This window comes from Aeromonas sp. V90_14, from assembly GCF_029967615.1.
GTDB classification, from domain to species: Bacteria; Pseudomonadota; Gammaproteobacteria; order Enterobacterales; family Aeromonadaceae; genus Aeromonas; species Aeromonas hydrophila.
This window is the reverse complement of record NZ_JASCAS010000037.1, coordinates 1-55,278: the sequence shown is the minus strand read 5'-3', so window position 1 is coordinate 55,278 and position 55,278 is coordinate 1. Positions and strand designations below refer to the sequence as shown.

At 64.5% G+C, this 55,278-nt stretch carries 53 protein-coding genes and 1 riboswitch (1 of these 54 only partly in view); of the genes, 26 read left to right on the top strand and 27 right to left on the bottom strand.

Annotated elements, in window-relative coordinates:
• The 4 genes in view from QLG02_RS15725 to hemC are tightly spaced (at most 10 nt apart) and all read right to left on the bottom strand, a layout consistent with a single transcriptional unit that may run on beyond the window.
• Positions 1–312: the start of a heme biosynthesis HemY N-terminal domain-containing protein gene (locus QLG02_RS15725; RefSeq protein WP_282465624.1), read on the bottom strand. 852 nt of this gene lie to the left of the window's left edge; the window shows 312 of its 1,164 coding nt (coding positions 1–312); it begins with the start codon at positions 310–312; its stop codon lies off the left edge, out of view.
• Positions 313–322: 10 nt separating this feature from the next.
• Positions 323–1,396, bottom strand: coding sequence for a uroporphyrinogen-III C-methyltransferase (locus tag QLG02_RS15720; RefSeq protein WP_041217696.1), 1,074 nt, complete (start codon positions 1,394–1,396; stop codon positions 323–325).
• Positions 1,393–2,127, bottom strand: a complete 735-nt coding sequence (locus QLG02_RS15715; RefSeq protein WP_282465623.1) for a uroporphyrinogen-III synthase — start codon at positions 2,125–2,127, stop codon at positions 1,393–1,395. The genes QLG02_RS15720 and QLG02_RS15715 overlap by 4 nt, the downstream gene beginning before the upstream one ends.
• Entirely contained in the window at positions 2,124–3,053 is a 930-nt protein-coding gene (gene hemC / locus QLG02_RS15710; protein WP_016349245.1) for a hydroxymethylbilane synthase, read from the bottom strand. Before hemC ends, QLG02_RS15715 begins: the two co-directional genes overlap by 4 nt.
• A gap of 323 nt (positions 3,054–3,376) precedes the next feature.
• Here hemC and QLG02_RS15705 point away from each other — a divergent pair, with 323 nt between their 5' ends.
• Positions 3,377–5,911, top strand: coding sequence for a class I adenylate cyclase (locus tag QLG02_RS15705; RefSeq protein WP_043125655.1), 2,535 nt, complete (start codon positions 3,377–3,379; stop codon positions 5,909–5,911).
• 123 nt (positions 5,912–6,034) lie between these two features.
• On the opposite strand, the gene QLG02_RS15700 is transcribed toward QLG02_RS15705, so the two are convergent.
• A complete protein-coding gene (locus tag QLG02_RS15700; RefSeq protein ID WP_045528929.1) occupies positions 6,035–6,688 on the bottom strand; it encodes an alpha/beta fold hydrolase in 654 nt (217 codons plus the stop codon).
• Positions 6,689–6,702: 14 nt separating this feature from the next.
• Positions 6,703–7,017 carry an iron donor protein CyaY gene (gene cyaY / locus QLG02_RS15695; protein ID WP_011704445.1) on the bottom strand — a complete coding sequence of 105 codons (315 nt, stop codon included), beginning with the start codon at positions 7,015–7,017 and terminating at the stop codon, positions 6,703–6,705.
• Between the two features lie 73 nt (positions 7,018–7,090).
• On the opposite strand from cyaY, the gene QLG02_RS15690 reads away from it, so the two are divergent.
• The 6 genes from QLG02_RS15690 to QLG02_RS15665 all read left to right on the top strand — a co-directional run bounded on the left by QLG02_RS15690 (position 7,091) and on the right by QLG02_RS15665 (position 11,916).
• Positions 7,091–7,267 (top strand): lipoprotein, encoded by a 177-nt coding sequence (locus QLG02_RS15690; protein ID WP_017408874.1) that lies wholly within the window; start codon positions 7,091–7,093, stop codon positions 7,265–7,267.
• 20 nt (positions 7,268–7,287) lie between these two features.
• Positions 7,288–8,538: a diaminopimelate decarboxylase gene (lysA, locus tag QLG02_RS15685; protein ID WP_042066089.1), complete on the top strand. Its 1,251-nt coding sequence runs from the start codon at positions 7,288–7,290 to the stop codon at positions 8,536–8,538.
• Between the two features lie 65 nt (positions 8,539–8,603).
• Positions 8,604–9,434, top strand: coding sequence for a diaminopimelate epimerase (gene dapF / locus QLG02_RS15680; RefSeq protein WP_348994636.1), 831 nt, complete (start codon positions 8,604–8,606; stop codon positions 9,432–9,434).
• 80 nt (positions 9,435–9,514) lie between these two features.
• The gene (locus QLG02_RS15675; protein ID WP_016349251.1) at positions 9,515–10,195 is read left to right on the top strand and encodes a DUF484 family protein; all 681 of its coding nucleotides are present in this window, start codon (positions 9,515–9,517) and stop codon (positions 10,193–10,195) included.
• Positions 10,188–11,165, top strand: coding sequence for a tyrosine recombinase XerC (xerC, locus tag QLG02_RS15670; RefSeq protein ID WP_282465622.1), 978 nt, complete (start codon positions 10,188–10,190; stop codon positions 11,163–11,165). The genes QLG02_RS15675 and xerC overlap by 8 nt, the downstream gene beginning before the upstream one ends.
• A 40-nt stretch (positions 11,166–11,205) precedes the next feature.
• Positions 11,206–11,916: an HAD-IA family hydrolase gene (locus tag QLG02_RS15665; protein ID WP_282465621.1), complete on the top strand. Its 711-nt coding sequence runs from the start codon at positions 11,206–11,208 to the stop codon at positions 11,914–11,916.
• A gap of 110 nt (positions 11,917–12,026) precedes the next feature.
• Here QLG02_RS15665 and QLG02_RS15660 read toward each other — a convergent pair whose 3' ends face one another.
• Together QLG02_RS15660 and QLG02_RS15655 are read right to left on the bottom strand one after the other, a co-directional pair.
• On the bottom strand, positions 12,027–12,428 hold the full coding sequence (locus QLG02_RS15660; RefSeq protein ID WP_179101500.1) for an STY0301 family protein: 402 nt from the start codon (positions 12,426–12,428) through the stop codon (positions 12,027–12,029).
• A 41-nt stretch (positions 12,429–12,469) separates the two neighbouring features.
• Positions 12,470–13,996 carry a mechanosensitive ion channel family protein gene (locus QLG02_RS15655; protein ID WP_039212899.1) on the bottom strand — a complete coding sequence of 509 codons (1,527 nt, stop codon included), beginning with the start codon at positions 13,994–13,996 and terminating at the stop codon, positions 12,470–12,472.
• 115 nt (positions 13,997–14,111) lie between these two features.
• On the opposite strand from QLG02_RS15655, the gene QLG02_RS15650 reads away from it, so the two are divergent.
• Positions 14,112–14,525, top strand: coding sequence for a hypothetical protein (locus QLG02_RS15650; protein ID WP_011704453.1), 414 nt, complete (start codon positions 14,112–14,114; stop codon positions 14,523–14,525).
• Between the two features lie 9 nt (positions 14,526–14,534).
• On the opposite strand, the gene QLG02_RS15645 is transcribed toward QLG02_RS15650, so the two are convergent.
• The 3 genes from QLG02_RS15645 to QLG02_RS15635 form a co-directional block, all read right to left on the bottom strand.
• A complete protein-coding gene (locus QLG02_RS15645) occupies positions 14,535–15,305 on the bottom strand; it encodes a gamma-glutamyl-gamma-aminobutyrate hydrolase family protein (protein ID WP_282465620.1) in 771 nt (256 codons plus the stop codon).
• A gap of 360 nt (positions 15,306–15,665) precedes the next feature.
• Positions 15,666–16,475 carry a sugar-phosphatase gene (yidA, locus tag QLG02_RS15640; RefSeq protein ID WP_011704455.1) on the bottom strand — a complete coding sequence of 270 codons (810 nt, stop codon included), beginning with the start codon at positions 16,473–16,475 and terminating at the stop codon, positions 15,666–15,668.
• A gap of 104 nt (positions 16,476–16,579) precedes the next feature.
• Positions 16,580–18,250, bottom strand: coding sequence for a FapA family protein (locus QLG02_RS15635; protein WP_024946066.1), 1,671 nt, complete (start codon positions 18,248–18,250; stop codon positions 16,580–16,582).
• Between the two features lie 285 nt (positions 18,251–18,535).
• Between QLG02_RS15635 and QLG02_RS15630 the strand changes: the two genes are divergently transcribed.
• The 3 genes from QLG02_RS15630 (at position 18,536) to QLG02_RS15620 (ending at position 21,749) form a co-directional block, all read left to right on the top strand.
• Positions 18,536–19,510, top strand: a complete 975-nt coding sequence (locus QLG02_RS15630) for an HlyD family efflux transporter periplasmic adaptor subunit (protein WP_139707229.1) — start codon at positions 18,536–18,538, stop codon at positions 19,508–19,510.
• On the top strand, positions 19,503–20,432 hold the full coding sequence (locus tag QLG02_RS15625) for an ABC transporter ATP-binding protein (RefSeq protein WP_085734304.1): 930 nt from the start codon (positions 19,503–19,505) through the stop codon (positions 20,430–20,432). Before QLG02_RS15630 ends, QLG02_RS15625 begins: the two co-directional genes overlap by 8 nt.
• Before the next feature lie 222 nt (positions 20,433–20,654).
• Positions 20,655–21,749, top strand: coding sequence for an ABC transporter permease (locus QLG02_RS15620; protein WP_282465619.1), 1,095 nt, complete (start codon positions 20,655–20,657; stop codon positions 21,747–21,749).
• A gap of 35 nt (positions 21,750–21,784) precedes the next feature.
• On the opposite strand, the gene QLG02_RS15615 is transcribed toward QLG02_RS15620, so the two are convergent.
• Positions 21,785–22,942: a CinA family nicotinamide mononucleotide deamidase-related protein gene (locus tag QLG02_RS15615; protein WP_282465618.1), complete on the bottom strand. Its 1,158-nt coding sequence runs from the start codon at positions 22,940–22,942 to the stop codon at positions 21,785–21,787.
• Between the two features lie 59 nt (positions 22,943–23,001).
• Complete coding sequence (locus QLG02_RS15610; RefSeq protein WP_016349264.1) at positions 23,002–24,240, bottom strand: DUF3391 domain-containing protein; 1,239 nt, start codon at positions 24,238–24,240, stop codon at positions 23,002–23,004.
• Between the two features lie 144 nt (positions 24,241–24,384).
• Between QLG02_RS15610 and metA the strand changes: the two genes are divergently transcribed.
• Entirely contained in the window at positions 24,385–25,338 is a 954-nt protein-coding gene (metA, locus tag QLG02_RS15605; RefSeq protein ID WP_017408885.1) for a homoserine O-succinyltransferase, read from the top strand.
• Between the two features lie 8 nt (positions 25,339–25,346).
• Here the strand turns inward: metA and QLG02_RS15600 are convergent, their stop codons facing one another.
• Positions 25,347–25,865: a cyclin-dependent kinase inhibitor 3 family protein gene (locus tag QLG02_RS15600; RefSeq protein ID WP_282465617.1), complete on the bottom strand. Its 519-nt coding sequence runs from the start codon at positions 25,863–25,865 to the stop codon at positions 25,347–25,349.
• A gap of 159 nt (positions 25,866–26,024) precedes the next feature.
• Here QLG02_RS15600 and QLG02_RS15595 point away from each other — a divergent pair, with 159 nt between their 5' ends.
• Positions 26,025–26,495 carry an Lrp/AsnC family transcriptional regulator gene (locus tag QLG02_RS15595; protein ID WP_011704464.1) on the top strand — a complete coding sequence of 157 codons (471 nt, stop codon included), beginning with the start codon at positions 26,025–26,027 and terminating at the stop codon, positions 26,493–26,495.
• Positions 26,496–26,552: 57 nt separating this feature from the next.
• On the opposite strand, the gene QLG02_RS15590 is transcribed toward QLG02_RS15595, so the two are convergent.
• Positions 26,553–28,517: an LTA synthase family protein gene (locus QLG02_RS15590; protein ID WP_282465616.1), complete on the bottom strand. Its 1,965-nt coding sequence runs from the start codon at positions 28,515–28,517 to the stop codon at positions 26,553–26,555.
• A gap of 259 nt (positions 28,518–28,776) precedes the next feature.
• Between QLG02_RS15590 and QLG02_RS15585 the strand changes: the two genes are divergently transcribed.
• The 3 genes from QLG02_RS15585 (at position 28,777) to QLG02_RS15575 (ending at position 32,989) form a co-directional block, all read left to right on the top strand.
• Positions 28,777–29,034 carry a DUF2442 domain-containing protein gene (locus QLG02_RS15585; RefSeq protein ID WP_017408888.1) on the top strand — a complete coding sequence of 86 codons (258 nt, stop codon included), beginning with the start codon at positions 28,777–28,779 and terminating at the stop codon, positions 29,032–29,034.
• Positions 29,035–29,278: 244 nt separating this feature from the next.
• On the top strand, positions 29,279–31,246 hold the full coding sequence (locus QLG02_RS15580; RefSeq protein WP_282465615.1) for a TonB-dependent copper receptor: 1,968 nt from the start codon (positions 29,279–29,281) through the stop codon (positions 31,244–31,246).
• A gap of 123 nt (positions 31,247–31,369) precedes the next feature.
• Positions 31,370–32,989, top strand: coding sequence for an alpha-amylase family protein (locus tag QLG02_RS15575; protein WP_282465614.1), 1,620 nt, complete (start codon positions 31,370–31,372; stop codon positions 32,987–32,989).
• A 54-nt stretch (positions 32,990–33,043) separates the two neighbouring features.
• Here the strand turns inward: QLG02_RS15575 and QLG02_RS15570 are convergent, their stop codons facing one another.
• Together QLG02_RS15570 and QLG02_RS15565 are read right to left on the bottom strand one after the other, a co-directional pair.
• Positions 33,044–33,577: an MgtC/SapB family protein gene (locus QLG02_RS15570; RefSeq protein WP_162516945.1), complete on the bottom strand. Its 534-nt coding sequence runs from the start codon at positions 33,575–33,577 to the stop codon at positions 33,044–33,046.
• A gap of 24 nt (positions 33,578–33,601) precedes the next feature.
• Positions 33,602–35,044, bottom strand: coding sequence for a RimK family protein (locus QLG02_RS15565; RefSeq protein WP_282465613.1), 1,443 nt, complete (start codon positions 35,042–35,044; stop codon positions 33,602–33,604).
• A 186-nt stretch (positions 35,045–35,230) separates the two neighbouring features.
• On the opposite strand from QLG02_RS15565, the gene QLG02_RS15560 reads away from it, so the two are divergent.
• The 3 genes from QLG02_RS15560 to QLG02_RS15550 are packed head-to-tail and all read left to right on the top strand — an operon-like array spanning position 35,231 to position 36,752.
• Positions 35,231–35,689: an N-acetyltransferase gene (locus QLG02_RS15560; protein ID WP_024946079.1), complete on the top strand. Its 459-nt coding sequence runs from the start codon at positions 35,231–35,233 to the stop codon at positions 35,687–35,689.
• A gap of 14 nt (positions 35,690–35,703) precedes the next feature.
• Complete coding sequence (locus QLG02_RS15555) at positions 35,704–35,949, top strand: DUF3624 domain-containing protein (RefSeq protein WP_219312983.1); 246 nt, start codon at positions 35,704–35,706, stop codon at positions 35,947–35,949.
• 56 nt (positions 35,950–36,005) lie between these two features.
• Complete coding sequence (locus QLG02_RS15550; protein ID WP_269384133.1) at positions 36,006–36,752, top strand: SDR family oxidoreductase; 747 nt, start codon at positions 36,006–36,008, stop codon at positions 36,750–36,752.
• Positions 36,753–36,813: 61 nt separating this feature from the next.
• Here QLG02_RS15550 and QLG02_RS15545 read toward each other — a convergent pair whose 3' ends face one another.
• Positions 36,814–38,286, bottom strand: coding sequence for a C69 family dipeptidase (locus QLG02_RS15545; protein ID WP_269384134.1), 1,473 nt, complete (start codon positions 38,284–38,286; stop codon positions 36,814–36,816).
• Between the two features lie 465 nt (positions 38,287–38,751).
• Here QLG02_RS15545 and QLG02_RS15540 point away from each other — a divergent pair, with 465 nt between their 5' ends.
• A complete protein-coding gene (locus tag QLG02_RS15540; RefSeq protein ID WP_135320712.1) occupies positions 38,752–39,204 on the top strand; it encodes a hypothetical protein in 453 nt (150 codons plus the stop codon).
• 195 nt (positions 39,205–39,399) lie between these two features.
• On the opposite strand, the gene QLG02_RS15535 is transcribed toward QLG02_RS15540, so the two are convergent.
• Positions 39,400–39,981: a hypothetical protein gene (locus tag QLG02_RS15535; protein ID WP_257685686.1), complete on the bottom strand. Its 582-nt coding sequence runs from the start codon at positions 39,979–39,981 to the stop codon at positions 39,400–39,402.
• Between the two features lie 211 nt (positions 39,982–40,192).
• On the opposite strand from QLG02_RS15535, the gene QLG02_RS15530 reads away from it, so the two are divergent.
• Complete coding sequence (locus QLG02_RS15530) at positions 40,193–41,368, top strand: iron-containing alcohol dehydrogenase (RefSeq protein WP_103827318.1); 1,176 nt, start codon at positions 40,193–40,195, stop codon at positions 41,366–41,368.
• Positions 41,369–41,514: 146 nt separating this feature from the next.
• On the opposite strand, the gene QLG02_RS15525 is transcribed toward QLG02_RS15530, so the two are convergent.
• The 3 genes from QLG02_RS15525 to QLG02_RS15515 all read right to left on the bottom strand — a co-directional run bounded on the left by QLG02_RS15525 (position 41,515) and on the right by QLG02_RS15515 (position 43,854).
• On the bottom strand, positions 41,515–42,144 hold the full coding sequence (locus tag QLG02_RS15525) for a glutathione S-transferase (RefSeq protein WP_181014749.1): 630 nt from the start codon (positions 42,142–42,144) through the stop codon (positions 41,515–41,517).
• A 108-nt stretch (positions 42,145–42,252) separates the two neighbouring features.
• On the bottom strand, positions 42,253–43,521 hold the full coding sequence (locus QLG02_RS15520; RefSeq protein WP_103827320.1) for an O-acetylhomoserine aminocarboxypropyltransferase/cysteine synthase: 1,269 nt from the start codon (positions 43,519–43,521) through the stop codon (positions 42,253–42,255).
• A 156-nt stretch (positions 43,522–43,677) separates the two neighbouring features.
• Entirely contained in the window at positions 43,678–43,854 is a 177-nt protein-coding gene (locus QLG02_RS15515; protein ID WP_016349280.1) for a hypothetical protein, read from the bottom strand.
• Positions 43,855–43,954: 100 nt separating this feature from the next.
• Here QLG02_RS15515 and sgrR point away from each other — a divergent pair, with 100 nt between their 5' ends.
• The 3 genes from sgrR to QLG02_RS15500 are packed head-to-tail and all read left to right on the top strand — an operon-like array spanning position 43,955 to position 46,864.
• Positions 43,955–45,688: an HTH-type transcriptional regulator SgrR gene (sgrR, locus tag QLG02_RS15510; RefSeq protein WP_282465612.1), complete on the top strand. Its 1,734-nt coding sequence runs from the start codon at positions 43,955–43,957 to the stop codon at positions 45,686–45,688.
• A 35-nt stretch (positions 45,689–45,723) separates the two neighbouring features.
• Positions 45,724–46,119, top strand: coding sequence for a thioesterase family protein (locus QLG02_RS15505; protein ID WP_011704482.1), 396 nt, complete (start codon positions 45,724–45,726; stop codon positions 46,117–46,119).
• Positions 46,120–46,150: 31 nt separating this feature from the next.
• Positions 46,151–46,864: a hypothetical protein gene (locus QLG02_RS15500; protein WP_282465611.1), complete on the top strand. Its 714-nt coding sequence runs from the start codon at positions 46,151–46,153 to the stop codon at positions 46,862–46,864.
• A 47-nt stretch (positions 46,865–46,911) separates the two neighbouring features.
• Here QLG02_RS15500 and QLG02_RS15495 read toward each other — a convergent pair whose 3' ends face one another.
• Positions 46,912–47,667 (bottom strand): lipase secretion chaperone, encoded by a 756-nt coding sequence (locus QLG02_RS15495; RefSeq protein WP_282465610.1) that lies wholly within the window; start codon positions 47,665–47,667, stop codon positions 46,912–46,914.
• Positions 47,664–48,575 (bottom strand): triacylglycerol lipase, encoded by a 912-nt coding sequence (locus QLG02_RS15490; protein WP_282465609.1) that lies wholly within the window; start codon positions 48,573–48,575, stop codon positions 47,664–47,666. Before QLG02_RS15490 ends, QLG02_RS15495 begins: the two co-directional genes overlap by 4 nt.
• A 290-nt stretch (positions 48,576–48,865) precedes the next feature.
• Here QLG02_RS15490 and QLG02_RS15485 point away from each other — a divergent pair, with 290 nt between their 5' ends.
• Together QLG02_RS15485 and QLG02_RS15480 are read left to right on the top strand one after the other, a co-directional pair.
• Entirely contained in the window at positions 48,866–49,291 is a 426-nt protein-coding gene (locus QLG02_RS15485) for a hypothetical protein (RefSeq protein WP_043125593.1), read from the top strand.
• A 21-nt stretch (positions 49,292–49,312) separates the two neighbouring features.
• Entirely contained in the window at positions 49,313–49,927 is a 615-nt protein-coding gene (locus QLG02_RS15480) for a superoxide dismutase (protein ID WP_282465608.1), read from the top strand.
• Positions 49,928–49,980: 53 nt separating this feature from the next.
• On the opposite strand, the gene QLG02_RS15475 is transcribed toward QLG02_RS15480, so the two are convergent.
• The 3 genes from QLG02_RS15475 to QLG02_RS15465 all read right to left on the bottom strand — a co-directional run bounded on the left by QLG02_RS15475 (position 49,981) and on the right by QLG02_RS15465 (position 54,748).
• Positions 49,981–50,961 carry an ElyC/SanA/YdcF family protein gene (locus QLG02_RS15475; protein WP_282465607.1) on the bottom strand — a complete coding sequence of 327 codons (981 nt, stop codon included), beginning with the start codon at positions 50,959–50,961 and terminating at the stop codon, positions 49,981–49,983.
• Positions 50,962–51,172: 211 nt separating this feature from the next.
• The gene (locus QLG02_RS15470) at positions 51,173–53,920 is read right to left on the bottom strand and encodes a collagenase (protein WP_282465606.1); all 2,748 of its coding nucleotides are present in this window, start codon (positions 53,918–53,920) and stop codon (positions 51,173–51,175) included.
• A gap of 504 nt (positions 53,921–54,424) precedes the next feature.
• Entirely contained in the window at positions 54,425–54,748 is a 324-nt protein-coding gene (locus QLG02_RS15465; RefSeq protein WP_282465605.1) for a fimbrial protein, read from the bottom strand.
• Between the two features lie 93 nt (positions 54,749–54,841).
• Positions 54,842–54,927: riboswitch (cyclic di-GMP riboswitch) on the bottom strand.
• Between the last annotated feature and the right edge of the window lie 351 nt (positions 54,928–55,278).

The following is a 55,278-nucleotide window of genomic DNA, read 5'->3' as shown; positions in this document are numbered from 1 at the left end:
CTCGGCCTGGCTGTAGTGCCCCTCGGCCATGGCCAGGGTGGCGGCCACGGTCTGCTGGTTGGCCTTGCGGCGCCGGCGCGAGCCGTACCAGCCCAGGGTCTTGCGGCGCAGGCCGAATACCCGGCCCAGCAGCCACTCGACAATGAGCAGGGCACCGTAGAACAGCACCGCCAGGATCACCGCGCTGGTGACCGAAGATTCAACCGTGTAGTTGCCCAGCGAGATCAGCACATAGCCCTTGTTGCCGGAAGCCTGCGGGCCGAAGATGAGGCCGGCCACCATGGCGGCCACCAGTACAATCAGACGAATCATGGTGCCCTCCTCAGTTGCTGGCCAGAATGCGCTGCAGGCGCTCGGTCAGCACCTCTTCCAGCATGGCCTGGGTCTTGAAGCGATCCGGATAGTTGAACTGGATCTGCTCCCCCTTGAGCTTGTCCAGCTCTGACTGCATGTAGTGGGTGGCGCTGTTGTCGGTGTCGAAATACTGGGTCAGCCAGCGCTGGGCCTTGTCCAGGCTGTCGTCATAGAGGGCCTGCTGCTCGCGGTAGACGGCGAGTTGGGCCTGCAGCAGCTTGGTCTTGAGGTTCTCGCGCAGGAAGATCTCCTGCTGCGGGGAGAGCAGGGCCTCCACCGCGCCGTCACGACGGCGGATGGTGATGAAGTTCTCGGTGAACTTGACCCAGTTCTTCTTCAGGTTGCTTTCCCACTCGTCCGGGTTGGTGCTGACGGCCTGATCGGGCTCGCTCTTGGCTTCCGGCATGCTGACGGTGGAGAGCGGCAGCAGCTCGATCTGATCGGAGAGGGCGGCCAGCTTCAGGGTCAGCCCTTCGCGGTCGATGCGCGGCATTCCCTTGAGCTGGGCGATGTCTTCGGCCAGCGCCTTGCGGATGGGCATCAGACTGGGATCGTTGAGCGCCTTGATGCGCTCGTCGGCATTGCCGAGCAGTGTGATGGCGGAGACGAGGTCGTGTTCCAGCCACAGCTTGCGACCGGCCATCCGCACCAGGTATTCGGATTCGGCCAGCATCCAGTCGTTGGGGCGCTTGTCGTTGAGATCCAGTACCCGGGTCTGCAACCCCTTGAGCTCGTCCTGCAGCAGTTGCTGCTGCTTGCCGAGGGCGGCCAGCTGTTCGCCATCCTTGCTGTTGCTCTGGTCAAGCTTGTTCATGGCCTCGGCCAGTTGCAGCTTGAGCTGGTTCAGCTCGCCCTGCTGGGCCACGGCACTCTTGTGGCCGTGCAGATAGAGGCCGCCGGTCAGGCCGAGGGCCAGCAGGATGGCGATGCCGCCGACCACAGCACCCGAGCTGCTCTTCTTGTTGTTGACCTTCTGGCCGGGTTGCTTGTTGTCGGCCACGGAGGCCGCGGCACTCGGCTGGACTTCTTGCTGTTCAGTCATTCCATCTTCCTCAGTTCCAGAGCGGCCGTCAGGGCCAGGTTGGATGCACCCTGGGCAATCGTGATATGGGTAAAACCCGCCGCCGCGGCCATTTCGGCCACCCGCGGGCTGGGCACCACCAGCAGGCGGTCGTGCAGCCAGGGCAGCTGCCGGTCCGGGACCAGCTCCAGCAGCCGTTGCAGCAGTTCACTGCTGGTGACGAGCAGGCTGTCGAGCCCGGCCGCCTGCCAGTGGCGGGTCAATGCGTCCCCGTCCAGTGCGGGGTAGTGGCGCTCATAGGCCGCACAATAGTGCACCAGTGCGCCGCGTGAGGCCAGCGTCCGGGCGATGAGATCCCGGCCGCCATTGCCGCGCAGGATCAGCACCCGCTTGCCGTTCACCTGTTGCAGGCCGGGCAGGGCCAGCAGCCCTTCGCTGCGCGGATCGTCCGGACTTTTGGCCTGGATGCCCACCTCGGCGAAGGCATCAGCGCTGGCCTGGCCGACCGCAAAGTAGTCAATATTTGGCCAGGTCTGACCAGTTTGCAACAGAAAATGATGAGTGAAATGAACTGCATGCATGCTGACGGCGATGACGATGTCGGCCTGGGGCAGCAGTTCGGGCAGGCGGTGCAGTTCGCTGCCCGCCACGGTTTCCAGCAGCGGGCAGCAGAGCGGTGCGTGGCCGTGCTGGCGCAGCAGTGCGGCCAGCTCGGCGGCCTGGGCGGCCGGGCGCACCACCAGCGGGATCATGCCCGGTAGACCTCGGCCAGGATGACATCGGCACCATCGGCCAGCAGACGCTGGGCCAGGGTGTGGCCGAGGGCCTCGCCGTCGGCCAGCGGGCCGCGGATCTCGTCGCGGATGACGCGGCTGCCATCCGGGCTGCCCACCAGGCCGCGCAGCCACACTTCTTCCCCCTGCACCAGGGCGTAGGCCCCGATGGGGACCTGGCAGCCCCCCTGCAGGGCACGGTTCATGGCGCGCTCGGTCAGCACCCGGATCCGGGTCTCGGGGTGTTCGAGCGGCGCCAGCAGGGCGTGCAGTTCGTGATCGTCGAGGCGGCATTCGATGCCGACCGCGCCCTGGCCGTTGGCGGGCAGGCTCTGTTCCGGCTCGATGAAGGCGGTGATGCGGTGCGCCATCTCCAGCCGTTTCAGGCCGGCGGCGGCGAGGATGATGGCGTCATATTCACCGGCGTCCAGCTTGGCGAGACGGGTGTTGACGTTGCCGCGCAGGTCGCGGATCACCAGATCCGGGCGTGCCGCGCGCAGCTGGCACTGGCGGCGCAGGCTGGAGGTACCGACCACGGCCCCCTGCGGCAGCTCATCAATCTGGCCGAAGCGGTTGGAAACAAAGGCATCGCGCGGATCTTCGCGCTCGCAGATGGTGTGCAGGCCGAGCCCCTCGGGGAACTCCACCGGCACGTCTTTCATGGAGTGCACGGCGATGTCGGCCCGTCCCTCCAGCATGGCGGTTTCCAGCTCCTTGACGAACAGCCCCTTGCCGCCCACCTTGGCGAGAGGGGTATCCAGGATCTTGTCACCCTGAGTGCTCATGGGCACCAGCTCGACCTGCAACTCGGGGTACAGGGCTTCCAGCCGGTCTTTGACGAAGTTGGCCTGCCACAGGGCCAAGGGGCTCTTGCGAGTGGCAATTTTCAGGGTTCGGGCTGCCATATCAATCAGTTGTTTCATCTTTAGAAGGAAAACGATCTTACCACCCTTTGCAGGGGCTTTCATGGCGCAGCCCGCAAAAGCGGGCTCAAGCTCAAAAACGGCCGCTGAAAATGATTTTTATTAAGTCTGGCTTGCCGGTTAATTTGTTGAAATTACAGATTTTTATTGCTTTCCAATGATACTGTTTAGTGACTTGTCATAAATAATCCGGCGATTGTGTGCGGGCTTGTTTACCACCGCTGTTTGCATTGTTAACATGATCACACTTTTTTGACGTCTCCCCGTTTTGGTGCGTCATTTCTTACCTCGGTATAGGCAGGGCATTGCTGGTAAAACTCGACACGCTGGTGGCGCGCTACGACGAACTCAATCGTCTCAAGACGCAACGGGCGCTAGGTCTCATGAGTCGCTACGGGCAGCAGGTTTTTCAGCTGCTACCCGTCATGCTGCACTTCAATCACCCCCTGTTGCCCGGTTATGTGGCGGGGGATGTGCCGCACGGCATCTGGAGTTTTACCGCCAATGAGGCCCAGCAGGCCTTCATCGAGGACCTGTGCCAGAACGCCAACTGCCTGAACGGCCTCACCACCCATGACAAGTCGATCCAGGGGCTCTACTCCATGGGCAGCACCTCGTCCATCGGCCAGTGCTGTCACTCGGATCTCGACATCTGGGTCTGCCACGTGGCCGGTTTGTCGCAGGAGCGGCTCGAGCTGCTGGATCTCAAGTGCCAGCAACTCTCCAAGTGGGCCGAACAGCGCGGGGTCGATCTCAACTTCTTCCTGATCCCCGAGGACAAGTTCCGCCAGCGCAACGATGCCCAGATGCAGGGGGAGAGCTGCGGCAGCGCCCAGCACCTGTTGCTGCTCGACGAGTTCTACCGCAGCGCCATGCTGATCGCCGGCAAGCGGTTGCTCTGGTATCTGGTGCCCAGCGAGTATGACGACCACTACGACGACTACGTCAACGGCCTGTTCGCCCACGGCAAGCTGAGCCAGGATGACTGGCTCGATCTCGGTGGCTTCAACCGCATTCCGGCCGAGGAGTACTTCGGCTCCGCCCTCTGGCAGCTCTACAAGGGCATCGACTCCCCCTACAAGGCGGTGCTCAAGTCGGTGTTGATGGAGGCCTACTCCCACGAGTATCCCAACACCCGTCTGCTGTCGGTGACCAGCCGCGACTGGTTCCAGCACAACGAGGGGATGCACTACCGGCTCGACAACTACTGCCTGATGCTGGACAAGGTGACCAACTACCTCAAGTCCATCGGCGACATGCAGCGGCTCGACTTGGTGCGCCGCTGTTTCTATCTGAAGGTGTGTGACGGCCTCAGCCATCCGAAGGAGGAGCACTCCCCGGCCTGGCGCCGCGAGCAGATGACCCAGCTGGTGGCCTACTGGGGCTGGAGTCAGGAGCGGTTGCACCATCTGGATCACCGCCAGGAGTGGAAGGTCGAGGACGTCAAGGTAGCTCACGCCGAGTTGCTGGAAGCCCTGATGCAGAGCTACCGCAACCTGATCCAGTTCGCCCGGCGCAACAACATCAGCGAGTCCATCAACCCGGAAGACATCGGCATCCTGTCGCGCAAGCTCTATGCCGCGTTCGAGAGCCTGCCGGGCAAGGTGCAGCGCATCAACCTCAAGATTGCGCCGGACTTGAGCGAGCCGGATCTCAGCTTCGTGCAGGTGCCGCACGGCCGTTTGAACCGCGCCGGCTGGTATCTCTACAAACATTCGCTGGAGCCGGCAGACATCATCGGTCGGGCGCCGCTCGAATATAACGGCTACATCAGCAAGCTGGTGTCGTGGGCCTACTTCAACGGCCTGCTGACGCCGCAGTCGCGAGTGCACCTGTTCAACCAGGGCTCGGATCTGCACATCGACAACCTGCACCAGTTCTGTCGCGATCTGTCCGGCACCTTCCCGGTCAAATACCCCCGCGCCACCAACCTGGCCCTCAGCCGGCCGTGCGAAATTCGCCAGCTCTCCATCTTCCTCAACCTGGAGACGGACCCGACCAGTCACTGGGTGGGCCAGGTGATCGAGTTCGACGCCAATGCCGCCGACGTCTTCTCGTTCGGCCGCAACCAGGAGTGTCTGGTGGGCTCGGTGGACCTGGTCTACCGCAACTCCTGGAGCGAGATCCGTACCCTGCACTTCCAGGGGGATGAGGCGGTGGTGGATGCCCTCACCACCATCCTCGGCAAGATGCATCAGGATGCCGCCGCCCCCGAGATGATCGAGGTGTTCTGTTACAGCCAGCACTTCCGCTCCCTGGTGCGTACCCGCTTCCAGCAGCTGGTGGCCGAGTGTATCGAGCTGCGTCTGGCCCGCGACAAGCAGCAGCTGGTCAAGACGCTCGCCCTCGGCAAGGAGAAGTACGGCATCTTCTTCGAGCGGCGCGGGGTGTCGGTCAAGAAGCTGGAGAACGCGGTCGATTTCTATCGCCATATCTCCCACAACAAGCTGGATCACCTGCCGCTGCGGCTCGACAAGACCCACAGCCAGCATCTGCCCGGCATCGTCGATGCCTACGCCAGCGAGGGGCTGGTGCAGTTCTTCTTCGATACCCGGGATGCGGGCACCAACATCTATATCCTGGACGAGGCGAACCGGGTGGAGATCTACCAGCATTTCGCCGGCAACAAGGATGAGCTGGTGCAGGGAGTGAACCGCTTCTACACCTCCAGCCACGAGCGCTTCAGCGACGCGGGCCAGTTCAGCAACTTCAACCTGCCCCAGTACTACGAGATAGTGCAGATCAACGGCGAGCTGGAGGTGATCCCCTACCGCAGCCAGGGTCAGCTGCGCGACGGTGGTCAGGGGCGCGAGCTCGGCTCCGCCGCAGGCGCGGGGTAGGGCAGGGGCTGGTCCGGCGTGCGCGCAAGCGCCCTGGTCTCGGCCCCCTGCTGCACAGGATCATCGCTCATATCGAATGAAAACGGCCTGCATCTGCAGGCCGTTTGGCTATCCGTGGTTGGCTCAGCCCGCGAGGCGGGCCAGCAGCCACTGACGGATGTCGTCGAGCTGCGGACGGCAGATCTCGTGGCGCATCGGGTACTCGTGCCACGCGGGGGAGAGACCCGCCGCCTCCAGCCGGTTCTTGGCGTCCCAGCCCATGGAGAGGTTCACCACATCGTCATAGATGCCGTGCATGTAGCAGATGGGCAGGCTGCGGGCAGCCTCGCTCATCTCGCCGAGCAGAGCGTCGGGCGCCGCCAGGTAGGTGGACATGCAGAGCAGGCCCGCCAGTTGTTGCGGCAGGCGCAGGGCGGTGAAGGAGGCAATCACGCCCCCCTGGGAGAAACCGGCCAGCACGATGCGCTCGGGGGCGAAGCCCTCGGCCACCAGCTGCTCGATCAGCGCGGCGATGCGGGCCGCGGACTCCCTGACGTGGGATTCCACAGCGCGGTCCGCCGGGTTGTCGAAGCTCTTGATGTCGTACCAGCCGCGCATCTTGTAGCCCATGTTGATGGTGATGGCGCGCTCCGGCGCATCGGGCAGCAAATGACGCACCGGCAGGTCGGCGGGCAGCGCCAGCGCATCCACCAGCGGGGCGAGGCCGGCGCCGGAATCCCCCAGCCCGTGCAGCCAGATCACCGCGTGACGGGCGCCTTCAGGATGCAGATCGATCATGGCGGGCTGCACCATCATGGGAACTGGACGGGCTCGCCCGCCTGGGTGGTGCAGGCCTTGCTTAGCAGCGTCTTGAGCTCGTGACCGAAGCGGTTGTCGATCCAGCTTTCCCCTTGCAGCTCGAAGTGGAAGCCGTTCTCGCGGGTGGCGACCCAGATCTGGTGCAGGGGTTCCTGCTTGTTGATGATGACCTTGGTCTTGTTCTCGAACGACAGGGTCAAGACCCCGCCGGCACGCTCACAGTCAATATCCGGATATCCTGCGTCGACTGTGTCTTCCACATATTGGAAAAAGGCGTCGGTCAGGGCGTGATACTCGTGATCCTTCATCGGTTTATCCTGTTGCTTTTAACAATGTGAGTGCGATTATAGAGGGCCAAAAATTTTTTCGCAGCGAACCATTATGATTACCCAGCTTACCAAGTGTCTGCTTGCCACTCTTCTGTCTCTTGGTTTGGCCGCGTGTGGCCTGACGGGACCGCTCTACATGCCGCCCCCCGAGCAGCCCCAGACCCAGAGTACACCGCAAGCACAGACGCCTGCGACCGCCGAGGCTGCCCCAGAGGCCGCGCCGCAATAATTTAGGAAGGAACCGCCCCCTTGGATCACTTTAACTACGACGCCGACGGCCAGCTTCAGGCCGAACACACCTCGCTGCAACAACTTGCCGAGCAGTACGGCACCCCGCTGTACGTCTACTCCCGCGCCACCCTTGAACGCCACTGGCACGCCTTCGACAAGGCGGCGGGCGACATCCCCCATCTTATCTGCTATGCGGTCAAGGCCAACTCCAACCTGGCGCTGCTCAACCTGCTGGCGCGCCTTGGCTCAGGCTTTGACATCGTCTCCGGCGGCGAGTTGTCGCGGGTGCTGGCGGCGGGCGGCGATCCGGCCAAGGTGGTCTTCTCCGGGGTGGCCAAGAGCGAAGCCGAGATGCGCCTCGCGCTGGATAAAGAGATCCTCTGTTTCAACCTGGAGTCGGAAGCCGAGCTGGAGCGTCTGAACCGGGTGGCGGGCGGCATGGGCAAGAAGGCCCGAGTGTCGGTGCGGGTCAACCCGGACATCGACGCCGGTACCCATCCCTATATCTCCACCGGCCTCAAGCAGAACAAATTCGGCATTCCCATCGAGCAGGCGCCCGCCATCTACCGCAAGGCGGCGGCCATGGCCAACATCGAGATCGTCGGGGTGGATTGCCATATCGGCTCCCAGCTCACTGAATTGAATCCCTTCATGGAGGCGGCCGACAAGCTGCTGCGGCTGATCGACGGCCTGGCGGCGGAAGGTATCCACATTCACCACCTGGACGTGGGCGGGGGCCTGGGGGTCAACTACGGCGCCGAGCAGCCGCCCCACCCGAGCGAATATGCCGAGGCGCTCAAGCAGAAGCTGGCGGGCCGGGATCTGACCCTGTTGTTCGAGCCGGGCCGCGCCATCGTCGCCAACGCCGGCGTGCTGCTGACCCGGGTGGAGTACCTCAAGCCGGGCGAGACCCGCAACTTCGCGCTGATCGACGCCGGCATGAACGATCTGCTGCGTCCTTCGCTCTACGGCGCCTGGATGAACATCATCGAGGTGGACAGCCGCACTACCCACGAGCCGGCGCTGTACGACGTGGTGGGCCCGGTCTGCGAGACCGGTGACTTCCTCGGCAAGGAGCGCACCCTGGCGATCGCCGAGGGCTCCCTGCTGGCGGTGCGTTCCGCCGGTGCCTACGGCTTTACCATGTCCTCCAACTACAACACCCGTCCCCGCGCCGCCGAAGTGCTGGTGGATGGAGCGCAGTCGTTCCTCATCAGAGAGCGCGAGCAGTTGGCCGATCTCTGGCGCGGTGAGCATTTACTGCCCTGATTGTTAATGGATTTCTCTAAGCGTTCCTCCAGGTGAGAGCGTGAACAAGGGTACAGGAACGCACGATGTTGATAGATTTTTCCAAGATGCACGGGCTGGGGAACGACTTCATGGTGGTGGATGGCGTCACCCAGAAGGTGTTTTTCAGCAATGAGGTCATCAAGAAGCTGGCGGATCGCCACTTTGGCATCGGCTTCGACCAGCTGCTGCTGGTGGAGCCGCCTTATGATCCCGAGCTCGACTTTCACTACCGCATCTTCAATGCCGATGGCAGCGAGGTGGAGCAGTGTGGCAACGGTGCCCGCTGTTTCGCCCGTTTCGTGCGCCTCAAGGGGCTGATCAACCGGGATCGCATCGCGGTGAGCACGGCGCGCGGCCGCATCGTGCTGCAGCTGGAAGGGGAGAACCAGGTCACGGTCAACATGGGGGTGCCCCAGTTCGAGCCGGGCAAGATCCCGTTCCGGGCCCAGAAGGCGGAAAAAACCTACCTGCTGCGGGCCCAGGAGCATACTGTGATGTGCGGGGCCGTCACCATGGGCAATCCTCACTGCGTCATCGAGGTGCCCTCGGTGGCCGATGCGCCGGTGGCGACCCTGGGTCCCATCATGGAGCGACACGAGCGCTTTCCCGAGCGGGTCAACGTCGGTTTCATGGAGATGGTGAACGCCAGCGAGATCAAGCTGCGGGTGTTCGAACGCGGGGTGGGCGAGACGCTGGCCTGTGGGACCGGCGCCTGCGCCGCCGTGGTGGTGGGCATCAGCCAGGGCAAGCTCAAGGAACGGGTCACCGTTACCCTGCCGGGGGGCAAGCTGACCATCGCCTGGAAGGGGCCGGGTCAGCCGGTCTACATGACTGGGCCGGCCGAGCACGTATTTGACGGTCAGATAGAGTTATAGGCACGGGCGGGGAGGCCCCCGCTCTGCCAAGCACTAATGTCGGGGCCTTGTGCCCCTTTTTCGGATGGACCAACCAAGTTATGAGCGAACTCAAACGGCAGGAACCACTGGTGGATGAAGCCACAGTGCTGGAGTACCTGGCCCGTTATCCCGAGTTTTTCCAGCGCCACGCGGCCATGCTGGACCGGATCCGCATTCCTCACGAACGCAAGGGCACCGTCTCGCTGGTGGAGCGCCAGCTGGACAGACAGCGCGAGCGCATCGAACAGCTGGAGCAGGAGATCACCGAGCTGATGGGGATCGCCAGCGAGAACGAGCGGATCTTCCGGGTCTATGCGGATCTCTACGGCGAGCTGTACGGCTGTCAGAGTCTGTTTGAGGTGAGCGCCGTGATGGGCAAGGCGTTCGTGCAGCGGCTGCGGCTGACCGGCCTGCGGCTCTGGCTCAGCCCGAAAAAATTCCAGTTGAGCGGCCCCGAGCAGAAGTTCATGGCGGAGGGGCGACAGCTCGAGCAGCTGCTGGGCCAGCGCCTGCCGGGTCAGGATTACTACTTCGGCCGGCTCAATCAGAGCGAGAAGCAGGCGCTGTTCGGCCACGACGTGCTGGTCAACTCTGTGGCCCTGATGCGGCTCGGCGATCTCGGTGTGCTGGCCTTCGCCAGCTCGGATCCGAGCCACTTTACCCCCCACAACGACACTCTGCTGCTGGGCCAGCTTGGCCGCCTGCTGCAGCTGCGTCTGCCCGAGCTGGCGCGTGGCTAAGACGCCAACCAGATCCCCCGCCAAGGCGCCGCCAGCCGCCGAGCCCCTGCCGGCTGCGCTGGCCGACGAGCTGGCGGCCTTCATCGAATACCTGCGGGTCGAGCGCCAGCTCAGCCCGCACACCCGCAGCAACTACCAGGCCCATCTGGAAGCCATGACCTCCGAGCTGGTGAAGCTCGGGGTCGACGACTGGGCCCGGCTCGAGGCGAGTCAGGTGCGCAGTCTGGTGACCCGGATGCACAAGGGGGGGCTCGCGCCCCGTTCGCTGGCCACCAAGGTCTCCGCCCTGCGCAGTTTCTGCGACTGGCAGGTGCGCCAGGGGCGACTGGTGGCCAATCCGGCGCGCGGCATCGTCACCCCCAAGCAGGGGCGGCCGTTGCCCAAGAACCTGGATGTGGACGAGATGTACCAGCTGCTCAACATCACCGACGAGCAGGATCCGTTGGCGGTGCGGGATCGCGCCATCATGGAGCTGATGTACTCCTCCGGTCTGCGCCTCGCCGAGCTGGTGGGACTCAATCTGGCGGACGTGAAGCTAGACGAGCGCCAGCTCAGGGTGACAGGCAAGGGCTCGCGGGAGCGGGTGCTGCCGGTGGGGCGGATGGCGGTGGAGTGGCTGCACAAGTGGCTCAAGCTGCGCCCCCTGCTGGCTGGCGACGAGCTGGAGGCGCTGTTCGTCTCCAAGCGCAAGCAGCGGCTGTCGGCCCGCTCGGTGCAGGAGCGGCTCGACGGCTGGGGCAACAAGCAGGCGCTCAACGCCCACGTCCATCCTCACAAGCTGCGCCACAGCTTCGCCACCCACATGCTGGAGTCCTCCGGCGATCTGCGGGCGGTGCAGGAGCTGCTGGGTCACGCCGATCTCTCCACCACCCAGATCTACACCCACCTTGACTTCCAGCATCTGGCCAAGGTGTATGACAGCGCCCACCCGCGGGCGAAGCGGGATCCCGCGGCCCCGGACGACGAATGAAGAGGGCCGGGCACGCCCGGTCCCGACAAGAGGAGATACCATGCAGTTCTATCGCCGCTGGCAGCCGGTGGCCGCCATCTCGTTTGACCTCGACGATACCCTCTATGACAACGGCCCGGCCATCGAACGGGCCGAGCAGTGGATGCTGAGCCACCTGCGCAGCGAATACCTGGCCACAGCCATGCTGGACAAGCCGCGCTGGCAGGTGCTCAAGCACAACCTGCTGCTGGAACAGCCGGCACTGCGCCACGACGTCAGTCTGGCGCGCCGGCACGGCATTCAGGCCGCGCTGATGGCGGGAGGGATGGCACAAGGGTTGGCGGAGCGTGAGGCTGCGTCGGTGTTCGCCGGCTTTCTGGCCGAGCGCTCGAAGATCGAGGTGAGCGACCAGACCCACGCCCTGCTGGCCCGGCTGGCCGAGCGCTACCCGCTGGTGGTCATCACCAACGGCAATCTGGACCTGACCCGGGCTGGTCTCGCGGATTACTTCACCCTGGTCTGCAAGGCTGGCCTTGGCAGCAGGATGAAGCCGGCGCCGGACATGTTCGTAGAGGCGCAGAGGGCTCTCAAGCTGGCGCCCGGCCAGATCCTGCACGTGGGGGATCATCCACAGACGGATGTGCTGGGAGCTCGGCTGCACGGCTTCAAGGCCGCCTGGCTCAATGAGCGCGGCCAGCCCTGGCGACAGCTGCAACTGCTGCCGGACGTGGAGCTGACGGCGCTGGGCGAGCTGGCCGAACTGCTGCTCTAATCAGACCTCCATACCCACCCCATACCCGCCGGTTCGCAGCCGACATGCATCCCCTGTCGGCCGCTCATGCTCCGCAGGCCGCAGCCGTGGTACGGGTCATGCCGGAGTGGTCACTCGTTGCGGCAGATCAATCCGCGTAGATCGTAAGGCTCGGGCTGGTTGACCCGGCAGTAGCTGATGCCGGCGGGCAGCGCCTGCTGCAGGGTGATGGCGGTCTCCCGATAGTGGCAGACCAGGTAGAAGGGGCGGGGGTTGCGGCGATCCAGACTCCAGTAGTGCAGCGCGTCGCTGTCGCCGTTGTCCGGCTTGAGCTGGGCTCGTTCATCGGGGTCGCCGTCGAACAGGGCCAGGTTGTCCAGCCGGTGGCTGAGGGGCTGGTGTTGTTCCCCCAGATCGTTGCGGGTGACGGCCTGCCACCCCGGGTTGGCCCCCAGCTGCTGCTGGCGGGTTTCAATGGTCGCGGGGCAGTCAAATTGCAGGGTGGCGCTCAGGGCCAGTGCGGTCAACAGCATGAAATGCATCTCTGGTAGAAAGCCTGAGCCGCCATGCTACGTCATCGACCGCCAAACAGCGCCATCAGTTTGTCCAGCAGATCCCGTGGCGGGGTGATCTGCTTCATGGCTTCCGCCTCCCGCGCCAGCAGCTCCTGCTGCTCCTGCTGACGGGCGCTCAGCACCTTGTAGAGCGGCTCGAGCAGGGAGCCACGCTGGGCCACCAGCTCCTGGAACATGGCCTGATTGATGCGATAGGTTTCGACGGTCCCCAGGGCCCGCACCGTGAACGGGCTGGGCTCGCCGGTGAGCAGGCTCAGCTCGCCGAAGAAGTCGCCGGCATTGAGGGTACCGAGCGGCAGCTCGCGCCCTTCCACCTCCACCAGCATCTGGGCATCCCCCTTCACCAGCACGAACAGCCAGCCGGAAACCTCCCCCTGGCTCAACATCCGATCGCCGTTGACGAAGGGGGCGAACTTGACCTGATCCGCCAGCCGCAGCAGCTCCTCCTCCTGCAGCATGGCGAACAGTGGCAGGCGGCGCAGGGTGTCGGTGCGCTCGGCGGTATGGCGCTTGTGGCGCTGATCCTTGTGATCCTGATCCGTGGTCATGAAGACGTTGAAGATGGGCGGGGTGAGGCGCCGGTCGTTGCGGCGCAGGGCGGCATCGATCAGGGTGCGCACCGCCGAGTCGGTGGGATCGTCCACCGCCAGATCGGTGAGCCAGTAGCGCACCGCGTAGCGGGCAATGCCGTTTTCCACGTTCATCAGCAGGCAGTCCGGCTGCGGGCTGGCGGAGACGTGGCGGATGCGGGTCTCCCGCAGGGACTGCTCCACCAGGGCGATGATCTGGGTCGGCAGGGTATCCAGGGTGATGTCGAACCAGACCCAGCGGCGCCACTGCAGGGGGGCGTTCTGCCGCCGTCCGAGCACGGTGAAGCGCTGTTTGAGCAGGTGGCTGTTGGGGATCACCACCGTCTCCCAGTTGCGGGTCTCGATGGTGGTGGCGCGCCAGTTGATCTCCACCACCCGGCCCTGGGTGGTCTCCACCTGCAGCCAGTCACCGATGGCGATGGAGTTGTCGAGCTGGATCGAGACACCGGCCAGCAGGTTGCCCAGGGTGTCCTGCATGGAGAAGGCGATGACGGCGGTGATGACGGCGGAGGTGGTGACGATCTCGCCGAGGGCCATGCCGGAGGCGTAGAGGCGGAACAGGCACCAGCCGATGTAGCCGACCGTGATGACGATGTCGGCGATGATGCGCGGGATGCGGATTTGGCACAGGGGCAGCAGAAACTGGAACAGCAGGATCCCCCAGATCTTCACCAGCACCAGCCCGGCCAGCAGGCTGGAGATCTCCACCAGCCAGTGGTGGGGCAGCGGCAGGCGAAACCAGCCCCCTTCGAACTGGATCAGCAGGATCACCACCAGGCTTATCATCACGAAGCCGAGCTCGCTCACCAGCTCCCGCCGACGGCCGGGGCTGCGCAAGAAATGGGTGAAGAGCAAGAACAGGGTCAACAGGGTCCAGAATGGGTGTTCGCCAATCCACAGCAGGGTAGGTAGCGCAACGAGGTTATCGCTAAACATAGCAGCCCCTTATCATTGGTTATTTCCAGCATAGTTGGTTTCAACCCGCTAAATGGGTGCGGGGCGGGGGCAATTTATTTATGCTGGGCGCCGGTCTGACGAGGGAGTGGTACGAGTGCGCACGCTGAACAAGATGGTCTGGATTGCCGGGGCCTGGTTGCTGACGGGCTGTGATCAGCTGGCCGACAAGTATCGGGTCGAGTTTCGCGATGGCTCCTGGCGTGAGATCGCCATCACCCCCTTCGCCGACGAGGCGCGCTGGCGCGAGGGCTGCGCCACCGGCGAGGTGCTGAGCGACATGATGCTGCCGCTCAAGCGCGGCAAGACGGTCAACGGCCGCGAGCAGCTCTTGATCGGCGGCGAGCTGTTCGAGCTGGACGACAGCGCCCTCTATCGCAGCAACGGCATGGTGTTTGGCCACACGCCGGATCACATCCAGCGGGGGCTGAAGGGGCTGGAGGTGTGCCGAACCCTGCGCCCGGATCGCGGTGCGCTGCCCAAGCTCAAGGCGCGCGGGTTCGGCGACTAGCCGGCGGCGTCAGACGCCGCTCAGACGGGCCCGGCAGGCGTTGCCAAAGGCCTCGAAAATCTTGATGGAGTGAGGGTTCTCGCTCGCCTTCCACTCCGGGTGCCACTGCACCGCCAGCAGGAAGGGGGAGAGCACGGGGGCGTGGATCGCCTCGATCAGCCCGTCTTCGGCATGGGCTAGCGGCTCCAGCCCCTTGGCCAGCGTCTTGATCCCCTGGCCGTGTAGCGAGTTGACCGGGATCGACGGTTGTCCCATCAGCTCCGCCAGCCAGCTGCCCGGCACCAGCTCGACCTGATGGCTCTCGCCATACTGATCGTCCACCGGATCGTCAGCATCCTCCCGATGATCGTCATAACCCGGCTCGCTGTAGACCTTCTGGTGGATGTCTCCCCCCAGCGCCACGTTGATCTCCTGCATGCCGCGGCAGATCCCGAGGATCGGCAGGCCGCGATCGAGGGCGGCGCGCACCAGCGGGATATCGAACAGATCCCGGTCTCTGTCTTGCTGCTTCTCCGGGGTGAGGTTCTCCTGGCCGTAGAGGGCGGGATCTATGTTGGAGCCGGCGCCGCTCAGATAGACGCCATCCGCCAGATCCAGATATTGCGCCAGATCCTCGGTGCCGCAGCAGGTGGGCACCAGCAGCGGCACGCAACCGCTGATCTCCACCAGCGGCTTGATGTATTTGTGGGTCATCACCTGATAGGCGTGGCCATTACGGGGCTGGGCGCCCGTGGTCATCAGTACGACGGGTTTACGCGGGGTGTGGGGGCTGCGAGTCATGATTCACCTTGGCTGTCCTTAGCGGTCCTGCGCCTTGGGCAGGCCCTTGCCGTCGTCAGCGGGGCAAGGGCATGCCTCAAGGCATGGTCGTGGGATCGGAGGTGCGCTGCACAGCCAGAATCGTCGGTCAGCCTGGGCAACGACAGCCTGGATCCTGATCCCAGTCTGCCAAGGCTGTTCAATATGTCAAACGAAATGATGCCAATATGTTAAATATATTCTGCGCTCGACTGGCTTGAGTCCCATTTAAAGGGGCCTGTAGCGGAGGAGGGGAGAGGGAAGGGCGTTGTTGTGGTGGATATATTAAACATACCGCGCTGGCGGCCGGATAGCAAAGGGGCCCGCAGGCCCCTTGTCGCGTCAGGCGTTCAGGATGAAACGCTCGATCACCTGGGCGACCCCGTCTTCATCGTTGCGCCCCGTGGTGTGCTGGGCCAGCGCCTTGATGTCGTCGGTGGCGTTGCCCATGGCCACCCCCAGCCCGGCGTACTCGATCATGTGGTGATCGTTGCCCGCATCCCCCACCGCGATGACTTGGGAGGCATCCAGCCCCAGGTGTTCGGCCAGGGCGGCGACGCCGGTCCCCTTGTTGCTCTGCTTGTTCATGAACTCTAGGAAGTAGGGGGCGCTGCGCACCACGGTATAGCGCTGGTAGAGCTCGGCCGGCAGCTTGGCGATGGCGGGGGAGAGCAGCGGCTCGGGATCGATCATCATCACCTTGAGGATCTGCTCGTCGGCGGGCAGGGTGGCGAAGTCCAGCAGCTTGATGGGCATGTCGATGAGGCGGGATTCGTGCTCGGTGTAGGGGCTGACTCTGGGGCTGATGAGCCCCCGGCTCACCGAGAAGCCGTGCACGTTGACGCCCAGCTCATCGGCCAGGGCGGCGATGGCGCTGGCATCGCTGCCGGTGAGCAGCTGGCTGCGGATGATGCGCTGATCGGCCACCTGCTGCACCAGGGCACCGTTGTAGCAGATGACGTAGTCATCCTGACCGGTGAGGCCGAGTTCCACCAGATAGCGGCTCATCCCCTCCAGCGGCCGGCCCGAGGCCAGCACGACGGTGACGCCCTTGGCGCGGGCGGCGGCAATGGCTGCGTGGGTGCGGGGGGAAATCTGGCCCTGGGAGTTCAACAGGGTGCCATCCATATCCAATGCGATCAGCTTGTACATCTCTCACTATCCTGCGGTCTGGCTGGCCCGCCCGATGGGGCCAATGGGAGGCCGAGTGTAGCGAAATTCGCCGCCCGGATCACGACTGACGGGTCACTCTTGCGTCACTTGTGGGGTTCGTAGGGGGTCAGCTGCAGCTGATCTTCACGGATGGCGAAGTGGATGGGGCCGTGTTCGATGTCGACCCGGTAGTGGTGGTGGGCCATCTCCACCTCGACCCCGGGGAAGGCGTGCTGGGTGGCGATGATGTCCATCTCCGCCATCAGCTTCTGCAGCTCCTCCTGGGCTGCTTCCAGCTGTTCATCCAGCAGCTTGCTCTCCTCGAGGCGCTGGGTCCGGATCAGCTTGATCTTCTGCAGGGTCTGGGGATTGCGCTTGTCGCTCGGCAGTTGCAGCAGCTTGAGCAGCAGGTCCTGCAGCTTGTCCAGCTGCTCCCGGCACTCCTGCTTGCGCTGGCGCAGTGCCTGCTCCTGCTCCTTGTGGGTGAAGTAGCCACCGAGGATCTGCAGCCGGGTCTGGTTGTGGGCCGAGGCCCCCAGGATCGGCGCCATGATGAGGCGGTTGGCGATGCTGATGCCCCCCAGCAGGTGGCCCTTGCGCATGCCGCTGTCACCCACCTTGAGATCCTGGCCGCTGCGGCTGTAGCAGTGGCTGAGCTGGGTCAGGATGTGGATGTCACCGCCGGCCTCCAGCTTGGCGTACTGGGCGTAGCTGGCGTGGATCTCGCCCTGGGCGTTGAGGTGGCAGAGGAACTCGTCACTTTGTTCGCTCTTGCGCCCTATGATGCCGTTGCGCACCGTGATGGTGCCGCTCGATTCGATGTAGCCCCCCTCGACGAAGCCGCCGATCACCACATCGCCGCTGGTCTTTATCTTCATGCCCGGGGTGACGTCGCCTGCCACGATCAGCGCCCCTTCGAAGATGACGTGGCCGTGGCGGATATCCACCTGCTTGACGCTCAGCACGTCGTCCACCTTCATGCCGTTCTTCTCCTGGCGCGGCAGGCCGGGGCGGCTGGCCAGCAGCAGATCGGGGTCATCCGGCGAAAGGAAGGTGCCCTCGCCGGCCACCATGGGGCTGTCCTTGCCATGCTTGGCGGGCAGCTCCTGGCCGGTGACGGTGAAACCCGGCACCCCCTGGGTAGCGGGGTGGCGGCGCATCAGCTGGGCGCCGGCCTTGACGGTGAGGATGGTGCCGAGGTCGCGCATGTCGACCCGGCCGTGATCCAGCTCCTGAGGTTTGAGGATCCGTTCGGCCGGGGTCTCCACCAGTCGCTCGAAACGGGTGTCCTGACCGTTGACGGCGGCCTTGCCCTGCGCCACCGGCAGCCTGAGCAGGGTGCCCGGCGTCGCCTCCTTGGCGGCCAGCACGGCGGCGGCGATGAGTGGCGCCTGCACCCCCTGGCTGATCTCGCTGCTCTGGATCGCCTGCTCCAGCTGTTCACTGGTGAGGTATTTGCCGCCCCAGTCGGCGGTGATCTGGGCGGTGGCGCTCATCCGGTCCTTCTCCACCACCAGCAGGACGCTGGCATCGTGGCGCTGGGCGATGGGTACCGGGTTGCCGGGCAGGGGGGCGGTCGGGTTGCTCAGCAGGGTGTTGAGCAGGCTGATGGCCTGCTTGATCCCCTCCGTCAACGGTTGATAGCGGCGGCAGTTGGAGGCCAGCAGCAGCGTCTGGATATCGCTTTCCGAAATGGGGTTGGTCAGTCCGGGCACGATGCGCAGGCAGGCGTATTCCATATCGGCTGACAACAGTAACCACTCTTTGCTTAACACCCGGATCCCTTCCTTCGTCCGCATCCCAATTGGAACGGCTGCTTGTTTTCAGTTAATCGGCATTTTGTTAAAAATGCGAATCATCAACATGGTGCTGGTCTGCAGTATCCAGACATTTCTCCTTTTTGGTCAATGAGCTAAGCACAAATGGGTGAACTGGGACGAGGAAATGAAAAGTAACAGGGAGTATGCTGACGGCACCATGAGCCCGTCTGCCAGCCGCTAGCGGCTGCCGTCCGGCGGGTGAAGGGAGTGCCCCCGGGCGGATCCGCCACCGTGAGAGGAGTGTCGACCTTGCGTCATTGTCTGCTGCCCCTGGCCCTGACGGGCCTGCTTAGCGCCTGCCAGCCACAGGCATCCACCACGGCCCTCGGCACCCTGGAACGAGACCGGGTGCTGCTGACCGCCACCGCCGGCGAAATCATCCGTGCCCTGCCGGTGGCGGAGGGCAGCCGGGTGGAGGAGGGCACCCTGCTGGCCCGGCTCGATGACCGGCGTCAGCAGGCGGTGCTGGCCCGTGCCAGGGCCCAACAGGCACAGGCGCGCGCCGCCCTCGCCCGACTGACCAATGGCGAGCGGCCGGAAGACATCGCCGCCGCCCGTGCCAGCCTCGACAAGGCGCAGGCCAACGTCAGGGAGAGCGAGCGCAACTTTGAGCGGATCGACCGGCTGGTACGCCGCAAGCTGGTGAGCCCGGCGGATCTCGACAAGGCCCGCGCCCAGCGCGACAGCGCTCTGGCCGAGCAGGACGGCGCCCGCCAGCAGCTCGACAAGCTGGCACGCGGGGTGCGGCGCGAAGATATCGACGAAGCACAGGCCGCCCTGCTGGCCGCCACCGCCGAGGTGGCGCTGGCGGAGCGGGAGCTGGCGGATCTCTCCATCGTCGCCACCCGCAGCGGCCGGCTCGACAGCCTGCCCTATCACCTCGGCGAGCGGGTCGCGGTCGGCGCCGTGCTGGCCGCCATCCAGGCGGACGAGGCGCCTTACGCCCGGGTCTATGTGCCCGAGCCCTCCCTCGCCGGTTACCGGGTCGGCCAGCCGGTGCGGGTGCAGGTGGACGGGGTGGTGGAGCCCCTCACCGGCCGGCTGCGCTGGATCTCGAAAGAGCCCGCCTTTACCCCTTACTACGCCCTCAACGAGCAGGACAGGGCCCGGCTGGTCTATCTGGCCGAGATCGATCTGCCGGCGGGGGCGCAGGATCTGCCGAGCGGCCTGCCGCTGCAGGCCGAACCCGCCGCGGGGGGAGAGGGCCATGAGTGAGCTGGCGATCCGGGCGCTGGGAGTGAGCCGCCGTTTCGGCGATTTTCTGGCGGTGGACGGGCTGGATCTCTGCGTACCCAAGGGGCAGATCCACGGTTTTCTCGGCCCCAACGGTTGCGGCAAATCCACCACTCTGCGCATGCTGACCGGCCTGCTCACCCCCTCGGCAGGAGAGGTGGAGGTGCTTGGTCTGCACATCCCGCGCGAGGCCGAGACCCTGCGCCGGCGGATCGGTTACATGACCCAGAAGTTCTCCCTCTATGACGAGCTGACGGCCTGGGAGAACCTGGAGTTCATGGGCCGGATCCACGGCATGGGCGGCGCCCTGCTGGCTGCCCGCCTGCACGAGCTGCTGGCTACCTATGAGCTGGCGCCGCTGGCCCGGCAGCGGGCCGGCGCCATGAGCGGCGGCCAGAAGCAGCGGCTGGCGCTGGCGGCGGCAGTGATCCACCGGCCGGCGCTGCTGCTGCTGGACGAACCCACCTCGGCGGTGGATCCGCAGAACCGGCGCGATTTCTGGGAGAAGCTGTTCGATCTGAGCGAAGGGGGCACCACCATACTGGTGACCACCCACTACATGGACGAGGCGGAGCGCTGCCATCAGCTTGCCATCATGGAGGCGGGCCGGGTTAGGGCCCAGGGGGCGCCGCAGGCGCTGATGGACGCCATGAGCACCCGGGTGGTGGAGGTGCTGGCCGCCGATCTGCGGCTGCTCAAACAGCAGCTGGTGCAGTTGGCGCCGGTGCGCTCCGCCGCCCAGCTCGGCCAGCGCTTGCGGGTGCTGGTGGACAAGGAGCTGGCGGAGCCGGTGGCCTGGCTGCAGCAGGCCTGCCCGGCGCTGGCCGGGGCCAGTCTGGCGCTGGTCAGACCCAGTCTGGAGGATGTGTTCGTCAGCTGTACCGGTCAGGAACCGAGGGCATGAACAGTCTGCGACGGCTCTGGGCCATCACCCAGAAAGAACTCAGGCAACTGGCCAGAGACAGGTTCACGACCTTGGGTATGGTGGTGATGAGCCCAGTGGAGGTGACTCGATGAACAGTCTGCGACGGCTCTGGGCTATTACCCAGAAAGAACTCAGGCAACTGGCCAGAGGCAGGCTGACCTTCGGTGCGGTGGCGGTGATGATCCCGACGGGAGTGAGTCGATGAACAGTCTGCGACGGCTCTGGGCCATTACCCAGAAAGAACTCAGGCAACTGGCACGGGACAGGCTCACGTTTGGCATGGTGGTGATGATCCCGTTGATCCAGCTACTGCTGTTTGGCTACGCCATCAACACCGACGTACGCCAGATCCCGGTGGGGCTGGTGGAGATGAGCCAGAGCGTGCCGGGCCGGCTGCTGGTGGAGGCGGTGAAGGCGAGTCAGGTGGTGCACATCAAGCAGCAATACGTCGGGGTGCAGCAGGCCGAGGCGGCGCTGACCCGGGGTGAGGTGCGCGCCGTGCTGGTGCTGCCCGCCGATCTGAGCCGCCGGCTCAGCGCCGGCGAGACGGCAGGGCAGTGGCTGGTGGATGGCTCGGACACCATGATCGCCGGAGCCCTGCTCGGCCTTCGAAACATGCCGCTCTCCGATCTGAAACCCGACCTCAAGACGGCCCCCCCCACCTTCGAGACCGTGCTCTATTTCAACCCGGCGCGCCGTTCGGCGGTCAACATAGTGCCCGGCCTGCTCGGGGTGATCCTCACCATGACCATGATCATGTTCACCTCGGCGGCCATCGTACGTGAATGGGAGCGCGGCAATCTGGAGCTGCTCATCACCACCCCGGTCGGCTCGATGGAGCTGATGCTGGGCAAGATCCTGCCCTATATCGGGGTGGGGCTGATCCAGGTGGCCATCATCCTCGGGCTCGGTCACTTCATCTTCGACGTGCCCATCAACGGGGCCCTGAGCCAGGTGCTGCTGGCGACCCTGTTGTTTATCGCTGCCAGCCTGACCCTGGGGCTGCTCATCTCCACCCTGGCGCAGACCCAGCTGCAAGCGATGCAGATGACGGTGTTCATCCTGCTGCCCTCCATCCTGCTGTCGGGCTTTATGTTCCCCTACGAGGGGATGCCGCTGCCGGCCCAGTGGATTGCCGAGGTGTTGCCGGCCACCCACTTCATGCGGCTGATCCGGGGCATAGTGCTGCGCGGTGGCGAGCTCGCCGAGCTGCTGCCTGACGTGCTCTGGCTGGCGGGGTTCACCCTGCTGGTGTTGACCCTGGCCGCCCATCGCTTCAAGAAGAGTCTGGATTGATGCCCAGCGAGGGGTAAGAACCTGGCTGCTGGTTGTCAGCGGCTGGCGGTGCGGGCCAGGGTGCGGTAGTTGCCGAGCACCGGCAGCCCCAGCAGCTGGCGGCGCAGCATGTCGAGGGCGGCGAAGGCGAGGATCCGGCGACCGCTATCGGGATCCGGGTGGCTGACCTTGAGGGTCTGGCCGAACTGTTGCCCGTCGACGCAGAGCAGCAGCGGCACGCCGTCCGGGCCCGAGTTTCCTATGGTCAGGCTGAGGGAGGTTGCAGGCGCCGCCAGTTGCGCCAGCTCGTGGGCCAGGGCGTGGCTGAAGCTGGCCGTCAGGGCCGGGTGCGGGTGGCACATGGCCAGCAGGGCGCCCCGGCTCTCCCCCTCCAGCAGCATCAGCGGTTTACCCCCCAGCAGAGCCAGGATCTGCCGCGCCGGTTCCTCATCGCCCCGTCCTACCAGCCAGGGCTCGACGGCCGCAAGCAGCCGCGCCTCGGCGGCGTCCATGTCCGCCGTGCTGGCGCCGTGGCCGATAAGCTTCAGCTCGATGAGCGGCATGGAGGAGCGGTAGCCGAGCTCGATGCCGGCGGGCCAGGGCGCGGCATCCAGCATGTCGCTTAGGGCCGACTCCGAGACGCCGAAGGTATAAAAACGGCGCAGTTCGGTGTCGGTCTGCTCGCCGGCCAGCGCCTTGAGGCGCGGCATGATCTGCTCGCGCACCATCTGCTTGAATTCGAACGGCACACCCGGGGTGAAGAAGAGCCGGCTTGGGCCCTGGTGGCCTGTGTGGGTGACCACAAAGCCGCAGGCGGTGCCGACCGGGTTGTCGAGGATCTCGCACCCCTGCGGCAGCCAGGCCTGCTTGGCGTTGCTGGCGGGCATGGGCCTGCCGCGGCTGGCGTAGCGCGCTTCGATGGTGGCGCGCCAGTCCGGGAACAGGGTGAGCGGCTGGTCGAAGGCCTCGGCCGCCGCCTGGGCGGTGAGATCGTCGGCGGTGGGGCCGAGCCCGCCGCACACCAGTACCACCTCGGCGCGGCTGGCGCTCTCTGCCAGCACGGTTTTCAAGTCTTTGAGGTTGTCCCCCACGGTGACGCGGCGGCGCACCTGCCAGCCCTGCTCCAGCAGCAAGGCGCTGAGCCAGGCGGCGTTGGTGTCCACCACCAGGCCCGTCACTATTTCGTCTCCGGTGCTGATGATTTCGATGCGCATGGCGGGCTCCTCGGGGCTGACGGCTGGACTGGGGGACGGCCACCGAGTGGCCGGGTCGATCAGGGCTTGGTGTGTTCGAAGTAGTAGCTGATGCGGGTGCGCGGGTTGAGGTACTCAAACACCGCCGGCGGCAGCCGCTTGGGATGGATCACCTTGGCGATGGAGAGCTCGGCCTGCTGCAGGTCGATGATGGCCGCCTCCTGGCGCGGGATGCGCGGATCGTACACCAGCACCGAAGGGTAGAGCAGGCGGGAGGCGTTGACCGACATCACCAGCCCCACCTGGCCGTTGGAGAGCTGCACCACGCTGCCGGGCGGGTAGATCCCCATCAGCCGGATCAGCATGCTGAGGTACTCGGGATTGAACTGGGCCTTGCGCTGCTTGTAGAGGCCGCTCAGGGCAGAGTAGGGGACCTTGGCCTGCATGTGGCAGAGGTTATCGTACTCGTTGATCAGCGACACGATCTGGGTGAGCGGATCGAGCTGCCCCTTCTTGAGCCCCTCCGGCCCGCTGCCGTCCAGGTATTCGTGGTGGTGCAGCACTATGCCCTTCGCCTCGGCCGGGAAGTCCTTGGCCAGATTGAGCAAATCCAGCCCGTAGCGCGGGTGCTGGGCCATCAGGTTCTGCTCCGGCTTGGTGAGCGGCTCGGTCTTGCGCAGGATCTGGCTCGGGATCTTCAGCTTGCCGATGTCGTGGAACAGGGCCCCCATGCCGACCTGACGGATCTCGTCGGCCGACATGTTGCACTCCTTGGCCAGCAGCATGCTGAGCACGCTGACGTTGAGGGAGTGGAAGTAGAGGTTGTTGCCGTCCTCGCTGTCGGAGACCAGGTGCAGCACCATCTCGTCCACCGACAGCAGTTGCTCGGTCATGGCGTTGATCAGCTCCTGCGCCTCGCCGATGGCGTTGAGGGGGCGGGACTGGATCTTGCTCATCACGTTGCGCACCTGGGCCAGCGACTGCTGGAACTGCTTCTCGCACTGCTGCAGATCGCGGCGATACTGCTGCAACTGCTCGATGCGGCGCTCCTTCTCCAGCTGCATTTCGGCCTGACGCTGGGAGGTATCCGGCGCCTCCACCGGCTGGGCCTGGATCTGGTTCAGCGGCTTGGGCGGGGCATCGCTCTTGTCGGGGATGATGGTCACGAGTTTGAGACCGAGCCGGCGAATGAGCTCGATCTCCTCTTCATTCTTGAGTTTGAAGCTGGAAAACAGGAAGGGGTGTTCGCGCCAGCCAAGTGGCAGAGAAACGTAATTGCCGACTTGCAGCCGGTCTACTGAAATCTTGATACCTGTCATTGTCTTGGATGCGAGAGACACACTGAGCCGTATGCTAGTCAAAGGTGGGGGTGAATACAAAAGGTATCTGATGACAGGGTGGGTGCTTTATTATAGGCTTCTGGATGTCCAGACATATTTACCGATGCAGTACAGGGAGTAAGCATGCCGATCAAGATCCCGGATCAGTTACCCGCCGCCGAAGTGCTGGGGCAGGAGAACATCTTCGTGATGACGGAATCCAGGGCCGTCACCCAGAACATACGCCCGCTGCGGGTGTTGATCCTCAACCTGATGCCCAAGAAGATTGAAACCGAGATCCAGTTGATGCGGATGCTCTCCAACTCGCCGTTGCAGGTGGACGTGGATCTGCTGCGCATCGACGATCGGGAGTCGAAGAACACGCCCCAGGCGCACCTGGAGAACTTCTATCACGACTTCGAACAGGTACGCGGCAACAACTACGACGGCATGATCATCACGGGGGCGCCGCTCGGGCTGGTGGAGTTCGAGGAGGTGGTCTACTGGCCGCGCATCGTCGAGATCATCGAGTGGTCCCATCAGCACGTGACCTCCACCCTGTTCCTCTGCTGGGCGGTGCAGGCGGCACTGAAAGCCCTGTACGGCATGGAGAAGCAGACCCACGGCGAGAAGCTGTCCGGGGTCTATCGCCACCACCGGCTCGACGAGCACGAACCGCTGCTGCGCGGCTTCGACGACGAGTTCGTGGCGCCTCACTCCCGCTATGCGGCGTTCGACGGAGATCTCATCCGCGCTCACACCGATCTGCAGATCTTTGCCGAATCGGCGGAGGCCGGCGTCTATCTGGCAGCCACCAAGGATTGTCGTCAGGTGTTCGTCACCGGTCACCCGGAATACGATGCGCTGACCCTGGATGGCGAATACCAGCGGGATCTGGCGGCCGGGCTTGCGCCCGTCATTCCGGTCAACTACTACCCGGACAACGACCCGACCCGGACCCCGCGCGCCAGCTGGCGCAGCCACGGCCACCTGCTGTTTTCCAACTGGCTCAACTACTACGTCTATCAGCTCACCAGCTATCGCGTCGAGGATATCGGCAAGGTGTTTACCTATCAGCAGAACTCGCCGTCGAGGTAGGGACTGGCTCAGTCGCCCTCGGCCAGCCGTGCCGCCAGCCCATCGAGCCATTGGCGGTGGCAGGCCAGGGTGAAGGCCTTGGGCCGGTGGGCCTGGATGGCGGCCATCGCCTCCTGCTGGGGCTGGCCCTGGCTCATCAGCAGGGCTGCCGCCACCAGCCCGGTGCGGCCGCTGCCGCCCTTGCAGTGGATGACCAGGTGCTTGCCGTCCTGCAGCAATCCGATCAGGGCTGGCAGTGCCTGCTGCCAGGCGGCCTCGAAGGCGGCATCGGGAGCCTGATCGTCCTCGATGGGCAGCTGGAACCAGCGCATGCCGGCGGCCTCGATCTGTTGGCCAAGCCTGCCCAGTTCGAGCCGGGCCAGTTCGGCGTCGGTCATCAGGGTCAGCACGCCGTGTGCCCCCGCCAGCTTGAGCTGGCCCAGCGCCAGCGGCAGCGCCACCTGCTGGGTGCCGGGGCAGGGGGTCAGCAGCAGCTGGCCATCGACGCGGGGGACTTCCTGGCTCCAGAAGGGGTGAGACGGGTGCATAAAGATCCTTATGACGCCAGCAACGGCGAGGCAAGCCGGGCCTGACCCGGTTTTTGAGTGCGCCAAAGCATAGGGGGCGCGGCCCCGATGTCAATCTGCGTTGTGTTCGGCCCGGTTTACGGGCAGAGTCTAAAAAATTGAGCGGTTCAAGGAGTAAAGATGAGAAACCTGGATCAACTGGATTTGGATATCCTGGCCCATCTGTTTCGCGATGCGGGCATGACCAACAAGGATCTGGCCGCGCTGGTCGGGGTGGCACCGTCCACCTGTCTGGAACGGGTACGCAAGCTGCAGCAGGACGGGGTGCTCAAGGGCGCCCACTGCGAGGTGGATTACCAGGCCCTCGGCGGTCATATCCAGGCCATGGTGTCGCTGCAGCTGGCCCGCCACAGCCGCCAGATCATCGATGCGTTTCGCGACGCCATCCTGGCCCTGCCCGAGGTGATCAGCCTGTTCCACATGGGCGGCAAGGATGACTTCCTGGTGCATTTGTGCGTCGCCGATACCGAGCACCTGCGCAACTTCGTGTTCGATCACTTCACCTCCCGCGAAGAGGTGGTGCACCTGGAGACCTCGCTGGTGTTCGAGCACAAGTTCAGCCGCTCGCTGCCCTGCTTCCTCAACACCTGACGCCCCGCCAGCCTTCTACAAAAAACCCGCCAATCGGCGGGTTTTGTTTTATGGCGCTCAGTTCAGCACGGTGCGGGTATCCGGCGCCGTCCGGTAGAGCCCCTGCTGGTAGGCGAGGCTGCCCCACAGCGCCAGGCCGAGGGCCGCATCCTTCATGGTGGCCGGTTGCGGCGCCGGGGTGAGCGTCTCTGTCGCATCCTCATAGATGAAGCCTTCCGGCGCCCGCTCCGGCTGCAGGATCACCACGTCCTTGCCGCGCATCAGGGCGAAGTTCTTGTCGTACTGCATGATGGCGCGGCCCGGCCAGTCGGCGGGCATGCGGGTCAGATCCTTGCCGAGCATGGGGTAGTCGGCGCTGATCCCCATCAGGGAGAGCAGGGTCGGCGCCATGTCGATCTGGCTGACGATACGCGGATCCTGTCTCGGCGCTATGCCGTCACCCACTATGACCCCCGGAATGTGGAAGCGGGGGATGGGCACCAGGCTAGCACCGCTGACCCGGCTGTCGTGATCGGCGATGACCAGGAACAGGGTGTCCTTCCAGTAGTCCGACTGCTTCGCCTTCTTGAAAAACTCGCCGATGGCGTAGTCCGCGTACTTGGCGGCGTTGTTGCGAGTCTGCTTGGGCTGCTCATAGAGGGCGATGCGATCGTCGGGAAACTCGAACGGATCGTGGTTGCTCGAGCTGAACACCAGGCTGAAGAAGGGCTTGCCCTGCTTGCTGAGCGCCTGGAAGGTCTCGTCGGCCTTGGCCATCAGATCTTCGTCAGAGGCGCCCCAGGAGCCCTCGAACACCGGGTTCTTGAAGTCCTTCTGCTCGACGATGGTGGTGAAGCCGTTGCCGAGGAAGAAGCTGCGCATGTTGTCGAAGTGGCTCTCGCCGCCGTAGATGAAGCTGGTGTCGTAGCCCCGCTGCTTGAGCAGATCGGCGATGGTGAAGAAGTTGGTCTGGCTGCGGCCGAGCTTGACCACGGCCTGGGCCGGGGTCGGCGTGAAGCCGGTCAGCACCGCCTCGATGCCGCGTACCGAGCGGGTGCCGGTGGCGTAGAGCTGCTCGAACACCCAACCCTCTTTCGACAAGGCATCGATGTTGGGGGTGAGCGGCAGGCCGCCGAGGGAGCCGACGAACTGGGCGCCCAGGCTCTCCTGCAGCAGGATCACCAGGTTCTTCGGTTTGCCGCCGTAGCTGGCCTCGTTGAAGGTCTGGCTGGGCAGGGTGTCGGAGCTGAATTCATGGGATTCGCGCCCGCTCTCCTGGCGAACCAGATCCAGAATGCGCTGACGGGGCAGCTCGCCGTAGAACTTGCTGACATCCTCTTCATCCTCCATCTGGTTGATGGCGAAGAACAGGGAGTAGGAGGAGTTGACGGTCAGCGCATTGACCAGCGGATCGCTGGCAAACGCCACCATGGCCGGGTTGAGGGCGCGGTGACCCAGGCTGGAGCGGGCACCGAGAAAACCGATGGCCAGGATCAGCAGGGCGAAGGCGGGCCGCCAGTACCAGCGCGGGAAGCTGATGCCGCGCAGCAAGCGGCCGCTCAGCCACCAGCCGCCCGCCAGCACGGCGCCGCTGAACAGCAGTGCCAGCAGCAGCTCGCCCTTGCGGCCGGCCCACAGCATGGCGAACACCTCTTTGGGATAGATGAGGTATTCGATGTAGAGGCGGTTGGGTCGCACCCCGTACTCGGTCACGAAGGAGGGGGTGGAGATCTCCAGGAAGAGCAGCAGCCAGAGCCCCAGGGTCAGCCAGATCCGGATGAACTGCAGCCAGGCACGGCCCACGGCATGGGGGCCGGCCAGCAGCAGGGTGAACACGGCGGGCACGCCCCACAGCCAGCAGAGGGTGGCGAAGTCGACCCGCAGCCCCTGCAGCAGCATCTCCTGCCAGCCAGCGACGGCGTCGACCCGCTCCAGCTGCCAGAGGCCGAGCGCGAGTCGGCTGATGGAGAGAGAGACGAGCGCGATCAATGAAAAAACGGCGATGGGCCAAAACGGTCCCAGCCATCGTCTGATAGTGGTCATTGTTGTTCCTACAAGCCTGTTTGCACCCGTCCACGGGCACATTGTTTTTATATTGCAGGGTTATGACAGCGGGCCCGGGGAAAGGTTGCGTGTAGGTGCTGTTTAAAAGGATGTTTTGGCACGATTTATGATTTTTATGTGAGGGCGCGCAGGGATCGAAGACAGCATAAACGGCTGGAAAAACTGTGATCCTGCCGGCAAAGCGGTGCGGGGGGCTTATCTATAATGGCGCCGAATTTTCTCAATCGGAGCCGAAGGGATGCCGGTCTTTATCGATGTGGAATATTTGCAAGGGTGGAGCCTGTTCGTGGTGCTCTCGGACGGTACCACGGGGGCGCTGGACCTGACCCCCTGGCGCACCCAGCCGCTGTTCGCGGCGCTGGATTCGGAGCGGCGCTGCGCCCGGGTCTTCATCAATCGCCACCACCAGCTGGAGTGGCCCGCCGGCTGCATCCTGTCGGCCCACGAGGTCTATCACCTGATCAAGCCCATCGACGAGCGGGAAGTGTTCAGCTAACCCCTGTTTTTGTGAACCACCCCAAGATTCCTGTGACGGGAATGTTTGAGCGTTTGCCTTCCTTACCCAATTTGGGTAAAACCTGCGCAACATTTTGCCAACCCTAGCTTGGCTTCGCCTCAGAGGGCTTGCCGCCACCGCGCCGCAGGCCTTTTTTGCAGCCTGACGGCAAACCTTCCAGCAGCTGAATGGTTTGTCGGTTGAAATTAAAAAAACAAAATAAACAAAGAGATAAGGAAAGAGTATGGCTTGTCATATGCGCACCCCGCTGGCCCTGCTGGTGGGCGGTTTCGCCTGTCACGGAGCCGCCGGCCAAGAGCCGGTCCAGCAACTGGAGCCCATGGTGGTGGTCGCCAGTCGCCCCGCCAGCACCCTGGAGGTGACCCTGGACCCCAAGAAGCCGGGCTCCCCCATGCCGGCGGCCGATGGCGCCGGTTACCTCAAGAACGTCACCGGCATGAGCATGGTGCGCAAGGGGGGCCTAGGCGGCGATCCCGTGCTGCGGGGGATGGGCATGTCCCGCCTCAACGTGCAGATGGATGGCGGCATGCTGGCCGGTGGCTGCGGCGGCCGGATGGACCCGCCCACCGCCTACGTTTTTCCTCAATCTTTTGACCGGATCCGGGTGCTGAAGGGGCCGCAATCCCTCGAGCAGGGGGCGACTCTGGCGGGCACCGTGCTGTTCGAGCGGGACAGGCCAGAGTTCACCGCCCCCGGCGTCAAGGCCGAGGCGTCGGCACTCTATGGCAGCTTCGGGCGCGACGACCAGATGCTGGATGCCACAGTAGGGGCGCCACAGGGCTATCTGCGCGGCCAGTTCACCCACTCCGACAGCGATGACTATCGCGACGGCCACGGCGATAAGGTGCGCTCCTTCTATCGACGCGAGAACGGCACCGCCCAGCTTGGCTGGACGCCCAGTGAGCACACCTGGCTCGAACTCACCGCCGAGCGCAGCAACGCCCGCGCCGCCTATGCGGATCGCACCATGGACGGCCCCATGTTCGATCGGGAATCCTTCGGCCTCAAGCTCAGGCAGGAGCAGATCAGCCGCCACTGGCAGCGCAGCGAGCTGACCCTGTGGGACAACGACATCGACCACATCATGGACAACTTCAGCCTGCGACAAAACAGCGGCATGAAGATGCTCTCCAACCCCGACCGGCGCAACACCGGCGGGCGCTGGGCCAACGACATCGCCCTGCCGGCCGACTGGCTGCTGACCGCCGGGCTCGACAGCAACCGGGATCAGCACCGCAGCCGGGGCGGCGTCGACTATGCCACCAAGGATCGCCAGCGCACCCTGCGTTTCGAGCAGCAGGGCGGCTTTGCCGAGCTGGGGCGCCAGCAGGGGGCCCACAGCTACAAGGGGGGTTATCGTCAGGATCGGGTCGAGACAACTCGGTATGGTGCGGGTGATCAGACCCTCTACAGCGATACCCTGACCCTGGACAGCGGCTTTGGCCGCTACGAATACCAGTGGTCGCCGGCCTGGTCGAGCTACCTGGCCTGGGGCCAGGCGAAACGGGCGCCGGACTACTGGGAGCGCAGCAAGGACAGCGTGCCCTTCACCCTCAACCCGGAGCGCAGCCGCCAATGGGATGCGGGGCTGGCCCTGCGCAGCCGCGAACTGGATCTGACCCTCTCCCTCTTTAGCGCCGACATTCAGGACTACCTGCTCTATAACAACAAGTCGAACAAGGTGCGCAACATCGATGCCCAGACCCGCGGCGGCGAGCTGGAAGGGCGCTGGCAGTTTGCCGAGCAGTGGCGCCTCGATGGCGGTCTGGCGGTGGTCTACGGCGAAAACCGAAGCGATCACCAGCCGCTGGCCCAGATGCCACCGCTCGACGGCAAGCTGGCGCTGGGCTGGCAGCCGGCCGAGGCGTGGAACCTGACCCTGCTGGGCCGCGCCGTGGCCGCGCAGGATCGGGTCGATGTGGGCTCCGGCACCGTAGCCGGGCAGGATCAGGGCGAGACCCCGGGCTTCTTCACCATGAACCTGAGCGCCGCCTGGCAGTTCCACCCAGGCTGGCAGCTGTCGGCCGGGGTCGACAACCTGTTCGACACCTTCTACTACGAGCACCTCTCCAAGTCGGTACACGCCAGTCAGGCCGGGCTGGGTTACGAGCAGGTGGGGCGGATTCCGGAGCCGGGCCGCGCCTACTGGCTTTCGGTCAGTTACAGCTTCGCCTCGGCCGGCGTGCTCTAGGTCGGCGCGCCAACCGACTGAGCCAGGTAACGTTTTCAGTCACAGACCCGTGCGGGCGGGGCCGCTATCATGGCCCCAGTGTGGCGCTTTGGGCGCCAATACCACCACAGCGGGAACATAACAATGAAACAAGGAACGTTGCGCCATGGCGGCCTCATCGGGGCCGCCCTGTTATTGACGGCTTGCGGCAGTGGAGGCGGGAGCGGCTCCAGCGAGCCCCAGCAGCCCCCGGTCACCAACCCGCCGCCGGCCACCGCCAGCCGCGCCTGCTACGGCAATGATCAGCCGGCCTGCAATCTGCGCACCTATCAGGTGATGGTGGAGTCGTTCGTCGACGGCGACGGCAGCGCCAACTACGGCGTCGGTTACGGCCCCTCTCAGCACAACGGCGATCTGCAGGGGATCATCGACAGCCTGGACCACATCAAGAGCCTCAACGTCAACGCCATCTGGCTGACCCCGGTGTTCGACTCCTGCGCGGGGCAAGGCGGTGACGACAAGCTGGATGCCACCGGCTACTTCGCCTGCGACTTCTTCAACGTGGATCCCAACTTCGGCAGCAACGTCCAGCTCAAGAAGCTGGTGGACGGAGCGCATCAGCGCGGCCTCTACGTCTTCCTCGACGGGGTGTTCGGCCACGTCAACAAGGTGGGGGTGAGCAAGCCCTCGCCCGAGGGACGGCTGCCCGCCCTCAAGAGCGGCGGAGCTGGTTATCCCGGCCAGCTGGTGGATTACAGCCAGCCCCAGAGCCTCGCCTACTTCAAGGAGGTGGCCCGCTACTGGGTCGAGCAGTACGGCATCGATGGCTGGCGCCTCGATCAGGCCTATCAGCTTGGTCTCGACGACTGGCGCGCCATTCGCAGCGAAGTAGAGCGGGCCAGCGCGGCGCGCAAGGCCGCCGGCCAGCAGTGGGGCACCCTCGGCTACATGGTGGGCGAAGTGTGGAAGGGCGCCGACGAGATCCGCGCCCAGGCGTATGGACCGAGCGACAACCCGGCGCTCTCCTCGGCGTTCGACTTCCCGCTGCGCTACGGCCTGGTGCAGGCGCTGGCGGTGGAGGAGTCCGGCAAGGGCGGGCAGGGGGCCAGCGTGCTCGACGCCAGCTGGAACAAGGTGGAGAACTACCCGAACCACGCCATGCCCAACCTGATGCTGGGCAACCACGATCTGGTGCGCTTCGGCGATCTGCTGGAGCGCGGCAACTTCAATCCGGCGGACTACTGGCAGCGCCACAAGGCGGCCTTCAGCTTCCTGGCGGCCCGCTCCGGCCCCATCACTCTCTACTACGGCGAGGAGTTTGGCGACGAGGTGCCGGGCTTTGCCAAGCAGGTGGGGGGCGACTGTGCCGCGCAGGGGCTCTGTGACGATCACGTGGCCCGCAGCGATGGCAAGGTGCCGGGGGCCACCGGCTTCGTGCCGAGCAGCGAGCAGAGCGAGCTGAAACAGTGGCTCAGCCAGTTGCTGGCCCTGCGTGCCGCCCACCCCGCCCTTTATCAGGGGGAGCGGGTCAAGCTGGTGGCCGAGGGGAGCGTCTATGGCGACATCAAGCAGACGGCGGCGGAGCAAGTAGTCTACCTGCTCAACGTCTCAAGCACGCCCCAGAGCTACGCGGTGCCGGTCGGCAAGCTGCGCAGTGCCAGCGCCCTGGTGGATCTGCAGAGCGGCGAGAGCCTGGCCATCGGTGGCAGCAGCGTGACGGTGGACTTGCCGCCGCTGAGCGGCCGCTTCCTGCTGGTGCGCTAAGCGAGGCTGGCAACAAAAAGGGCTCCGTGATGGAGCCCTTTTTCATGGGGGAAGTTACTTCTCGATGCCGCTGCCGAGTTCGTCCTGATGGGGGGCAGCCTGCACGTTGCCATTGCCGTGGCGCCAGCTCTCCAGCCGGTTGTGGACCCCGCGGCGCAGGCTCTTGAAGCTGGTCTCCAGATAGTCCACCCCCACCAGGATGGAGAGGGTGACGCCGGTGAGCAGCAGCGCCTGGTGCAGCATCTGCATGCCGATGAGGGCGCCGAGGGCCGCCAGCATCCAGACGGTGGCGGCGGAGGTGACCCCCAGTACCTGGCCATCCCGGGTCATCATGACCCCGGCGCCGAGAAAGCCGATGCCGGTGATGAGCTGGCCCAGCACCCGCGCCTGATCGGCGCTCTGGGGGCTGACGGCGGCACCGATGGCAAGAAAGCAGTAGGTGCCGAGGATGATGAGCGAGGAGGTACGGATGCCGACCGGCTTGCCGCGCAGTTGCCGCTCCAGCCCTACCAGAGTGCCGCACACCAGACAAACCAGGATGTTCTCCCAGCCAAGGGGCGCTATGTCCCACCAATCAGTCGTCATCATATCCACCTCTGCTATCGATGCTTGTTATCCAGCCGCGCTCTGCCCCCGGTTTTCCAGCCGCTGGCGGAAGGCCCGGGCGAGGCGCTCGTAGAGGTCCTTTGCCTCTCTGTCCTCAATATCGCCACGTATCCAGGGATTGTCGATGATTTCCAGCAGCACGCAGTCACGCCCCTGCTGACGCAGATCGACCCCGAACAGGCCGTTGCCGAGCTGATGCACCGCACGGCGGGCGGTCTGCAGCACCCGCTCCGGTACCTCGTTGAGCGGCAGCGCCTCGATGCGGCTCATGTCGAGGGGGTGCTTACGGCGGCGGATGCGGTTGCCAGGCTCGGGGCGGAAACGGCGGCAGGCAAACAGCGGCGAGCCGTCGAGAAAGCCGATGCGCCAGTCGAACTCGGCGGGGATCCGGCTTTGCACCAGCAGCAGGGCGGAGCGGGCCAGCCCCTCATCCAGCAGGCGGGCCAGCTGCTGCTCGTCGCTGGCCATGGCCAGATCGCGCCCCTGCGCGCCGTCGGGCACCTTCACCATCAGCGGCAGACCGAGCCGCTGCACCAGCTCGTCCACGTGGTGGCGGCCGCGGCGGGTCACCACCATGGTGGGCGGCATGGGCACGCCGCTGCGCACCATCAGCTCGTAGAGGTAGAGCTTGTTGCTGCAGGCGAGGATGGCGCGGGAGCTGTCGATCACCGGCATCTTGAGCTGCTCGGCGCGGCGGGCAAATTCGAAGGTGTAGTGGCCCACCGCGGTTTCGGAGCGCAGCCAGAGGGTGTCGAACTCCGGCAGCCGTTCGATGGCCGACGGCGCCAGGATCTCGGCCCGGATCCCCTGCGCGGCGGCCGCCTGGATGAAGCGCTCCAGCGCCAGCGCATCGCTGCTGGCGCGGCCATCGTTGGGGTCGACCAGGATGGCGAGCTGGTAGAGCGGCGCCGCCTGCTCCTCGTCACCGGTGCCCACCAGCGCCTGGGCGTGATGCAGCATCAGCGCCTTTTCGCTTGGGCTCAGTGCCAGCGGTGACAGGCTCTGCTGCTGGCGCACCGACCAGCCGTGGCGACCGCGCTTGAGGGTCAGCTCCTGCAGCGGCAGCTGGCTCAGGCCGTAGTAGTAGCGAGCCAGCCCCGCCAGCTCGTTCTGTTCGCACTGGCCGAAGATGGCGCGCACCCGGATCCTGTCCTCGCTCTGCTGGGCCAGCCAGCCCTGCAATTTTCGCCACAGCTTGGCCGGCGGCTGCTGGGGTTGCAGCTGGCTGATGGCCTGCAAACCCGGCAGGCAGTGGTGGCCGCGGGCCTGGGCCAGCAGCGAGCAGTAGTAGCCGGCACTGAGGTGCTCCAGATTGCGGCAGAGGTTGATGATGCGGGGGCGGCCGCCGGTGGTGGGCACCCCGTGTTGCAGGTAGGTGCGGGCGGTCAGCAGATAATCGGCATGGCAAGGCCAGTCGCCCGGTTCTTCGACGATGACGTAGGTACTCATTTTTTCGGCTCCACAGATGAAACTGCCTTACGCGGCAGGATCCCCAGTGGGCTTCGATGCACCGACAAGCACGACAATGGCGCGAGGGGAAACAAGAGGTTACAGTGCCTAATATGCCGCCTTGGTAACTTGTGATACAAGTCGCATTTTTGGTGATGAAGATAAATAACCGAACAAGGACTCCCCGTGTTGACCGTGCGCGCGGCCCGGACCGATGATCTGGGCGCCATCGTTAAGTTGGAACGCTACTGTTTTCCCCCCGAAGTCGCCTTTGGCCGCAGCCGCTGGCACTATCTGCTGACCCACGCCAAGGGGCGCACTCTGCTGGTGCTGGACCAGCAGGAGCAGCTGATGGGCTACCTCTGCCTGCTGGAGCACAGGGGCTGGGATCGGCTGATCATCCAGACCCTCGCCATCCGCTGGACCATCCGCCGGCAAGGCTGGGCCCGCCGCCTGCTGGAGCAGGTGATCCAGGAGGGCAAAGAGGCCGGCTGGGGGGCAATCCGGCTGGAGGTCGGCGATGCCAATGAAGAGGCGCAGGCCCTCTATCGCGAGCTGGGTTTTCGGCCCAGACAGAAGCTGCCGGACTATTATGGCCACGGTCAGCACGCCCACCGGCTGGTGCTGGCGCTGAAGCAGGCCTGAGAGAGGAAGAGGGGATGAGCTGCGACAACTGCCTCGCCACTGCCATCAAGGCCAAGCTGGGGCGCTGCCCGGTCTGCGCCGGCCAGACCTTCGTCATCGGCCTGGTCGGCTGGCTGGTCTGGTGGTGGTGTGGTGCCGACACCTCGGTCAACGCCCTCACCGGCCTGCTGTTCGCGCTGGGGGGATCGGGCCTGTTGCTGCTCCACCTGCTGGTGTTTGTCTGGCGCAGGGTGACCGGGCGTGAATTGAGCGACGAATGAATCAGATTGATTTCAAACAGATAAATAACAATAGCGCTGTAGATATGGAGGTTCAGATGATAGCAATGGTAACGGGCGCCTCGTCCGGATTTGGTGAGTCCATCAGCCGTCAGCTGGTGCAGGCGGGCTACCGGGTGATCGGTACCGGCCGTCGCGCCGAACGGCTGGAGGCGCTGGCCGACGAGCTGGGCGCGCAGTTCCTGCCGCTGGTGTTCGACGTGCAGGACAAGGCGGCCACCCGAGCCGCCATCGACGGGCTGCCGGCCGAGTGGCGCGAGGTGGATCTGCTGGTCAACAACGCCGGGCTGGCGCTGGGGCTGGAGCCGGCTCACAAGGCGGATCTGGAAGACTGGGAGCAGATGATCGCCACCAACATCAGCGGTCTGACCCTGCTCACCCGCCTGCTGTTGCCGGGCATGGTGGCGCGCAATCGCGGCCACGTCATCAACATCGGCTCCATCGCCGGCACCTACCCCTATCCGGGCGGCAACGTCTACGGCGCCACCAAGGCGTTCGTGAAGCAGTTCAGCCTCAACCTGCGCGCCGATCTGGCGGGCACCGCCATCCGCGTCACCAACGTGGAGCCGGGCCTGTGCGGCGGCACCGAGTTCTCCAACGTGCGCTTCCACGGTGACGACGCCAAGGCGGCCACCGTCTATCAGGGCGTGCAGGCCATTCAGCCGGAAGATATCGCCAATACCGTGCTCTGGGTGAGCCAGCAGCCGGCCCACGTCAACATCAACAGCATCGAGATCATGCCGGTGGCGCAGACCTTCGGCCCGCTCAATATCAGCCGTCGCTGATGGCGGCAGCTGACGAAATAAAAGAGGCTCCCCTGGGAGCCTCTTTGCGTTGGTGAGCCGATTACAGGCTCATGATCTTCTTGAACTCCTCGGGCGAATACTTCTGCTCGGTGCGCTTGGTGAGATCCGTCATCAGCTTGTAGCGCAGCTCTTTGGCCATCTGATAGGTCTGCTCCAGCTGGCCATAGGAGTAGTCGGCGGCCAGCCCGATGGCGGTAGCCTTGTCGCCGGCGTAGGCCTGCTTGAGGCTCTGGTCGAGCAGCGCCACCTCCTGGTAGAGCTTGCTGCTCTCCTTGCTCCAGACGCCGCGCAGCAGCGGCAGGTACTTGTCCGGATCGGCGCTGGCCAGCGCGGTCAGGCTGCGGAACTGCCAGTAGGCGGAATCATCGGAGTAGCTGTCGCTGCCGCTGCGATAGGGCAGGGGGTAGGATTCCAGGGTGTTGTAGAGCGGCACCATCACCGATTCTGCCAGCACGCCGTAGCTCTGCCAGATCAATCCCTGCAACTCTTTGGGCATCTCCTTGCGCAGCTGGATGACGTGGGATTCGAGCTGGCGATCGATACGGATCGGCCGCTCCGCCTTGCCCGCCAGCGGCGTGCCGTCATAGGTGGCGCTCAGCAGCCTGGCCACGTCCGGCATGGCGATGGGGGCATCCGGCTTCATAAAGAGCGGATATTGCGCCTGCCGGGTCGGCTGCGGGTGGCTGGCGGTCAGCATCTTCTGGCCGAGCCACTCCCGATCCACGTTGTAGGGGTCGGCGATGACCCCGAACGCCTTGGCGAAGTTGAAGTCTTTCGGGTCGGCGTTATCCAGCAGTTTGTGTTCGCGCACGAACTCCAGCAGCTTGGGTGAGTGCAGCACATCGGCGCTGTCGAGATTGACGCCGTGGATGCGCAGGCCGTTGGCCACCATGGCGTAGCTGTCGTCCGGCACCCGCACCGCGATCCAGTGGTGGCCGGAGCCGATCTCCATCAGCCAGGCCTCGTTCACATCCGCCAGATAGAGGCTGTTGCCCTCCCCGGCGCCATATTGCTCCACATAACGGCCGAGCAGTGCGACCCCCTCTTTGGCCGTTTTGGCCTGCGGCAGGATCAGGGTCGGGATGATGGCCTCGATGACCCCCTTCTCGATCAGCGGATCGGCTTTCAGGGCCTTGTCGTTGACCTCGGCGCTGGTGGTGGCCGAGATGGCGACGTTGAACTCGTTGATGCCGCGCTCCTCGTAATACTTGCCGTCCGGGTCGCTGGCTGTGGCATCCCAGTCACGAATGGCTGAGTAGGCGAAGAAGGCCTTGGGCATCGGCACTTCCAGCCCGTTGCCCAGTTTCCAGACTTTGCCCTCGTTTTGCTGGGCGGGCCGGAAGGCCAGGTACTTGTTCCAGTTGTTGACGCCAAAATCCTCGTTTCTGGCGATCATCACGCTGCCATCGGCACTGGCGCCCTTGCCGACGATGAGGCCGGTACAGGCGTCGGCACTGGTGCCAAGCAGGGTGAGCAGGGTGGCGGAGAGAAGACTCAAGGTGTGTTTTTTCATGGGATTGCCCGAAGCGTAACTGTGAGTGAAAGCCAGGCGGTGGGATGCAGGTCTGCCGCAGTGCGATCAGCCGCCGATACGCTGCCGGGGGATCGTGCTGCTCATGGTCGATGACGCAAACATTTCATCCATAACACTGCTTGCTGGTCGTTTTGTGCGCCGAAATTGTATGCTTCACCGGTTGTTTGTTTTGTGATCCATGAGTCGTTCCTTTGCTTTGTCTGGTAAAGCGTGAAAAAGGCAGCGATATGCACCAGAACCTGCCGATTGGGCAGCGCAGCGTCATGATTCTGACGTCGAGATGGCCATCGGGAGGCTCGAGAGCCCGTGCAAGCCGGGATCTGCACCAATCTGGCAAGTTGGCCTGCAACTTGCTGGTTTTATTGCCAATGATGGGGCCTGGCGCCTCATGCCATCGAATCAGCGACCTCGTCATGCCGGATCGGCATGCAGACTGGAGTCCCCATGGATATCAAACCCTACAGCCAGCAGCTTGCCCAGAGCGCCTCCAACAACCGCGCCCTCGCCACCCTCAGCAGTGCCGACAGCGGTCAGGGTGGCGGCTGGGAAGATCTGGTCAACCTCTCCTCCCAGCGGATCACTGGCCAGGCCCAGCAGGCGCTGACCTATGAACACCTGGCCAAGAACAGCAAGCTGCCGCCGGCGCTCGACATCGGCTCCGACAAGGGGGGCGTGATGCAGCAGCTGGTGGACAAGGCGCTCGGTTTTGATCGCAAGAAGTTCAACGAGATAGAAGAGAAGCTCAAGACGATTGCCGACAACAAGCAGCTGACTGCCGAAGAGCGGGCGGAGCAGAGCAAGCCGCTCAACGAGCAGCGGGACGCCATGTTGCAGGATGCGATGGACCGCCTCACCGGCAAGAAGAGCAGCAGCAAGGAAGAGACCAAGAACGCCTGAACGGCGGGATGACTCGAACGGCAATCCATGGTCGGTGGGGGCAATCACTTGCCCCTGTCAGGGCACCAGCGGGTTGCTTAGGCGGCGCAGCACGGGCCGCTCTGCGCCGCCACCACGGCAGCAAAAAAGGGAGGGCGGCTGCCACTCCCTTGGTGACCGGACGGAGCCCGGCCGCTGCATCGACTCAGGCCGTCGCTACTTCTTCTCGGGCAGAATGCCGATCCCCACCGCCTGGGTCTGCACGGCCTTGATCTGGTCGCCCTTGGCGATCAGCGCAAACTGGGCCGGGTTGTGCACCTTGAGCACCAGGGTGTGATCCACCCCCTTCACCGTGATGGTCTGCTGCCCCTTGTCGACCGCGATGACGTCGCCATAGATAGTGACCTTTTTGCCGATCCCGGCGCCCGGCTTCTCGCCTGCCTCGGCCTTGTCGGCCGCCACTTCCACGACACGTTTTCTCACCCCGGCGGTGCCCTTGAGCAGCTCCAGATCCAGCATCTGCATGTATCTCAGTGCTACCGTATCGCCCACCTTGAGGTTGGCCAGGTTGGTGACCTGCTCACCGGCGACGATGTCGAATGCCTCGCCGGCGGCGTTTTTCAGGCTGACCTTGCGGCTGGCCATATCGATGGCAGTGACCGTGGCCTGGGCCGAGACGGCTTCCACCAGATTGGCCTTGCCAGGGGCCGTGGTGACTTCGGCCGCCACCTCGGCGGCCTGTGTCAGGCAGGTTGAAAGGGAGAGCAAACCGGCAATCCATGCATGCTTGAGTTTCATGTGTCAGACCTTATCAACAAAAGAGTGAGGAGGGTGGGAGCGGGGCGATGAGAGTGGAACACCCGGTTCCCAGAGAGACCATAGCAGAGCGGCACGGAAACAGGAGTGGCGCCGCATCACATCTTTCCGCTAGCCCGGCCCCCACTGCGCAATTTGATAGCCGGCTCCCGTTTTTTGACCTGCCGGAGCCACAGGCGCACAATTCCCCTGCATGTATTCAACCGAGGGCTCTGCCGTGTACAACTTCCAATATGCCAATCCTACCCGCGTCTGTTTCGGTGACGGCCAGATCGCCAGGCTGCCGGAGCTGATCCCGGCCGGCCGCCGCCTGCTGGTGCTCTACGGCGGCGGCAGCATCAAACAGAACGGGGTCTACGAGCAGTTGACCCAGGCGCTGGCGGGACGGGAGTGGCTGGAGTTTCCCGGCATCGGCGCCAACCCCCAGTATGAACAGCTGATGGAGGCGGTGGCCCTGGTCAAGCGCGAGCGCATCGACTTCCTGCTGGCGGTCGGCGGCGGTTCCGTGGTGGATGGCAGCAAGTTCGTGGCCGCCGCGGCCTGCTTCGAGGGGGCGGATCCCTGGGAGATCCTGCTGCACAAGGCCCCCATCAAGGCAGCGCTGCCGCTGGGCTGCGTGCTGACCCTGCCGGCCACCGGTTCGGAGAGCAACCCGGCCGCCGTGGTGAGCCGCGGGGAGGCCAAGCTCTCCTTCATGAACCCGCTGGTGCAGCCGGTGTTTGCGGTGCTGGATCCCACGACCACCTACAGCCTGCCGCCGCGCCAGGTGGGCAACGGGGTGGTGGATGCCTTCGTCCACATCATCGAGCAGTACCTCACCTTCCCGGTGGGGGGCGAGGTGCAGGACCGGCTGGCGGAAGGGCTGCTGCAGGTGCTGGTGGACAACGGCCCGCGTGCGCTGGCGGAGCCCACCAACTACCAGGTGCGCGCCAACCTGATGTGGGCGGCCAGCCTGGCGCTCAACGGCCTCATTGGTCGCGGTGTGCCGCAGGACTGGTCCACCCACGCCATCGGCCACCAGCTCACCGCCCTGCACGGGCTGGATCATGCCCAGAGCCTGGCGGTGGTGCTGCCCTCCCTGCTGCGTGAGCAATCGGCCCAGAAGCAGGAGAAGCTGGCGCAGTTCGCCGAGCGGGTATGGCACTCCAGCCGGGAAGACAAGGCGCTGCGCATCGAGGAGGCGATCATCCGCACCGAGCAGTTCTTCCAGCAGATGGGGGTGGGCACCCGGCTTGCCGACTACGGCCTGAGCGAGAGCTGCATCCCTAGCATCTGCTCCAACCTCAAGCGTTTCGGGCTGACCGCCCTCGGGGAGCAGCAGGACATTGATCCCGACAAGGTAGCGCGGATCCTTTCTCACGCCCTCTAGGCCTGAGGCCCTTGGCCAAGGGGCGATCTGGACAACAAGTGCGGCCAGGATCCTCTCTCACGCACTCTGATCATCTGGCTGACGGCCGGAAAAGAGAACGCCCCGATCATCGGGGCGTTTTGCGTGGTGTCGCCGGGCACTGCCGTTTATCCGGCGCTGCGGTCCAGCTCGCGCTCCAGCGCCGCCGCCTTCTGGCGGGCCGGATGGGTATTGAGGCGCTGCCAGTAGGCTTGCAGATGCGGGAACTGGGCCAGCTGACCGCTTTGCGCCAGCAGATCCACCAGGAAGGAGTTCAGGATGTCGGCGCCGGTGAGGCGATCGGCCACCAGATAGCGGCGGCTTGCCAGCACCGCATCGAGGTAGCCCAGCACCTTGGCGCACTCGGCTTTGGCGTAGTCCGGCAAAAAGCGCATCGGGCTGCCGTCCTTGCGCACGAACATGTCGAGCAGCAGCGGCAGAATGCCTGAGCTCTCGGCAAAGTGGAGCCACTGCAGATATTCGGCATAGTCGGGGCTATCTTGAGCCGGTGCCAGCCGATCGGCGGCGTGGCGGGCGATCAGGTACTCGGTGATGGCGCCCGATTCCGCCAGTACGCGGCCGTCGAACTCGATGACCGGCGACTTGCCGAGGGGGTGGATGGCCTTGAGCTCGGGCGGCGCCAGAAAGGTGGCGGCATCGCGCTGATACGCCTTGATCTCATAGGGCAGGCCCAGCTCTTCAAGCAGCCAGATGATGCGCTGGGAGCGGGATTTGTTCAGGTGGTGCAGGACTATCATGGAAACCTCGACGCAGTGACGGAAGGCGGTGATACGCAGCGGCGCGGTGGCAGGTTCACCGCTGACCAAAAAAGAGCGGGCTGGATGCCCGCTCCTGCGTTGACTGACTCAGGCCTCCAGCGCCTGATCCAGATCCGCCAGTATGTCCTCGATGGCTTCGATCCCCACCGACAGCCGGATCATCTCAGGTTTCACGCCGGCCTTGGCCTGCTCCGCCTCGCTCAACTGGCGATGGGTGGTGGAGGCCGGGTGGCAGGCCAGCGACTTGGCATCGCCGATGTTGACCAGCCGCTTGAAGATCTTGAGCGCATCGTAGAAGCGCACGCCCGCTTCATAACCATCCTTCAGACCGAACGAGAGAATGGCCGAGGGGCGGCCGGCCATGTATTTCTCCGCCAGCAGGTAGTGGGGGTGACCCGGCAGACCGGCGTAGCTGACCCAGGCCACCTTGGGGTGGTGCTTGAGGTGATGGGCCACCCGCAGGGCGTTGTCGACGTGGCGCTCCATGCGCAGGCTCAGGGTCTCCAGCCCCTGCAGCAGCAGGAAGGCGTTCATGGGGGCCAGCGCGGCGCCGGTATTGCGCAGCGGCACGGTGCGCACCCGGCCGATGAAGGCGGCCGGGCCAAAGGCCTCGGTGTAGACCACCCCGTGATATGAAGGCTCGGGTTGGGTCAGCTGAGGGAAGTGCTCGGCATGATCCGCCCAGGGGAACTTGCCCGAGTCGACGATGACGCCTCCCAGCGAGTTGCCGTGGCCGCCGACATATTTGGTCAGGCTGTGCACCACGATGTCAGCGCCGTGTTCGATGGGTTTGCACAGCACCGGGGTGGCGACCGTGTTGTCGACGATGAGCGGCACGCCGCGGGCGTGGGCCACCTTGGCGAAGGCCGCCAGATCGACGATGTTGCCGGCCGGGTTGCCGATGCTCTCGCAGTAGACCGCCTTGGTCTTGTCGTCGATGAGGGCGGCGATGGCCTCGGCGCTGTCATCCTTGGCGAAGCGCACCTCGACCCCGAAGCTCGGCAGCATGTGGGCGAACAGGGTGTAGGTGCCGCCATAGAGCTGGGGGGTGGAGACGATGTTGTCGCCGGCGGCGGTCAGCGCCTGGATGGCGTAGGTGATGGCAGCGGAACCCGCCGAGACCACCAGGCCGGCGATGCCCCCTTCCAGCGCGGCCATCCGCTGCTCCAGCACATCGTTGGTGGGGTTCATGATGCGGGTGTAGATGTTGCCTGGCACCGCCAGATTGAATAGATCCGCCCCGTGCTGGGCGCTGTCGAACTCGTAGGCCACCGTCTGGTAGATGGGCACGGCGACGGCCTTGGTGGTGGGGTCGCTGGTAAAGCCGTGGTGCAGGGCCAGGGTCGCATCTTTCATCACACACTCCTTGTTGGATGTTGCTGGGTAGCAGTTATAGATGGATAGACGTCCAATCTATCAGGCCCAGCGCCGATGTAAACCACCCAATCCGGCAAAGCAATTGCGCCCGTTGGCGAACTGCGCCCCCCCTTGTGCGATCCGGGCGAGGGGGGCTCAGAGGCGGCGGCGATACTCCCGATCGTCGATCTGCTGCATGTCCCACTGCATCAGGCGGTTGAGCTGGCTCATGGGATCTTCGATCAGGGTCAGCGGCCTGGGCAGGATCCGCTTGAAGTAACGGCGCAGGATCTGTTGGATCCGGTTCGGTTTGATGGGGTTGGCGTGGCTCATGATGGTGCTCCTCTGCTGTGGTTCTCACGTTCGCCAGCAGTATTGAGCTAAAATGCGGAAGTAAAAACTGATGACTTTAAGCAACAGGATTTCCTCTTTTATGCCCACCAGCCGCCTTTACCAGCAATTCCAACGGCTCGCCCAGCAGCTTGGCTGCGACGAGCGGGAGATCAGCCTCGCCGAGGTGGCGGATCTGCTCTGCTGCACCCCGCGCAACGCCCGCCTGCTGCTGCGCCGCATGCAGGATCAGGGTTGGCTCAGCTGGGCGGCGGAGGCCGGGCGGGGGCGGCGCTCCCGGCTCACCCTGCTCGACAACCAGGAGAGCCTGACCCGGCGCCGGCTGCGGGATCTGCTCAGCCAGGGCCAGCTGGCGCAGGCGGTGCGGCTGGCCGAAGATCGCCTCGATCTGCTCACTCCGCTGCTGATCGAGCAGCTCGGCCAGGCCACCCGGGAAGGGCGCCAGATCCTGCGGGTGCCCTACTACCGGCCGCTGCCGCGCCTGCTGCCCACCGGCCCGCTGCGCCGCTCCGAAATCCACCTGAGCCGCCAGATCTTCAACGGCCTGACCCGGCGAAATGAGGAAAATGGGGAAATAGAGGGGGATCTGGCCCACCACTGGGAGTGTCTGGGCCCCTGCCACTGGCGTTTCTACCTGAGGCCGGCAGTGCGCTTTCACCATGGCCGTGAGCTGGTGGTGGAGGATGTGGTGGAGAGCCTGCTGGCCCTGCGCGATCGCCCGCTGTTCACCCATCTGGCGCGGCTGGAGAGCCCCTGGCCGCGCACCCTGGATCTTCATCTCGACAGCCCGGATCCTCTGCTGCCCCAGCTGCTGGCCGAGCCGGTGGCGGCCATCCTGCCGCGCGAGCTCAAGGGGGAGGCGGGCTTTGCCCTGCAACCGGTGGGCACCGGCCCCTACCGGGTGACCGCCAACGACCCGCTGCAACTGTGCCTCGAGGCATTCGACGACTACTTCGGCTTGCGCGCCCTGCTCGACGAGATCGACATCTGGATGCTGCCGGAGCTGGCGGAGCGGCTGGAGAGTCACCTGCAACTGGGGCGCGACAGCCCCGAGCTCGGCACCATGCGCGGCGAGTCGGAGCTGGAATCCGGCTGCTACTTCCTGCTGCAGGACGACAGATCCGCCCCCTTGCAGGATCCCGCCCTGCGCCAGTGGCTGGCCGGCCTGCTCAACCCCATTGCCCTGATGGCGCGGGTCGCCCCCGAGCTGCAGCGAGGCTGGACCAGCGCACTTGGCCTCTTGCCCCACTGGCGCGAGGCGCAGCCGGCCCCGCTGCCGACGCCGGAACAGCTGCCGCGCCAGCTGGTGCTGGCCTGCTTCAACCAGCACCTGGAATTCAACGAGTGTGCCAACGCCATGAGCAGCCTGCTGGCAGAGCAGGGGATCCGGCTCGAGGTGCGCACCCTGGATTACGGCCGCTGGGTGAGCGGGGCGGACGAGGACGTGGATCTCTGGCTCGGCACTCTCAACCTGGAGCACGAACATGCCTTCGCCCCCTACGCCTGGTTGCAGGGCACCCCGCTGCTGCGCAAGGTGTGGGGCAGTCAGCAGCGTCTGTGGCAGGGGCTGACGCAGTGGCGTGCCAGCGGTGAGGAGCCGGGGCCGCGCGCCTTGCTGGCAAGCGTGCAGCAGCAGGGCTGGTTCGTACCGCTGTTTCACCACTGGCTGGAGCTGGAGAGCCGGGTCGGCGTGCACGGGGTGCGGATGACGGCGCTCGGCTGGTTCGATTTTCGCAGCGCCTGGCTGCGTCCGGAGCTGGCCGTCGGCGCCGGCGATACGACGGGGGAGCTTGAGTCCAAAGGCGGGCCGCGTTAGCCTGAGCGCGGTCCAACGACAAGGAGTCGATATCCATGCTGGAAATGCAGATCCAACCCCGTTTTCAAGAGACAGATGCCCTCGGCCACATCAACAACACGGTGCCGGCGGTCTGGTTTGAATCGGCCCGCGACCCGCTGTTTCGCATCTTCTCCCCCGAGCTGGATGTGCACAACTGGCATCTGATCATCGCGGGCTACACGGTGCAGTTCAAACGGGAGCTGTTCTACGGCCAGCAGGTATTGATCAAGACCGGGGTCCGCCGCATCGGCTCCAGCTCCTTCACGCTCTGGCAGGAAGCCTGGCAGGGGGACGAGCTGGCGGTGACCGCCGAAACCACCCTGATCCATTTTGACTACCAGTCCCGCCAGTCCATCCCCCTGAGCGATCGCCACCGGGAGGGGCTGCGGGCCTGGCTGATAGAAAGCTAACCTTGGCCCACTGGCCAATCACAGGACACTTATGCGCAATACCGTGATCGCCCTGAGCCTCGGCTTGGGACTGGGGCTCTGCTCCCTGCCTTCCGTGGCGGCCTCCCTCGCCGAGCAGTTCTCCCTGATGGAAAAGGGGGCCGAGAGTGCCCTCGATACCCGTCTGTTCAGCCACGATGGCGTCGACATCAAGGCCTGGGTGGATGGCGCTCCCGTCATCATCGCCGTGCCCATCATGAACGAGCAGGGCAAGCTGGAAGGGGAGAGCCGCTACTACTTCAAGGGCGGCAAGCTGTTCGGGGTGAAGGAGCCCGCCGCCCAGTTCGCCTTTGACGACGGTGGCAAGCTGACCCAGTGGCTGGACGACAAGGGCCAGCCCGCCGAGTTCGTCAGCAAGATGAGCATGCAGCAGCGGGAAGTCTGGCTCACCAAACGGGCGGCCGAGCTGGGCCAGCTGTTTGCGCCGAGCGCCGCCGAACAGAAGGCGGCCAAGGGGGGCGTCAAGCTCAAGGGGGCGGAGCTGGCCCACTGGCTCTGCAACGGCAAGCTGATGGCGCTGGCCGGGGGTGACAAGGTGACCTTCGAGCAGGCCAAGCTCAAGACCCGCGCCGAGGGCATCGAGGGGGAAGTCTCCCTGCGCCAGGAGAAGGGGTGGCAGGATCTGAGCCTCAAGTGCGAGGTGCAGGGACCCCAGGTGACCCGCCTCACCTGGCAGCCGCTGCCGGGTGCCAACAAGCCGCAGTAAGCGCGGCAGTATCAAAGCAAGGGGCCCAGATATGGGCCCCTTTTTATTTATTGCGGTGACGACTCGCCCAGCCTGAGCCGGGTGAGGGCTTCCACCCGTCGCCACTGGTCGGGCTCGAACCAGCGCGCCAGGATTTCCGGTTGTTGTTCGGCCCTGCGCTCGGCGGGCAGTGGCTTGAGTTCGGCCAGATAGCCGGCCAGCTGTTGCTCGAACCCCTGCTGACTCTCCGCCAGCTGGTGCAGCCGGTCCGCCGCCTCCGGCCCCAGCTGCTCGCGCAGCACGGCATCATGCTCGGCCGCCGGCCGCCGCTCCAGACTCTGCAGGTCGCCGAGCAGGCGGCTGTTGGCCTCCGCCTCCCGAAACCACTGGGGCTGTTCCGCCAGCCAGAGCTCGAGCTCGCTCGCCAGCAGCGGCTTGTCGGCATCGCCAGCCTCCGCCAGCGCCTTGCGGCGCAGGGTCCACTGCTCCATCAGCCGATCTTCGGCAAACAGCTGCTCCTGCTCGGCCGGGGTGAAGCTCTGCTGGCGCAACTGCTCGCGCTCGTCGAACAGCACCTGCAGGCTGGCCAGGCCCGGATCGGTCGGTACCGTCAGGCTGCCTTCGGCGGCAAGAAAGGCTTCATAGCGGACCTGCAGTGAGTCCTCATCGGGCGAGGTGGTTGCCTGCCTAGTCAGGGGGGAGCTTGGCCCGGCCTCTTGCGCTGGGGGAGCGGCCGAGGTGGAGTTCGGGGCGGGCCACAGCTGCCAGCCCCCCAGCAGCAGGGCCGCTCCCAGCGGAGCGGCCATCAGCCATGCCTTGTTCATAACCCCAGTCTCTGCAGGCGGTTGGCGTGCTGGCGATAGAGGCTGACCGGGTCGGTCTCAAACAGGTGGCGAATGCCAAACGACTGGTTCACCTCGTCCAGGTGGTTCATCCGGTAGTCGGTGCCGATCACCTTGCCGAGGTGGCTGCTGCATACCCCGACCAGGCCGTCGTTGGGCTCCTTGAAGAAGCTGCCGGTCAGCGCCAGCGCCGGATCCACCGGATCCAGGATGTTGGTCATGGTGCCGCGCCCGCTCCAGGAGAAGTAGTAGACCCCGTTGGCGGCCTGCATGGGCCCTTCGCCGCAGTACTGGCTGGGCAGCCCCTCCGGGTAGCGCTGGTTGAAGCGCTGGGCGCCGGCGCTGGTGAGCGCGTCGAGGGCGGCGAGGGGATCCTGCGGCAGCTGGCTGCCCCCGGAGAGCAGCGAGATGACCCCGGACAGGGCGGAGGCGGCAGCCACCGCCAGCTTCTCGGCCACCGAGCCCGGTGCCACGTTGGCGCGCACCAGATCGGCGATCTCCGAGCCGTAGTTGACCCCGCCCACGCTGGTGGCGGAGGCGACCAGCTCGGGGGCGACCGAGGCGACATAGCGAATGGTGGGGCCGCCGTGGGAGTGGCCGATGAGGTTCACCTTCTCCGCCCCGGTGATGGCCAGCACCTGCTGCACCTGTTTGAGCAGCTGCTCGCCGCGCAGTTCCGAGCTCTGGGTGGCGGAGACCTGGGCCACGTAGACCCTGGCGCCATCCCGGGTCAGCGCCTGGGGGATGCCGTAGAAGTAGTCGACCCCGAGCAGCTTGTCGAAGCCGAACAGACCGTGCACCAGCACTATGGGGTAGCGGGTCTGGGTATAACCTGCCGCCTGGCCCAGCATGGGCAGGGCGCACAGCAGCAGCAATAGCCATTTTTTCATCTTGTCCATCCTTGTGAATAAGGTTGCCGCAGTGGCAACCACCGGCCTCATGCCAGTACCGACCAGCATGACGGAGCGGGACGTTTGCATCTGTGCAAATGATCACCAAACAGACAGATTCAAAAAAGCCCTACCCATATGGGCAGAGCTGTTGGTGGTGCCAGCACAACTATCCCTTGTGTTCGCCGCCCACATACGTTAAATAATAATTATTATCATTTGTGGTGTTGAGGATCATGGCGGCGAGCTGGGTAAGAGGATGGGTGGGGATGGAGGAGAGCGACAGCAGCATGGTGCACTGGAAGGTGCAAACCATGAGTGGCAATCGCCACTTCGATGCCGGTGAACACGGTAAGGCGCTCTCCTGCTATCAGCAGGCGCTGTGGCTGGCCCGCCAGCAGTTTGCCGGCTGGCCCGACGTGGACGAGGCGGTCGCCGCGCTGGTGGTGGCCCACCACAATCTGGCGGATCTGCTGGTCGCCATGGCGCGGCCGGAGCGGGCTGCCGACCTGCTGTGCCACATCCACGACTGCCTGCTTGCCACCAGCCAGTCGCCGGCCAGCCCCGATCCTCTGCGAGATGCGGCCCTGCGCCACACCCGCAGCACCCATGCCGAGCTGCTCGCCTTCCTGCGCAAACACGGCAACCACGACGGTATCCGCCGCTGCCTCGGTCAGTGCCTGTGCCAGACCGGGTCCGCCCGCCAACTGCATTAATCACAATAAACAGAGGTGACCATGAGCCATACCCTGCCAGCCCTTGCCTATGCCTATGACGCGCTGGAACCCCACATCGATGCGCTGACCATGGAGATCCATCATAGCCGTCACCATCAGACCTATATCAACAACCTCAATGCCGCCCTGGCCGATCTCCCCGAGCTGGCGGCTCTGCCGGTGGAGGAGCTGCTTGCCCGCTTCGACAGCCTGCCTGGCAAGGTGCAGGGGGCGGTGCGCAATCACGGCGGCGGTCATGCCAACCACAGCCTGTTCTGGCAGGTGATGAGTCCGCAGGGCGGCGGCGAGCCGGGCGGCGAGCTGGCCGCAGCGATCCTGCGGGACCTGGGCGGGCTGGAGGCCTTCAAGCAGGCCTTTACCCAGGCGGCGCTGAGCCGTTTTGGCAGCGGCTGGGCCTGGCTGGTGGTTGATCAGAGTGGCAAGCTGCAGGTCGTGAGCAGCGCCAACCAGGACAGCCCCCTGCAGGATGGACTGGTGCCCATTTTGGGGCTGGATGTGTGGGAGCACGCCTACTACCTCAAGTACCAGAACAAGCGTCCCGACTACATAGCCGCGTTTTACAACGTGATCGACTGGAGCGAGGTAGCGCGGCGTTACGTGGTGGCGCTGGCCTGATCGCCGGAAATACCGAGCCCAATGAAAGAGACCCGCCTGTTGGCGGGTCTCTGCTATTGAGGGGTCAGCGCGCTGCTGGTTGGCGGCGCTGCGCTGGCGGCAGCCGGATTATCCACGGGCGTTGGCTTGCTCGGTACAGCGGCGCTGGTGGCCGGGGCACTGCTGGTTGGTGTTGCTGCACTGGCTGCAGCCGGATTATCCACGGGCGTTGGCTCGCTCGGCACGGCGGCGCTGGTGGCCACGGCACTGCTGGTTGCAGCCGCCGCACTGGTGGCGGTTGCCGCGCTCACTGCCGCTGCCGGCTTGGCCTTCGGCTTATGAGGGGGCGGTGCAATGGGCAGGCAGGGCTGGCTCGCCCCTATGGTGCTCAAAGCCTGGCAGGGGACCGGGCCGCCGATGACGATGGGCTCGCCGAGGAACTTGGGGCCCTTGTCCAGCACGTAGAGGTCGAGCAGCCCCATCAGGCGGGCGAACACCTCGCGTACCCGGGTCTTGATGCCCTGATAGGCGCTGGGATCCACGGCGTTGAAGCCGACCGCCTCGATGCCGAAATGGCGGGCGATGAAGATGGCGCGCTCGTTGTGAAAGGCCTGCGAGACCACGGTGAAGTGGGCCTGACCGAACACCTCCTTTGCTCGCACGATGGAGTCCAGAGTCCGAAAGCCGGCGTAGTCGCTGTAGATGGCGTTGGCCGGGATGCCGGCCTGGATCAGGGCCCGCCGCATCTGGCGCGGCTCGTTGTACTGCACGGTGGCGTTGTCGCCGGAGACCAGGATGTAGTCCACCTTGCCGTTGTTGTAGAGCTCGGCGGCGGCCTTGATCCGGTACTTGAAGTAGTGGTTCGGGCTGCCGCCAATCAGGTACTTGGAGGTGCCGAGCACCAGGGCGACCCGGTTGTAGGGCACCGCATTGACGTCGTCGTAGGTGTAGTGACGGGCGTCCGAGACGGTCCACTCGCTGTAGCCCAGCAGTGTGGCGACGGAGGCCAGCAACAGGCAGAGGCAGGCGAGCAGGATCTTGGCAAACTTCTTCATGCGCGGTGCGGTTCGGGTCTGAAGTAAGAGGTGACAGAGGGTCATTCTATTACAAGTTGCCGCCGTACGTCAGGCTTGATGACCGCCGAAGACGTCACTCGGGCAGAGGTTGTCGCAGGAAGGGGTCGGCTAACTGCTTGATCCTGAGCAGATTAAAATCGTTCATAAGCAGGGGCGGCCATGGCCGCCCCTTGTCATAGCCGTCTCGTCCTCAGTGGGAGGAGTCGTTGGCCTTGCACTCGTCGGAGTCCTTGTTGGCTTCCCACCAGGGCAGCAGCTCGCGGCCGAGCCACTGCTGGTAGGCCTCGCTGTCATTGGCAATCAGCTGGTCCAGCTCGGCTTCGAAGGCACTCATGGCCTGCTGCTGATCCGGGTTGCGCAGGGCCTGGGCCATGGCCAGCCAGCTGGCGCCGCGACCGGTCTCGTTCAGGAAGCGGTGCACCGTGTAGGACCAGGAGTAGACCATCTCGCCGCCCTTGTCGTAATCCAGATGCAGGATGTCGGCCAGGGCCGGACGATCGTTGGCCGGGCGGCCGGCGACGTTGTCCAGACCGCGGGCGAAGCACTGGCCGTGGGCGACGAACTCCGCCAGCCCTTCCGACCACCAGGTGGTGCGGTTGAGCGGGTAGTGGCCGAAGCTGCCGTACTGGTTGAAGCGGCCGTCCAGGTAGTGCACGTACTCGTGGCGCAGGTTCCACACCTGGAACGCAGGGCGCTTCCACTCCGCCTCGTAGGCGAAGAAGCGCGCCTGGTTGCCGGGGCGAGCCGGATCCCCTTCGAGGTAGATACCGCCGTTGTCGGTGGAGACGCCGCCGAACAGGGCACTGCCGTAGCGTTTCCAGTCGGCGGAGGAGTTGAAGACCACCAGTTCCAGCGCCTCGTTGTGATCGTCCGCCACCGGCTGCCAGCCGGTTTCCATCTGCTGGTGGAACTGCTGCTCTTCGGCACCCAGTTCACGGCAGATCCCCTCGGCCTGATCCATGGTCAGATCCTGGGCCCGCAGGCGCAGGGTCGGCGAGCAGGTGTGCTCGAACGGCAGTACGTCCTCCACCCGGACGGGGGTGCAGAGCCCGGCGAAGTCACCGCTGATGCAAGCTTCGCTGGTGCGGTCCGTGTAGGTCAGGTAGTAGGTGGAGAGGGTCAGAGACATGTCTTCCAGCAGATCCTGGCTCTGCTGGCCGCCGGGGATCAGGTCGTGGTGGCGAACCAGTGCGATGACGGAGTCATCCAGCAGCTTGCGGTAGCCGTCGAGCTCGTCCGGGCGGGTATAGCGGGCGACCCGGTAGAGGCGGGTGTAGGCATCCAGCACGTTGTTGAGCAGGAACAGATCGGCGCCATCCCGTCCCTTCCACAACGCGAGTTCGCTCATGCCGAGGGCGTGCAGCTGCTTGCGCAGCTCGCCATCCTGCTGGCGGAAGTCGTTGGCGAAGGGATCGCTGTAGTCGCTGGCGAAGTCGAGGAAGTTGAGCAGATCGAACAGACCGGTCGCCCAGGCGTGCTGACCGTTGATCTCGCTGGCATGGCGGGTACTGTAGGCCAGCATCTGGTTGAACTCGCCGAGCAGGGTACCAAAGCGGCTCTGCACTGCCGGGCTCTTGAACTGACCGTGCAGGGCTATGCTCCAGGCACCCATGACGGCACCTACCTCGTCGCTGGCCTGCTCCGGGAAGAGCAGCGGATGGGCACCCAGCGCAGTCAATGCCTCGGCCAGCGCCTCGGCGGCGGCCGGGCCGTCTTCCTTGTGCTTGCCGTAGTTGTGGTAGTTGTGGGCGCGCACGTATTCCAGCAGCAGCTTCATGGCCGGATGGGCCGGCTGATTGGCCGCCAGCAGGCTCTGGATGCCGCGCGACACGGCCAGCAGCTTGGTGTCATCGTGACCATAGTTCTCCTGCCAGACCGGTGCGGGCTGGCCACTGGCATCCTGCACTATCTTGGCCGCTTCGGCGTCCAGCAGTTCGGTGCCCGGCAGATCCGGCTCGGAGCAGGCGCGGCCGTCGGCACGGCGACAGTCGAGCTGCTCTTCCTTGCTGGCCAGCACGATGGGGCGGTTGAGCACCCGGCTCTCCTGCCACTCGGTTGTTTCCGGCAGGGTCTGCCATTCGCTGCCCCCCACCGGGTATTGATAGCCGGTGTCCTTCAAGACCACCTGCACTTCGCTGCCGGCGGGCAGGGTCTGACGGCACACCCGATAGCTGATGGTCTTGTCCCCTTCCTGACGGGTCTGGGGTTCATCGCACTCCTGCTGGGTCTTGGCTTGTTCCAGCAACCAGGTGTACTGGCGCCAGACGTGCAGCTCGCTTACCTGACGGGCGGCCTGGCTACCCGCGATGGGCTGCAGGCGGAAGAAGATCTGCTCGAGGCGCCCATCCCGTTCATTGGGGGCCTCTTCCAGCACCTTCAACTGCTGCCAGTTTTGCGGCTGGTACTGCCATGCCTGCTCGGCGCAGCGACCTTCGGCATTGAGCTTGCAGCGATCCAGCTCCTGCTCGCTGTGACCCAGGATGACCCGCTCCGCCAGCGGCAGACGATCTTGACGCGGCGCGGTCGGGGTGCCCGCCAGCGGCTCCCAGCGGCCCTGCTTCATGCCGTAGCCATAGTCATAGCTGCTGGCCGGGACAGCCTTGCCGGCCGGTACCACCTCTTCACAGCTGAGGTAGCGGATCTGCCAGCCCTGCTCGATCTTGAGTTGCGGCTCGCCGCACTGCTGCTCTGCCAGCGCAGCCAGGTTGGCATCGCTCCAGTCGAAGCGGCGATACACCCTCAGCTGCTGATAGGGTGTGCTGCCGCTGCGGGCACTCAGCTCGTAGGTCACTTCGGTGAGACGATCCCCCAGCTGACGGCTGGATTCACCTTTGAGTTGATACTGTTGCCAGTCGGAGGGGGAGTAGTTGGCCAGCGCCGAAGTGGCAAACAGGCCCGGTGCTGCCAGCAGCAGCAACCTGGTACCCAGATTGTTCATTTTTATTCCTTTGCTTGATTGTCTGCGTGATTGACGCGTGCAATCTAATCAGCTCCAAAGGGATATCAACCCACCAATCAGGCCATATAAATCATTTATTTAGATTAAATCAAAACAAAGTGAGCCCCATTGGGGGCCTGGTTGATAGCAAGGACTCATCTGCCATCTGGGGGGGATCTAAGCCTGAGGCCGGCAACTGTGATCAAAGTCTCGTTTGAGGTTCTTTTGCTAAGCGGGGATGCGACAGTCGTAAGCTGGGGAGCAAGCAGGGAAAGTGCTGATCTGCCTGCGTAGAAAGCCGAGTGTCGCAGTGAGTATCGTAGTGAAAAGCCGCCGGGCGGCAGTCGGCATGGCAACCGAAAAAAACGGGAGGGGGATTGGTGGATAGAGAGCAGTGATTAACGATGGCAGCCTAAGTGAGGCTGTGGGGGCTCATTCTTCAAAAGGCGAGCAGATCCGCCCGAGGTAATGAACAACCTCGGGCAGATGGCAGGAACGACCCGATCAGAGGTAGCTGACGGTGACAATGGCCATGTTGCTGCTGCCGGCAGAGAGCTTGTATTGCATGGTGCTGCTGATGGTATTGAGGCTGCCGGCTTGCTGCAGGCTGGCCAGAACCATGGTCTGGCGCTGAGTGCCGGAATAGCAGGTCACGCTGTTGTCGGCGAAGTCGCAGGGAGCTTCGTAGATGGTACCGGTGAAGGTGATGGTGCCGTCGGCAGCGGAGGCAGTAGCAGGCAGCAAGGCAGCACCCAGCAGCATGGCTGCGGCGGCAGAAGAAGCGAAACGGATGGCGCTGTTGCGTACGGAAGCGGTAGAAGTGTTCATTTTAATGTCCTTTTCGTCACGTGTCGTTGTACGAAAAGGGCAACGCAATCAAAGAGAATGACACAGATACAACTGATGACATCGCTCTTCTCAGATGGCAGCTCCGCTGTCTTAGGTTATGAACCCTTAGACCGGTGGCTTTGCGTCCCGACCTTTCGACCGGTTTGCCCTTTACTCTATGTTTAGATGATAACACCCCACTTTGAGAAATCAATCGCCATCAAAAAGTGTGGGAGATCAGTCACAAATAATGTTTTATATATGGTTGTGACAGGAAATATATGGTTTGGCCCATATTTTGTGGTGCATATCAGATCTTGTTCATCATTATTTTCAACTGGCTTTCGATGAAGCCTTGTTCTGTAGTGAACATGCATGACTGCCATCCGGTGAATTAATATCAAGGTCACACCGGAAGGTGGTAAGAGCAGATATATCAACTTCCCTCCAGGCCCAATGGGTTAAAATGATTACCTGATTACCTGATTACCTGATTACCTGATTACCTGATTACCTGATTACCTGATTAC

What these genes read in the sequence shown, in the direction of transcription:
- QLG02_RS15720 (WP_041217696.1), bottom strand. Translation starts at nt 1,396, where the DNA reads ATGACTGAACAGCAAGAAGTCCAGCCGAGTGCCGCGGCCTCCGTGGCC.
- QLG02_RS15715 (WP_282465623.1), bottom strand. Translation starts at nt 2,127, where the DNA reads ATGATCCCGCTGGTGGTGCGCCCGGCCGCCCAGGCCGCCGAGCTGGCC.
- hemC (WP_016349245.1), bottom strand. Translation starts at nt 3,053, where the DNA reads ATGGCAGCCCGAACCCTGAAAATTGCCACTCGCAAGAGCCCCTTGGCC.
- QLG02_RS15700 (WP_045528929.1), bottom strand. Translation starts at nt 6,688, where the DNA reads ATGATCGATCTGCATCCTGAAGGCGCCCGTCACGCGGTGATCTGGCTG.
- cyaY (WP_011704445.1), bottom strand. Translation starts at nt 7,017, where the DNA reads ATGAAGGATCACGAGTATCACGCCCTGACCGACGCCTTTTTCCAATAT.
- QLG02_RS15690 (WP_017408874.1), top strand. Translation starts at nt 7,091, where the DNA reads ATGATTACCCAGCTTACCAAGTGTCTGCTTGCCACTCTTCTGTCTCTT.
- dapF (WP_348994636.1), top strand. Translation starts at nt 8,604, where the DNA reads ATGTTGATAGATTTTTCCAAGATGCACGGGCTGGGGAACGACTTCATG.
- QLG02_RS15675 (WP_016349251.1), top strand. Translation starts at nt 9,515, where the DNA reads ATGAGCGAACTCAAACGGCAGGAACCACTGGTGGATGAAGCCACAGTG.
- QLG02_RS15665 (WP_282465621.1), top strand. Translation starts at nt 11,206, where the DNA reads ATGCAGTTCTATCGCCGCTGGCAGCCGGTGGCCGCCATCTCGTTTGAC.
- QLG02_RS15660 (WP_179101500.1), bottom strand. Translation starts at nt 12,428, where the DNA reads ATGCTGTTGACCGCACTGGCCCTGAGCGCCACCCTGCAATTTGACTGC.
- QLG02_RS15655 (WP_039212899.1), bottom strand. Translation starts at nt 13,996, where the DNA reads ATGTTTAGCGATAACCTCGTTGCGCTACCTACCCTGCTGTGGATTGGC.
- QLG02_RS15645 (WP_282465620.1), bottom strand. Translation starts at nt 15,305, where the DNA reads ATGACTCGCAGCCCCCACACCCCGCGTAAACCCGTCGTACTGATGACC.
- yidA (WP_011704455.1), bottom strand. Translation starts at nt 16,475, where the DNA reads ATGTACAAGCTGATCGCATTGGATATGGATGGCACCCTGTTGAACTCC.
- QLG02_RS15625 (WP_085734304.1), top strand. Translation starts at nt 19,503, where the DNA reads ATGAGTGAGCTGGCGATCCGGGCGCTGGGAGTGAGCCGCCGTTTCGGC.
- QLG02_RS15620 (WP_282465619.1), top strand. Translation starts at nt 20,655, where the DNA reads ATGAACAGTCTGCGACGGCTCTGGGCCATTACCCAGAAAGAACTCAGG.
- QLG02_RS15615 (WP_282465618.1), bottom strand. Translation starts at nt 22,942, where the DNA reads ATGCGCATCGAAATCATCAGCACCGGAGACGAAATAGTGACGGGCCTG.
- QLG02_RS15610 (WP_016349264.1), bottom strand. Translation starts at nt 24,240, where the DNA reads ATGACAGGTATCAAGATTTCAGTAGACCGGCTGCAAGTCGGCAATTAC.
- metA (WP_017408885.1), top strand. Translation starts at nt 24,385, where the DNA reads ATGCCGATCAAGATCCCGGATCAGTTACCCGCCGCCGAAGTGCTGGGG.
- QLG02_RS15600 (WP_282465617.1), bottom strand. Translation starts at nt 25,865, where the DNA reads ATGCACCCGTCTCACCCCTTCTGGAGCCAGGAAGTCCCCCGCGTCGAT.
- QLG02_RS15595 (WP_011704464.1), top strand. Translation starts at nt 26,025, where the DNA reads ATGAGAAACCTGGATCAACTGGATTTGGATATCCTGGCCCATCTGTTT.
- QLG02_RS15590 (WP_282465616.1), bottom strand. Translation starts at nt 28,517, where the DNA reads ATGACCACTATCAGACGATGGCTGGGACCGTTTTGGCCCATCGCCGTT.
- QLG02_RS15585 (WP_017408888.1), top strand. Translation starts at nt 28,777, where the DNA reads ATGCCGGTCTTTATCGATGTGGAATATTTGCAAGGGTGGAGCCTGTTC.
- QLG02_RS15580 (WP_282465615.1), top strand. Translation starts at nt 29,279, where the DNA reads ATGGCTTGTCATATGCGCACCCCGCTGGCCCTGCTGGTGGGCGGTTTC.
- QLG02_RS15575 (WP_282465614.1), top strand. Translation starts at nt 31,370, where the DNA reads ATGAAACAAGGAACGTTGCGCCATGGCGGCCTCATCGGGGCCGCCCTG.
- QLG02_RS15570 (WP_162516945.1), bottom strand. Translation starts at nt 33,577, where the DNA reads ATGATGACGACTGATTGGTGGGACATAGCGCCCCTTGGCTGGGAGAAC.
- QLG02_RS15565 (WP_282465613.1), bottom strand. Translation starts at nt 35,044, where the DNA reads ATGAGTACCTACGTCATCGTCGAAGAACCGGGCGACTGGCCTTGCCAT.
- QLG02_RS15555 (WP_219312983.1), top strand. Translation starts at nt 35,704, where the DNA reads ATGAGCTGCGACAACTGCCTCGCCACTGCCATCAAGGCCAAGCTGGGG.
- QLG02_RS15550 (WP_269384133.1), top strand. Translation starts at nt 36,006, where the DNA reads ATGATAGCAATGGTAACGGGCGCCTCGTCCGGATTTGGTGAGTCCATC.
- QLG02_RS15545 (WP_269384134.1), bottom strand. Translation starts at nt 38,286, where the DNA reads ATGAAAAAACACACCTTGAGTCTTCTCTCCGCCACCCTGCTCACCCTG.
- QLG02_RS15540 (WP_135320712.1), top strand. Translation starts at nt 38,752, where the DNA reads ATGGATATCAAACCCTACAGCCAGCAGCTTGCCCAGAGCGCCTCCAAC.
- QLG02_RS15535 (WP_257685686.1), bottom strand. Translation starts at nt 39,981, where the DNA reads ATGAAACTCAAGCATGCATGGATTGCCGGTTTGCTCTCCCTTTCAACC.
- QLG02_RS15530 (WP_103827318.1), top strand. Translation starts at nt 40,193, where the DNA reads ATGTATTCAACCGAGGGCTCTGCCGTGTACAACTTCCAATATGCCAAT.
- QLG02_RS15525 (WP_181014749.1), bottom strand. Translation starts at nt 42,144, where the DNA reads ATGATAGTCCTGCACCACCTGAACAAATCCCGCTCCCAGCGCATCATC.
- QLG02_RS15520 (WP_103827320.1), bottom strand. Translation starts at nt 43,521, where the DNA reads ATGAAAGATGCGACCCTGGCCCTGCACCACGGCTTTACCAGCGACCCC.
- QLG02_RS15515 (WP_016349280.1), bottom strand. Translation starts at nt 43,854, where the DNA reads ATGAGCCACGCCAACCCCATCAAACCGAACCGGATCCAACAGATCCTG.
- sgrR (WP_282465612.1), top strand. Translation starts at nt 43,955, where the DNA reads ATGCCCACCAGCCGCCTTTACCAGCAATTCCAACGGCTCGCCCAGCAG.
- QLG02_RS15505 (WP_011704482.1), top strand. Translation starts at nt 45,724, where the DNA reads ATGCTGGAAATGCAGATCCAACCCCGTTTTCAAGAGACAGATGCCCTC.
- QLG02_RS15500 (WP_282465611.1), top strand. Translation starts at nt 46,151, where the DNA reads ATGCGCAATACCGTGATCGCCCTGAGCCTCGGCTTGGGACTGGGGCTC.
- QLG02_RS15495 (WP_282465610.1), bottom strand. Translation starts at nt 47,667, where the DNA reads ATGAACAAGGCATGGCTGATGGCCGCTCCGCTGGGAGCGGCCCTGCTG.
- QLG02_RS15490 (WP_282465609.1), bottom strand. Translation starts at nt 48,575, where the DNA reads ATGAAAAAATGGCTATTGCTGCTGCTGTGCGCCCTGCCCATGCTGGGC.
- QLG02_RS15485 (WP_043125593.1), top strand. Translation starts at nt 48,866, where the DNA reads ATGGTGCACTGGAAGGTGCAAACCATGAGTGGCAATCGCCACTTCGAT.
- QLG02_RS15480 (WP_282465608.1), top strand. Translation starts at nt 49,313, where the DNA reads ATGAGCCATACCCTGCCAGCCCTTGCCTATGCCTATGACGCGCTGGAA.
- QLG02_RS15475 (WP_282465607.1), bottom strand. Translation starts at nt 50,961, where the DNA reads ATGAAGAAGTTTGCCAAGATCCTGCTCGCCTGCCTCTGCCTGTTGCTG.
- QLG02_RS15470 (WP_282465606.1), bottom strand. Translation starts at nt 53,920, where the DNA reads ATGAACAATCTGGGTACCAGGTTGCTGCTGCTGGCAGCACCGGGCCTG.
- QLG02_RS15465 (WP_282465605.1), bottom strand. Translation starts at nt 54,748, where the DNA reads ATGAACACTTCTACCGCTTCCGTACGCAACAGCGCCATCCGTTTCGCT.